This is a genomic window from Bradyrhizobium sp. 62, assembly GCF_023073035.1.
Taxonomy (GTDB): domain Bacteria; phylum Pseudomonadota; class Alphaproteobacteria; order Rhizobiales; family Xanthobacteraceae; genus Bradyrhizobium.
In genome coordinates this window covers 496,212-542,544 of record NZ_JADPIT010000010.1, presented here as the reverse complement: position 1 = coordinate 542,544, position 46,333 = coordinate 496,212, and the positions used below count along the sequence as shown (strand labels likewise).

Here is a 46,333-nt window from a genome sequence, read left to right as displayed (position 1 = left end):
ACAGTTGTGATTCGAATGTGGCCGCCATGGACCGCAGCATCACAAACTCTTTGGTAAAGTTCGGAGCTGTTCGCCGACCGTAGAATCGCTTCGTTCGTGGCGTTCAGTGCCGCGAACATGAGTTCGTGGTTCATGGTTTCCCCCACAATCATCTTAGGGAGTCCGGGGAAACAACAAGTTAGAATCGATGCTTTAGGACATCTTAACGAAGTGCTAGGTCATTCGATCGCCTTGGCCGCGCGGCGGTATTCGCATCCGACATAGGCGAGTGCCCGAGCGACAGTTCTGCAGGAGCTTGCCGCCGGACCAGCTTTTTTTCCGCTCAGGTTGAGCGCCACGCCATCGCTAGACCCCAGGCTGTCGAGGGCAACCAGTCAGCACAAGTTTTCGCTGTCTGTCAGCAATACGATGCCCTTGCGAGGCAGCTTCTCTCCCGCGATTTGATCCCGCATCGATTGCCCCGTTAGTTGCCCGCCAATAAGACCGATCGCCACCGCTGCGATCAGGACAACAAGGGATGGACAGCCGGGTGGCAAGTTCCGGGGAAACGCGCGCGAGTACCGGCGAGGTGCTGCGCGTCGAAGGTCTGACCGTCCAGTACGGCGCGCTGGTCGCGCTGCGCGACGTGAGCTGGTCGGTTCATAGCAACGAGATCCTCGGCATTATTGGCCCGAACGGAGCCGGCAAAAGCACCTGCTTTGCAGCCGTTACCAACGCCGTAACGTATCGGGGCCGTGCCTTTCTCGACAGCAGCGACGTTTCCGCGCTCCAAACATTCGATCTCGCCGGCCGCGGCCTGCGCCGAACCTTCCAGCAGAACTCATTCTTCGGCGAGTTGACGGTCCTACAGAATGCCATTTCAGCGATCTTCCGCGACTTCTCGACTAACTTGGTCACGTCCATCTTCGTACCCTGGCGCGAGGCCACGACCCGCCGTACCGCCGAGATCGCCGCGGCACAATTGCTCGATTTCTTCGGGATCCCAAGACAGTACCATGACCAGCTTCCGGGCGACATTCCCTATGGCGTGCAGCGGCTGCTGTCGGTGGCGCTTGCCTATGGCACCGGCGCGAAAGTGCTGTTGCTGGACGAGCCGGCCGCCGGCCTCAGCGGAGGCGACATGAAGAAGCTCGCCGATGTCCTGATCGGGTTGCGCAAGCGCGGCCTCGCCCTTGTCGTGATCGAGCATCACATGGACCTGATCATGTCGATTGCGGACCGCATCGTCATGATCGACCAGGGCGCCACGCTGGCGACGGGAACTCCGGCCGACATCCAACGCGATGCCCGGGTCCGCGAAGCCTATCTGGGGCGCGACGAATGACCGGCGTGCTGAGCAGCGATAATCTCTCGGTCCGCTATGCCGGCAATGTTGCAGTTTCAAGCGTCAGTATCGACGTTCCAGCCGGCCGGATGGTCGGCCTCGTTGGCGCGAACGGTGCCGGCAAGACCACGCTGGTCAACGCGCTGGCCGGCTGGTCACGCGGCCACGCCGTTGTAACAGGCCAGGTCCAGCTCCAGGGCCACAACATCGAGAAACTCGCCGCCCACCAGCGCGTCGGACGTGGCCTCACGTTGGTGCCGGAGGGCAAGAACATTTTTGCCGAACTGACGGTCGACGAGAACCTCGCGCTGGTACGCGCGCCCGCCGACACGACCGGCAGACACCTCTTTACCACCCATGAGGTCTTCGACTTCTTTCCCCGCCTCGCAGAACGCCGCTCGCACAAAGGCGCGGCATTATCCGGCGGCGAGCGGCAGATGCTTGCGGTCGGGCGTGCCCTGCTCGCAGGACCGCGCGTGCTGATGCTGGATGAACCTTCCGCAGGGCTCGCGCCTCGACTTATCACCGACCTGCTCTCCCGTATCCGCCTGCTGGTCGATCGCGGGCTGCCGGTGCTGCTGGTCGAGCAGAACGTGAAAGCAGCGCTCAAGGTGGTCGATCATCTCTATCTGCTGGAACGCGGTCGGGTGATCGGCGAAGGTGCGGCCGCGGCAATGGCTACAGATCACCGCATCATCGAGGCCTATCTCGGCACTATCGCGGAATCGCCGACATGAACATCGCGCAGCAGATCATCAATGGCATCGTGCTCGGTTCCGGCTATGCCTGCATTGCGCTCGGCTGGACCATTTTGCTCGGCGTCGCGCGCCTCGTGAATTTCGCCCATGGTCAGCTCTATATGCTCGGCGCGTTCGTCACCTGGTACGCTATCACCAAGCTAGGTCTGTCCTATCCGCTCGCCATTCTCGTCGCGATCATCGTGCTTGGAGCAACCGGCCTCTTGATGCAAAGTGCGATGATGCGCCTAGTGATGACACAGAACCTGACCAGCCTGATGATCGTGACGCTCGGGCTCGGCTATGTACTCCAGGGCGTAAGTGCCCTGATCTTCGGCGGCAATCCCCAGATCCTTCCCGGAACATTGGCGCGCGCCAAGGTGGATCTTGGTCCGCTGTGGTTCACCTGGCAGGACGTGCTGGTGCTTGCCGTGACGATTTTGCTCTATGGCGCCGTTTGGCTCTTCACGCAGCGCACCCGCTTCGGCTCGGTCATTCGCGCCGTCGCCGAGGACCCCAAGCTCGCGGAGCTGTTCGGTATCAACGCCAAGACAGTCTACCTCCTAGTCTTCATGTTCGAATGTTCCGCGGTCGCCCTAGGCGCGGCACTGGTTGCGCCCCGTTCACCGATCTTGACGAGCATGGGTTTTAACGAGGTCATCATGACCTTCGTCGTTGTCGTGCTAGGCGGTATCGGTTCGATCGGCGGCGCGCTCGCGGCTGGCCTCGGGCTCGGCCTGTTCACCGCTTTCTTCGGTGCATTCGTCGCGCCGGCCTACACGACGGCGGCTGCCTTTGCGCTGCTGCTGGCTTTGCTCGTGATCCGTCCCGCGGGGCTTGCGACCAGATGACCGCGATCGAATCCTCTCGGCCGGCCTCGATCCCCTTCCTGCGCCTGATCGCGATCGCGGCTTCCGTCGTGATCGGCTTCTTCCTGCCGCGCCTGCTCGGTGGCACCTCGGTTGCCTATTCGACGCTGACCACGATCGCGATTTTCGCGGTGATGTGCTACGGCGCCGATATCATTTTGTCCTATCTCGGCGAGGTCAGCCTCGGACACACCGTGTTTTGGGCCATCGGCGGCTATGCATCCGCTAACCTCTCGGTCAGCTACGGCGTCAATGGGTGGATCACGGCTGCGACGACAATCGTGCTGTGCCTCGCGGCAGCTGCCTTCCTCGGCGCAGTCACCTTGCGCACTCGCGAATTCGTTTTCTCGCTCGTGACCTACGCGGCAGCCGTCGTCGCCTACGAGATTGCCTTCAACTGGGACGCGGTGGGCGGTTCGGATGGCATCGTCGGCATTCCGCCACTGAAGTTGCCTTTGATCTTCACGAATTTCTCCGGCGCGATGCAAGAGGATCTCTGGCCGATCGCTTTCGCCCTGCTTGTGTTGACTTTGGCCTTCATCGCACGTTTTCGTCGCTCCCGCCTCGGCACCACTGCGCTGATGGTGCAGATGAACCCGGCACTCGCCGCGAGCCTTGGCGTCGATCCACGCCGGATCAGGCTCGCAGTATTCGTGATATCCGCGCCGATCACGGGGCTCGCCGGCTGGCTGTACGCGTATCAGCGCGCCTATGTCGGCCCGGACATGTTCGAGTCCTACTTTCTGGTCCTGATGCTCACCGCCATCGTGCTGGTCGGGCGCCGCATCCTGCTGGGCCCCCTGATCGGCACCGCACTCCTGATCGCCCAGCAGAACCTGTTCTCGCTCGGCGGTGACTGGAACAAGATCGTGCTGGGATCCGTGCTCGCAGTGGTCCTGATCTTCTGGCCGACCGGTCTCGTGGGCCTCTATCGCCGTATTACCAACAAGTCCTGAAGACACATATTGGGAGGAATAGCATGCACAAGACGAAACTGGCTCTCGCGCTGCTGGCGGGTCTCGCATCGATGCCAGCAATGGCGCAGGACATCAAGGTCGGCACTATCTTTCCGCTGAGCGGCGGCGCTGGCCCGGACGGACAGACCGTGACTAATGCCGTCAAGTTGATGGTGCAGCAGATCAACGATAAGGGCGGCCTGCTCGGCCGCAAGCTCACGATGATCTCCAAGGACGACGAGAGTACGCCCGCGGTCGGCGTCAGCCGAGCCAACGAAATGATTGCCGAGAAGGCCGACGTCGTCATTGAAGGGTGGAACTCACCAGTCACGCTCGCGATGCAACCGATCCTCGCGCGTGGCAACGTGTTGGATATCACAGCGGTGTCGAAATCGGAGCTGATCCTCAACGGCGAGACCAATCCGTACGCGATCCGGATTAACAGCTCGAACGGCTTTGACGCTGCCGTGATCGCCAAATATGTCGTCGAGACCATGAAAGCCAAAAAGGTCGCTTTCCTGACTCAGAATGACGTCTACGGCAACGGTTTCCAATCCGCCGTCGAAGCCGAGTTCAAGAAGCTGAATTTTTCCGGCCAAGTCGTCATGACGGAGAAGTTCGCATTCAAGGATACTGATTTCCGCGTCCAGCTTACCAATCTAAAGGGCGCCAACCCGGACGCGGTCATCGTCACTAACTCCTCGAATTCTTCGGGCCTGCCAGCGATGGTCGAGCAGTACCGACAGGCCGGCATCAACTCAACTTTCGTCGGCGCCGTCGGCATCATGCTAACTACGGTGTTCAAGGTCGCCGGCGATGCCAATAACGGCGTGATCTCAGCGGACATCTTCTTCCCTGACTTGCCGCCGTTCACGACCATTCCGGAGAGTAAAGCCTTCGTGGCCGCCTATACGAAGGCCTATGGGGCCGCTCCCGACAAGAGCGCCGCGCTTGGCGCCGCCGCCGTGCAGGTGTGGGCGCAGGCGGTGGAGTCTACAAAGTCGCTTGATCGCAAAACCGTTGCGGACGCGATCCGCGGGAAGCCAGTCAACGGGACGGTGTTCGGCGACGTCCAGTTCCTACCGAGCGGGCAAATGCAGCCGCACTACGTTTTGTTCAAGGTCGTCGACGGCAAGAACGCCAAGCTCGAGGCGCTGCAGCAATAGCTTCGTGCGCGCACTGGACACCTCTAAGCCCGCCACATCACGTGGCCGCCGCCTCGCACCGGCGAGCTTAGCAGTTAGCGACCCTGACTCTGTGTTCAAAGCTGAACTCTGAACCAAGCAGATGGCCATCGTAAGCTCACGTCTCAGCCGGCAGAAATTTGCGTTGCCCTTTCCGGGCCATACCAAGTGAGGCGCGTCTTGCTTTATAGTTGATCCATTGAACCGCAATCTCAGCCGGAGATAGTCGGAGCGCGCGCGAGCGGTGTCGTGGTGTTCCTGGAGACAAGGTGAGATGGCTTGGGCAAAGTCGAATTTTGGCGAGGGCGGGTTGCCGTTGCGGACCAAGTCGAGGCGTCGGTACCGGCGTTTCCTAGGCGACCGTGTTGGTTGGGGCTGCAGCGTCCCTCGTTCTGCTGTCTTTCGGTGCTGGCATGGGCTTCTAGGTCGTGGGCTACTGAACAACCTCGGCGTAAGCGGAGCCTTTTGTTTCGACTGCAAGATTGCTGCATTCGCTGCGGTTGACTCTCACTGATAAGCTTTTCGTCAGACTGATAAGGTTTGTGGCCAAACCTTATCAGTCCACCTCCCACCGTCTGAGCATTTTCTTATCCATCGCAAGACCTCACATGCTTTCTCGATAGGCGTGCTCAGTAGGCGCGCGCGAAGTCACCCTCCTGCTTGATATCCGTGAAGACAGGATAGCGCGGTTTCCAGGCCGTGCCCTTGGCCGTGGTCAGCTGGCTGAGCCGTTCGAGCACGTTGAGACCGTCCTTGCGCAGACTTGCAGACACCGCGGCGCGATCCGGAAAATTCTTTAGAACGGCGTCGAGCCAGATCGTGCGGCCCGCCAGGAAGCCGCTCGCCCCTGCAGCATAAGAGTAGTCGAGCACGCGTTCGAATTTCTCCGGCGCAGCGCCGCCCGACAGCAGCACCCAAGGGATGTTGCGCTCGCGGCAGATATCGCCGATTGCATCGAACTCCTTCTGCGCGGCCTTGGCTGCCCCGCTGCCGTCACTGGCCGGCAGACCGTTGGCCGCGACCGGGCTCTCCAGCTTGAGGAGATCGACGCCATATTCGGGTTTGGCAAACTCGCGCACGCTGTCGATGACCAGACCGGGAAGCTTGCCCGGCGATTCGACGTAGTCAGCGGTGTGATTGGCGCTGCCCAGGAACGGATAAACCAGCAGCTCGAGAACATAGGGAATGTCGTGGCGGGCGCAGTCCTCGCCGATCTCGCGCACGAACTTCTTCTGGTGTTCGTTCACCGCGGCATCGGCGTCTGGCCGATACCAGGCCAGCACCTTGACGGCGTCACCGCCCATGGCGCGGATCTTCTCCACACTCCAGTTGGTGATGGCCCGCGACTTGCGACCGCCCGCGGTCTCCTCGACGCGGTGCTCTTCCAGCGTCATGATCAGGCCGCAGCGCGGCGGCAGCAGATCGATCGCGGCGGGCACGGCAAAGTTCGGGTCGAACAGCATCGAGCTGCAGTGCGGCGCGAGATTCTCGACCAGAAGACGCTTGGCCGCCGTGACGTCGGAATACTCGACCTGGTCCCGCGTGATGCCTTTTGCTTTCGCGATGGCATCGAACAAGGGCGGCCGCTGGTCCAGCGCGACCATTCGAAAATGGCCGTCCGCGTCAGCAAGCCGCGCCAGGCCGCGGTTCTTTCCAATCGTTCTCATGGCTTCGTCCTCATGAATGCAAGACACTCGTTGATGTCGGGGATTCCGTTGCGGCCGCCAGCGTGGCGGCATTTCATGGCAGCCGTCGCCGCCGAAAACGCCATGGCGGCGCCCACGTCCAAGCCAGCGCCGATCGCCAGGGCATAGGCGCCGTGAAAAACATCGCCCGCGCCTGTGGTGTCGACGACCTCGACGGCGTAGGCGACCTGCCGCTGCAGCTGGCCATTCTGGTACCAGCTCACGCCGCCCTCACCACGCGTGACGGCGATGACGCGGCAGCCGAAGCGAGCGAGGGCTGCGAGAGATTTATCATCGGCGGAGCCGGCAAAGGCGGTAAGCGCGGGCTCGGAGAAGATGGCGTGATCGGTTAGGGGCAGCAGCCGCTCGAACACTTCGGCATCGGCCATGTCGCCGTCGAGCACCGTCGGAACGCCGCGCGAGCGTGCCTCGCGGTACAGCGTTGCGGCGCCCTCGACCCAGCGCGGGTCGGCCAGCACGGAGGATGCGCGGCCGACTGCTTCGAGCGGAAGCCAATCCGCGGATTCAGGAAAAAGGCCGCGGAAGTTCACGATCTGCCGCTCGCCGCTGCTGTCGACGATAATTCCGGAGACAGAGGAGCGGCCATCGGGAAACAGCCGGAAATTCTCGACGTCGACGCCTTCGGCGGCGAAGGCGGTCTTCATCTCGTGGCCGGCGGCATCATTCCCTGCCCGCCCCCAGAACGCGACGGACGCGCCGAGCTTCGCCACCGCCACGCTCGCATTGGCGGCCATGCCGCCGCCCAGCGTGCCGTACGCAGCAGCTTTGATCTTCTCGCTTCCACCCGCGAACGGCCGATCGACGCGCCAAACCTGGTCCAGCGCAGAGAGCCCAAGGCAGATCACGTGCACGGGCCTGGCCTTGGACCCGACGTCCGCGAGCGCCAAGAGATCGCCGGTGTTGGCTGACGTACTCACCGGAGGACCTGTCCGTTGGTGGCATCGAACAGATGCGTCTTGCCAGGCTGCGGGCGCAGCGCGAGGCGATCGCCGACTTTCGGTCGCAGCGACGGGTCGATCCGCGCAATCGCGGAGACACCGGCGAGATCAAAATGGATTAGCGTATCGGAGCCGAGCGGCTCGACCAGCTTGACCTCGATGGCAATGCCATCGGCAGCATTGGTGGCGACAGTGAAATGTTCGGGACGAATGCCGAGTACGGCATTGCCGGCCTGGCGCAGACTGCTCGCGGTCTCGCCGTCCACCGGCACGGCCGTTCCACCTTGCGAGAGGATTGCGCAGTCGTCGTGCCACTCGACCGCGAAGAAATTCATGGCGGGCGAGCCGATGAAGCCGGCGACGAACTGGTTGGCGGGTCGCTCGTAGACCGTCTCCGGCGTGTCGTATTGCTGGATCGTGCCGCTCTGGAGCACCACGATGCGGTCGGCCATGGTCATGGCCTCGATCTGGTCATGGGTGACAAAGACCATGGTGGTCTTCAATTGTTGCGAGAGTGCCTTGATCTCGGCCCGCACCTGCCCGCGCAGCTTGGCGTCGAGGTTGGACAGCGGCTCGTCGAACAGGAACGCCTTGGGATTGCGCACGATGGCGCGGCCCATGGCGACGCGCTGGCGCTGGCCACCAGACAGCTCCTTCGGCTTGCGGTCGAGATAAGGCTCGATGTGCAAAAGCGCGGCGGCGCGCTTCACCCGCGCGTCGATTTCCGCTTTCGGCGTTCCCCGCAGCTCCAGCGCAAACGACATGTTGTCGTAGACTCGCATGTGTGGATAGAGCGCGTAGTCCTGGAACACCATCGCGATATCGCGCTTTGCCGCCTGCACGCCATTCACGTGCTTGTCGCCAATGTAAAGGTCTCCACCCGAAATAGGCTCGAGGCCCGCGATGATGCGCAGCAAGGTCGACTTGCCGCAGCCGGATGGGCCGACGAACACCACGAATTCATGGTCCGCGATCTCCAGATTGAGATCGGGGATCACGGTGAAATTACCGTAGCGCTTGGTGAGATTGCGGATCGAGATCGAGGCCATGATCGCTTAGTCCAGCGCCAGCACAGGCTTGATCAGCTCGCCGTTGGCGAACCGCGCGAAGTTTTCAGGGAGATCCGAAAGACCGAACTCGCCGTCAACGAGGACGCGGTATTCGTCCTTGTACTTGCGCAGCAGCTCGACATTCTGCTCGAAATCCGAGACCGGGAAGTAGAAGGTCCGGATCATGTAAAAATCCTTGCGGCGAAATACCTTGCCCTCCTCGATGGTCCATGGCGCGGCGTTCTCGCCGACCAGCACCAGCGCGCCGCGCGGCAAGACGAGCTCGATGCCGAGATTGCGCGCCGCATGGGCGCCCGAGCATTCCATGATGAGCGCGAAGCGCTTCGAGGTGTCGCCGACCGGGTGCGCCTTCGCGCCGAAGGACTGTGCGATCTTCAGCCGCGCCGCATTGGGATCGGCGACATGAATGTCGTTGTAGCCAAGCGCGCGAAGCGCCAGCACGACGCCGAGACCGACAGGCCCCGCCCCCATCACGAGGGCCGGACCGGCCTCGTTCGCCGGCACCACGCGGCTGACGAACCGTACGGCGTGACCGGATGTGCCGATGGTGTCGAGCAACAGCGGCGCGAGGCTGTCCTCGATATCATTGGGTACCGGCAGCAAACAATTTTCCGGCACGGGCACGTATTCGGCATAGCCGCCCGGCCTGTTCCAGCCGATCAGGCTGGAGACCTCGAGGCACATCTGGGTATCGCCGCGCTTGCAGGCGGCACAGTGATCGCAGTGCAAGGGAATGTAGACGGCGCAGCGGCGGCCATGCAGACCGTGGCCTGGCTGCTCGACGACGCCAAAGATCTCGTGGCCGGCGGTGAACTCGGCGCCCTTGTGCCAGAGCTTGAAATCTGAGCCGCACAGCGCCGTTCGCGAGACACGGACCAGCACCTCGCCGGCGCCGATTTCGGGCATCGCCACAGGCTCGATGGTGATTCGGTCGCCGCCGTGGAAGACCGCGGCCTGCATGATCGAATTCGAGCGGGGAGACATATTCATCAAATACCTAGCCTTTCACCGCGCCGAGCGTCAGTCCGGACACCAGCCAGCGCTGAACCAGGGCCGCCAGCACCAGCGGCGGCAATGCGATGAGCGTCGCCGCGGCCATGAGGGCGCCCCATTGCGTCGAGCCTTCGCCGATGAAGTTGAAGGCCGCCGCGATCAGCGTCTTGGTGTCGCCGTTGGAGAGCACCAGCGCAAACAGGAAGTAGTTCCACGAGAAGACGAAGGCGAGGATCGCCGAAACCGCGACGCCCGACGCCACCAGCGGCATCGCGATGCGCCAGAGGATGCGCGTGACGCTGCATCCATCGACTTGCGCAGCCTCGAACACGCTGCGCGGGATGGCATCGAACGACGGCAGCAAGACCCAGATCACGATCGGCAGCGTGATGACGGCGTGGCTGAGGATCAACGCGGTGTAGGAGCCGATCATGCCGATTTGCCGGAACATGACGTACCACGGCAGCAGGAACAGCGTGCCGGGCGCCATGCGCGCCGCCAGCGTCAGGATTGCCGGCCACGTAATCCGGGTCCAGGAGACGGCGAAGGCGGCGGGAATCCCGAACAGCAGCCCGAGCGAGGTCGAACCGACGGTAACGATGAGGCTGTTGAGCGCATAACTCAGGAACGGAGTGGTCCTGGTCAGCTCGGCGTAATTCTCCAGCGTCGGTGTGAAGACCAGCGTCGGCGGATAGGCGGTGACCTCGAAGGACGGCTTGAACGAAGACAGCACCATCCAGACCGTCGGCGCCATGATGATGATGCCGGCGAGCACGAGCTGCACCGTGTTGAGCCAGCGGATCCAGCGGTCGGTGTTGGCGGCATCGTTCATGACATCACCACGCCACTGCGCCCCGCAGGCGGTTGAAGGCGAGCACGGCGCCGAACACGATCGCCGTCAGTGTCAGCATCAGGGCGCTGGCATAGCCGATGTTGAAGAACTCGAAACCGACCCGGAACCCATAAATGTTGAGCGTGTTCGAGGCGTTGCCCGGGCCGCCCTGGGTGGTGATGTAGATGATGTCAAAGAAGCGCAGGAGATCGACGCTGCGCAGGATCGCGGCAGTGACAATGGTCGGCAGCAGCAGCGGCAGCGTGATACGCTGAAATGTCTTGAATGGGGATGCGCCATCGATCTGGGCAGCCTCGTAGACACTCGGCGGCAGGGATTGCAGCCCGCCCAGCACGATCAGAGCGACATAAGGCGTCCACTGCCAGCTGTCGATCAGCGCCACCGTCGGAATGACCAGGGACGGCGAGGCCAGCCAGTCCGACGGGGGCAGGCCGAACGACTGCAGGACATAGTTGGCGGCACCCAGCGAGGGATCGAGGATTACCAGCCACATCATGCCGGCGACCACCGGCGGCATCATGAACGGCGAAATGAACAACGAGCGCACGATGCCCGGTAGCCGCTTGGCGTGGAACAGCACCAACGCCAGCCAGACGCCGAAGACGAGTTGCAGCACTAGCGACAGCACGAATAGGGCTATGGTGATCCACAGCCCGTGCCAGAATTCGTAATCGGAGATCAGCTTGGAATAATTGGCAAGCCCTGCAAAGGACTGCTTGCCGGTCGAGGAAAACGTCTGGAAGCCTAGCCAGATCGTATAGACGACCGGAAACGCGATCATCGCAACCGTGAAGATCACGGCCGGCGCCGAAAGCGCCGCCATTTCCAGCTTCTGCCGGTCCTGCGTGAGTGTCGCAGCCGAGTCAGACATCCGTCCGCGTCCTCAGGTGGGGGGAAATGCCGGCATGCAGCGAGCCTGCCGGCATGAAGCCGTTACTTCTGGGCGATCAACGCATCGAGCGCCTTGTCGGCATCCGCGCAGGCCTGGTCGATCGGCTTTTGCTTGAGGATCAGGTCCTGCACCGCCTGGCCGATGAACTCGCGCGATTCCGGATTGGCGACGATGGGATAGCCGACCTCGGAGGAACCCTTGGTGGCGAGCACGTCGAGAGCGGCCTGCCATTCCTTGCGCACCGGCTCCTCATCGATCCATTTGCGATACTCCGGATCCTTGGCGACCGATGGACGCGGCGGGGCAATGCCCTGGAGCGCCATCTTCTTCTGCACCTCGGGGCTGGTCGCCCACTGCACGAAATACCAGGCCGCATCCGGCTGCTTGCTGTGCGAGGATACCGCCATGCCCCAGCCGATCGTGGTCGGCACCTGGCCGGCCTCCCCCGCCGGGAACGGCAGAAGACCGGTGTCCTTCAACCGCGCGCCACCGTCCATGACGGTGCGAAGCTCGTTGGACGATTCGAACGCCATTGCGGCGCGGCCGCCGCGATAGAGTGCCGAAATCTGCTGGAAGCTGTAATTGACGACGCCAGGCGGACCGAAGTCGCGCAGCAGCCGGCTATAGGTTTCGAGCGCTTCCTTGCCCTTTGCGGAGCACAGGTTCGACTTTCCGTCGGCGATATAGGTGCCGCCGACATTGTGCAGCATGTTGCTGAAGGTGTAGGCGACCGCGGGCTTGAGGCCGCGCGAAACGAACGGCGTCACCGCGCTGTCGCAGGTCTTGATCTTTTCGGCGGCGGCTTCGACGTCCTTGATGGTCTTCGGCGCCTCGAGACCGCACTTCTTGAAGATGTCGGTGCGGTAATAGAAGATCGGCCCTTCGAGATTCATCGGCATGCTGGTGAGCTTGCCGTTGAAGGTCGCGGCCTTCAGCAGGGCCTGGCTGAGCCCGGCTGGATCGTAGTCCTTGGCCACCTCGTTCTTGGCCATCGTGGTGAGGTCGGCATACCAGCCGGCGGCGGCGAACTGCTCGCCCTCGCGCGAGGGCAGCGTCATGAACACGTCAACCTCATCGCTGTTCGCATTCATGACGGTCACCAGACGCTGGCGCATCTGCTGTTCCTGATAACCGTCGACCTTGAGGGTCATGCCGGTCAGCTTCTCGAAATCGACCTTGTAGGTCAGGAGCGCCTGCGCGACCGGATTGTTGTTGGCGAGAAAGGTGACGGTCTTGCCCTTGAACTTCATCCAGTCGAAATCGGCGGCGTGCGAGGGCGCGCCAACAGCGGCGATCGCGAGAACGGGCAACGCGAGATGCGTCGCGAGCATCCTGGCCTTCATTGGACTCTCCTCCCGGCTGGCCGCCTTAAGCTGGCGGACCATTTTGAACACGTTCGTGCACATCTGAAAACGGTTACAAAATAGACCTCACGCTCGCCGTGTCAAGCGATGGACAAACTGCGTGATCTGCGGCAAATACATGCGATTATCACCACCGCCCGGGTTTGCGGCGCAACATGTACCGTTACATTCATGGGACTGACCGACGCCAAGTCTGTGAAACAAGGCATCCGCGCCGTAGCCGCCCGCGCCGGCGTCTCAACCGCATCGGTCTCTCGTGCCCTCAACAATCCGGATGCGGTGAGCCCATCTCTGCGCGTGCGCATCGAACAGGCGATTGACGCGCTCGGCTACATCCCGCATGCGCCCGCGCGCATCCTGTCCTCACGTCGCTCGCGCACTCTTGGCGCGATCGTGCCGACCATCGACAACACGATGTTCGCGCGCGGCATCGCTTCGCTGCAGCACTATCTGTCGTCGGTCGGATACATGCTGTTCCTCACGACGAGCGGCTACGATCTTGACGTCGAATTGCAGCAGGCGCGCAATCTGATCAGCCGCGGCGTCGACGGCCTGGTGCTGCGCGGCGACTGCCATCACGACGGCTTGCGCAAGCTGCTCGCGGACAACGCGGTGCCGTTCATCAATGTGGGCATATACCAGCCCGACCGGCCCTACCCTTGCGTCGGCACCGACAACGAAGCGGCCGCCCATCGCGCCGCCGCCCATGTCATCGAACTCGGCCATCGCCGCATCGGGATCGTCTCGGCTCTCCAGCGCAACAACGACCGTGCCAGCGCTCGCGTTGCCGGCTTTCGCCGCGCGCTGACCGAGAGCGGCCTCGAACTGCCGTCGCAATGGCATGTCGAGGTGCCCTATACGCTGGACGACGCCCGCGAAGCGGCGCGCTATCTCCTGGGGCTCAAGGATCGTCCCACAGCCGTAGTGTGCGGCAACGACGTCATCGCCTACGGCGTGCTGCTCGAGGCGGAACGCAGCGGCTTTTCGGTACCACGCGATCTGTCGGTCGTTGGGTTCGACGATCTCGACTGGAGCCGCCATCTGCGACCGAGCCTGACCACGATTCACGTTCCGACCGGAGAAACCTGGCAACGCGCCGGCGAATATCTGGTGCGCAGCCTCGCCGGCGAGCAGACCATCATGCACCGCGAGATCGACTTTTCACTGGTGGTCCGCGAGTCGACGGCGCCGCTTGCAAAATCCCTGAAGTGAGACAGTCCCGATGAGTTTGAATTTCTCTCTAGCCTCCGGCTTTCATGCCATCGTGATCGGGGGCGCCGGCGACATTGGCGCAGCAATCAGCAACCAGTTTTGCGATCTCGGCGCGACGGTGACCGCAACCGGCGCCAACGATGCCGATCTCGCCCGCACACTCCTCAAGCCGCGCGCGGGCCTCACGCTCGGGACGCTCGACGTCACCGATGATGCGGCCGTCAAATTCTTCGCCAACAAGTACAAGCGGGTCGACGCGCTCGTCAATTGCGCCGGGATTCTCGCCCGCGACAAAGAATTCGAGATCGAGACTTTCGTGAAGGTTCTCGATGTCAATCTCACCGGCACCTTCCGGACCTGCATGGCTTTTCGCGCGCTGCTTGCGGAGGCAAAGGGATCGATCGTCAACATCGCCTCGATGAACGCGGTTTTGGCGCTACCGCGTATCCCCGCCTATTGCGCCAGTAAGGGTGGCGTCGTGATGTTGACCAAGGCACTCGCCTTGAAGTGGGCCGAAGAGGGCATTCGCGTCAACGCAGTTGCGCCCGGCTATATCGAGACCGCGATCAACGCCGCCGGCCGGACTGATCTCGCGCATTACCAGCGCATCGCCGACCGCACCGCGTTCAAGCGGTGGGGACAGCCGGAAGATATTGCCGGCGCCGTCGCGTTCCTGTGCATGCCGGCGTCGCAATATGCGACCGGTACCGTCGTTGCTGTGGATGGCGGGTTTCTCGCAGGTTGACGTCGCGCGAGCACCGGCGGCTGGACATCAACGGATACGTCAAGCGGCGCATCGTCGGCTTCAAACCATCTCTGGAAGCGAGCGCCGGAGTTCCGAGGCGCGCAAGATGACGTCCTATGGCAACGACGAGCGGCAACCTTGCCGCGGTTGACTTGTTATAACATTTAGGCAAATGTCCTTACTAACCGGAGCGCAAAATCCGGATTTTCGGGAGGACCGTATGACGTCATTCAAGCCGACGCGACGAACGCTCATCAAAACCGGAACCGCGGCAGCGGCTCTGGCGACGTTTGGACCTACTCTTCTCCGACAGGCCGCCGCGCAGGAAGCCGACCTCGCGCCGTACAAGTCCGCCAAGATCGACTGGCAGCAGGTATCAGGCGAAACAATCACTGTCGCGGTTATCCCGGCGAGCTACTTCGAAAACCTGATCACGCTGGCACCTCAGTTCAAGGCGCTGACCGGCATTGATGTCCGTTTTGAAAAGATCCCCCCGGCGCAGATCCGGCAGAAGAGCGTCATCGACCTGACCTCGAAGACCGGTACCTACGCGACCCACGCCGCCGACCCCATGTATTACGCGCTCTACGCCGCGAACAAATGGGTCGAGCCGCTCGACACCTATCTGAAGGACAAGTCGCTGACGGATGAGGCCTGGTTCAAGCTCGATGACATCATTCCGGCCTGGCGCAGCGCCAACGGCATCGACGGCAAACTCTACGGCATGCCCTATGACGGCGAAGTGACCATTCAGGTCTATCGCAAGGATCTCTACGATGCGAAAGGCCTTAAGCCGGCCGATACGCTCGAAGCTTATATGTCGAACGCCGCGGCGTTGAACACGCCAAACGACCGCGTTTGGGGCGCGGCTCTGCGCGGCGTCGCCGGCGCAGGCCAGAACATGTACATCTATCCGTCGATTTTCCGCGAGTTCGGTGGCGACTGGATGAAGGGCGGCAAGCTCACCGTCAACGGTCCCGAGGCCGAGGCGGCGCTCGCCTGGTACGTCGACATCATGAAGAAGTACGCGCCGACGGCAGCGGCGAACTGGAACTGGCCGGATATCGCCGATGCCTTCTCGCAAGGCACCGTCGCCAGTTACATCGACGCGCATTCGTCGGCCTCGGTCATCAACAATCCGGAGAAATCCAAGGTGATCGGCAAGGTCGCCTATGCCCGTTGGCCCAAGGGCCCCTCGGGCAAGCGCACCACGTCGATCTGGAACTGGGGTTTCCCCATCAATTCCGCGCTACCGGAGAAGAAACGCAAGGCGACCTGGCTGTTCATCCAATGGGCTGCCAGCGCCGAGACTCAGGCGCGCACCGCGCACAAGTTCGCCGGTCCCACCAAACGCTCCGGCGTCAACCGCACTTCGGTGTGGAAGGATCCCGACTACATCAAGCTGATGAACGGCTTTGGCGAGAACTTCGTCGAGGCCACGATGGGCGCCCTGCAGGACGACACCGACGTCGACTGGCGTCCGCGCGTGCCGCAATGGCCGGCGATCGGCGACACCATGGCAACCGCGATTCAGTCGGCCCTCTCCGGCCAGGCCACGATCAAGGCCGCATTGGACGATGCGCAGCGCCGCATCGAACCCATGATGCGCGGCTGAGCCATGGCGACGACCGCGGTGACATCGGCCGGGATCGCGAGCGAGGCGCCTCGCAGCGATTTCGGCCGCGTCCTCGCGCAGCGCGAGCGCCGGTTTGCAGCAGCCCTGCTTGCACCGGCATTTATTGCGCTGCTCGCCACCACGACGTTTCCGCTGCTCTTCTTGATCTATACCAGTGCGTTCCGGATGGACCTGGCGATGCCGTTTACTAACGGCTTCGTCGGGCTCGAGAACTACCAAGTGCTGCTCTCCGACGAGCGCTTCTGGACCTCGCTGCTGGTCAGCCTCGTCTACACCGGCTCGACCGTCGCGCTCCAGGTCATCATTGGGCTGGCGCTCGCCTTGCTGGTGATGGACATGAAGCGCGGCCAAGGCTGGTTTCGTGTCATCGCGATCCTGCCTGTGGTGCTGTCGCCGGCCGTGGTCGGCATGATCTGGCGCACTTTCATGCTGGCACCGGAATTCGGGATCGTGGACTTCCTCGCCATCAACGCCGGTCTCGGCAGCAAGAACTGGCTCGGCGATCCCACGCTTGCGATGGTCTCGGTGATCGCAATCCATACCTGGCAATGGACGCCGTTCGCGTTCATGGTGCTGCTGGCCTCGCTGGCCTCACTGCCCGAGGACATCTATGAGGCCGCGCGGCTCGATCGGGCTTCGGCCTGGCAACGCTTCCGCCGCATCACCCTGCCCTTGCTGCGGCCCGCGATCGTCATGGTCATCATCATGCGGACGATGGTGGCGCTGACGGCGTTTGCTGCGATCTTCACCGTCACCGGCGGCGGCCCCGGGACCGCGACCGAGATCCTCAACCTCTATGCCTACAGGAAATCCTTCACCGAGTTGTCAATCGGGTACGGTGCGGCGCTGGCGGTGGCGCTGCTGATCGTGACCATCATCATCTCCGGCATCCTGTTTGCCCTGCGGAGGGCGAAGTGACGGCAAAGCGCCTCCGCGCCATCGCCCTGCTGGCGATTTCCATGGTCTTCCTGCTGGCCTGGGCTTTCCCGATCATCTGGAGCGTGCTGAATTCGCTCAAGACTGAATCCGATGTGCTCGCCTATCCGCCCAAGCTGGTTTTCTCGCCGACGCTGGAGGCCTATCGCGACGTGCTGTTCGGCTCCGGATCGATCCTCCCGAACCTCCTTTCGAGTGCCATCATCTCGGTCGGCACTACTATCGTGACCATGTTGATGGCGGTGCCTGCGGCCTATGCGCTGGCGCGGCTGCGCTTTCGCGGCAAGAAGTTCGCGGGCTTCTATGTCCTGGCGACACAGATGCTGCCGCCAGTCGGCATCATCATCCCCTATTTCTTGGTGCTGAGGAACATCGGCTGGATCGATACCTATCAGGGCATCATCCTGATCTACCTGTCGTTCTCCCTGCCTTTCGCGATCTGGCTGCTGGTATCCTATTTCGAGGACATTCCCTTCGAGATGGAGGAAGCCGCCTATCTCGACGGCGCCAGCAGGCTCAAGACGCTGTGGCGCATCATCATCCCGCAGGTCCGCGGCGGCATCGCCGTCACCGTCGTGTTCGTATTCCTCAATGCCTGGAACGAATTTCTGTTCGCGGTCGTGCTCAGCGGTAACACGGTGCGTCCGGTCACGGTGGCCATGTTCAACTTCGTCTCCGTCGAGCAGACGCTGTGGGCCAAGCTCGCAGCTGTCTCGGTCCTGGCCATGCTTCCTGTAGTCGTGCTCGGAGTAGTCGCGCAGAAGCACATCGTGAAGGGTCTGACGGTCGGTGCAGTCAAAGGCGGAGGGCGCCGATGAGCGGCCAGGGTCGGGTCAGTTTTCGCAACATCGTCAAGATGCACGGCGAGTTCGCCGCGCTCAAGGGCGTCAATTTCGAAATCAAGCCGGGCGAGTTTTTTGCCCTGCTCGGACCGTCCGGCTCCGGCAAGAGCACGACGCTGCGCATCCTTGCCGGTCTCGATGCGCCGACCGCCGGCCGAGTGCTGATCGACGACAAGGACGTCACCTCGACTGACGCGCGCGATCGTGACATCGCCATGGTGTTTCAAAGCTACGCGCTCTATCCGCACATGACCGTCGCCGAGAACATCGCCTTCCCACTCGAGATGGCCAGGCTTCCGAAGGCCGAGATTGCTTCCGCCGTGCAAGAAGCAGCAAGAAAAGTGAAGATCGACCACCTTCTGGACCGGAAGCCGGGCCAGCTCTCGGGCGGTCAGCAGCAGCGCTGCGCACTCGCCCGCGCGATCGTGCGCAAGGCGCGCTTGTTCCTGCTCGACGAACCCCTCTCCAACCTTGACGCCAAGCTTCGGCTGGAGACCCGGGCCGAATTAAAGAAGTTGCAGCGCTCCCTGGGCGTCACCGCGGTCTACGTCACCCATGACCAGGAAGAGGCCATGACGCTGGCCGACCGCATGGCGGTGTTCATGTCAGGCGAGATCCAGCAGATCGGCACGCCCGCAGAAGTGTTCGCGCGCCCGAACTCGATTGATATCGCCGGCTTCATCGGCAATCCCCCGATGAACCTCGTCCCCGCCCGCTATGTCGACGGCGACGTGATCATTGCCGGGCATCGTCTCAAGACGACCACCACAACCGCGGGCGAGCGTGATGTGGTGGTCGGGCTTCGCCCCGGCGCCCTGCGCATGACGGAGGGTGGACTCGGCGCGCGCGTCGACCTGATCGAGGACCTCGGAGATACCGCCGTGCTCGACCTCGACTGCGCCGGCATCATGATCCGCATGCGCGTCAGCGACGGCAACATCCCCGGCGAAGGCGAGACCATCTCGATCACCACCCGTCCCCAGGACATTCATTTGTTCGATCCCACGACCCGCATGCGGCTCTGACACCATGGCTGTTCAAACCCACAAGAAGAAGTCCGCTCCGCTCGGCAGCGATGTCGCGGAAGGCTCGACGCCCCTGCACGTCCAGATTCGCGAGTCCATTCGCAGTCAGGTTCGGGACGGCAAGCTGATCGACGCCACCGGCCGCCTGATGACCGAGGCCGAGCTCGGCCGTCATTTCAGCGTCAGCCGCATTACAATCCGCAATGCCATTGCGCCGCTGGTGAACGAAGGCATGTTCGACCGCTCACGCGGCCGCGGCACATTCCTGCGCTCGAACCAGCCCGAGAACTGGGTCGGCCGCCTCATGGGCTTTTCGGAGACCATCCGCGACGCCGGCTACCATGCCGGCGCCAGGATTTTGCAGCAAGGCATGACCAATCGCCACGATGCCGCCGTTCGCGAGCAGCTGCGCGAGCGCGCCGTCTGGCAACTCAAGCGTCTGCGGCTCGCCGACGAAACGCCAATCGCGATCGAGCACGCCTTCTATCCGCCGGAGATCGGTCTCGAGCTCGAAAAGCGCGACCTGGTCTCGATTATCATGTATCGCGTCTTCGAGGACGAGCTCGGCCTCACCATCAAGGACGCGCAGCAGACGATCAGCGCCGATCTTGCCGACGCCGGCAGCGCAAAACTGCTTGGCGTGAAGGTCGGCTCGCCTCTGCTCGCCATCGAACGCGTCACCTTCGGCAGGGAAGGACGGGCGCTGGAACTTCTGCGCGCCGTCTACCTGCCAAAATATTTCCGCCTCAGCATCAGCCTGACGCGTCGCCATTGCTGACAACGCCACACGTCAATAACGAGGACATAAAACATGCCGAATGGCGCAAAGACCTCTGATAGGCCCAACATCCTGCTCATCCTCAATGACGACATGGGCTTTTCGGACATCGGCTGTTACGGCGGCGAGATCCAGACGCCGAACCTCGATCGTCTTGCGGCGAACGGGCTGCGTTACTCACAGTTCTACAACACCGCGCGCTGCAGCCCGTCTCGCGCCTCGCTGCTCACCGGCCTGCATCCGCACCAGACCGGCATCGGCATCCTCACCTACAGCAACGGTCCGGAAGGCTATGCCGGCAATCTGAACAAGAGTTGCGTGACGATCGCCGAAGCGCTCAAGAGCAGGAATTATACGAGCTATCTCAGCGGCAAGTGGCATATCGCCAGCAGCCTTACCGAGCCGACCGACGCCTGGCCGATGCAGCGCGGCTTCGACCATTTCTATGGCACCATCATCGGCGCCGGCAGTTTCTATCACCCGAATACGCTAACCCGCGGCAACGACAATATCGAGCAAGAGGCCGTCAAGGACCCGTCGTTCTTCTATACGGATGCGATCAGCGATCAGGCAGCCGCCTTCATCCGCCAGCACAGGGCGGAAAAGCCCGACGGGCCGTTCTTCCAGTACGTCGCCTACACTGCCCCGCATTGGCCGCTCCACGCCCATGAAGATGACATAGCAAAATACAAGGGCCGCTTCGACGCCGGCTGGGACAAGCTGCGCGAGGAGCGCCTCAAGCGCCTCGTCGAAGACGGCATCATCCATCCGAACTGGCGCCTGACCGACCGCGATCCGACCCAACCCGCCTGGACCGACGCCGAGCAGCGCGAATGGACGCTGCGCTGCATGGAGGTCTACGCGGCCCAGATCGACCGGATGGACCAGGGCATCGGGCGTATCTTGAAGGCGCTGGAAGAAACCGGCCAGATGGACAACACGCTAATCATCTTCCTCTCGGACAACGGCGCCTGCGCTGAGGATATTCCGGAAGGCGTCACTGCGAAGGAGCTGGTCGACCAGCTCATGATCGCGCAGGCAAAGACCCGCGACGGCAGGGCCGTGCGTTTCGGCAACGATCCAAGCCTTATGCCCGGCGGCGAGGACACTTATCAGAGCTACGGCACCGCCTGGGCCAATCTCTCCAACACCCCGTTCCGGCTCTACAAGCACTGGGTTCACGAGGGCGGTATCGCCACGCCGTTCATTGTGCACTGGCCGCGCGGCATCTCCGAAAAGGGCGGCCTGCGGCACAATCCAGGCCAACTCACCGACGTGATGGCGACCATTCTTGACGTCACCGGTGCCACCTACCCCAGTGAATACAACGGCAGCCCTATTTTGCCCTGCGAGGGCGAAAGCCTGGTGCCATCATTCACGGCGGCTTATGGCAATCGGGGCCCGCTGTTCTGGGAGCACGAAGGCAATGCGGCCGTGCGCGTCGGCAAGTGGAAGCTGGTACGGAAATATCCTGGCCCTTGGGAGCTCTACGACATGGAAGCGGACCGCACCGAGATGAACGATCTGGCCGCACAGTATCCGGATCGCGCCAGCGAGATGACGGCGCAATACCAGCAATGGGCGAATCGTTGCGGCGTGATCCCGCGCGAGAAGATTCTCGAATTGATGAGGGCGGAAGGCGGCACGGCCTTCTGGGAAGAAGAGAAGCAGAAATAGCACATGACCGGGGATCGTTCACATTGCTGCATCCGAGGCGATGCCGGCAAGGAGTCGGCGCCGGCCAGCGAGGCGCAAAGAGCTATCCCCCCCAGTTCAACGACGATCCAGCGCCGCTGGAGCTCATTACTCGGTGGCACCTTCCACATGGGCTCGGCCGACAAAAGGTTTGTCGAAGATGGCGAGGGCCCGGTACGGCCGGTCACCTTGTCGCCGTTCTTCATCGCCTGTCATGCCGTGAGCAATCTGCAGTTCGGCGACTTCGTCCGCGCTACGGGCTATACGACCGAGGCCGAACGCTACGGCTGGAGTTTTGTCTTCGAAGGCTTGTTGCCGGAAGAGACGCGCACCGACCAATTGACACGCGTTCAGGAAACACCATGGTGGCTTCCGGTGCTGCGCGCATATTGGGCACAGCCAGAGGGACCGGCGACCAGCATTCTCGACAGGCTCGACCACCCCGTCGTCCACGTCTCCTGGAACGACGCACAGGCTTACTGCGCCTGGTCAGGGACGCGGCTGCCAACCGAAGCGGAATGGGAGATGGCCGCGCGCGGCGGGTTGGACCAGGCCACCTATCCCTGGGGCAACGAGCTGCAGCCCGACGGCGAGCATCGCTGCAACATCTGGCAGGGCAACTTTCCCGGCCACAATACCATCGATGACGGCTATTTTGGTACGGCGCCCGTTCATGCATTCGCCCCAAACGGATACGGCCTGCACAATGTCGCCGGAAACGTCTGGGAATGGTGCGAGGACAATTTTTCACCGAGCTATCACCGCCTCACAACATCTCACGATCCCTTGAACCGCGGATCGGCTCCGAACCGTTCGATGCGCGGCGGATCCTTCCTCTGCCACGAATCCTACTGCAACCGCTACCGCGTCGCGGCGCGAAGCTCCAATACGCCCGACTCCTCGTCGAGCAATATCGGCTTCCGTGTCGTGCGTGCTGAACGGCTGCGGGATTCGGCATAGGATGGCTCCAGTGCCACAGGCCGCTAAGCCGGCTCAAGCTCCCGGCACCCGTTTGCTGCCGCTCTTTCTGCGCAACTTCGTGCGCAATCGCGAGACCGGCCTTGTGCTGGTCGCCATTGTCGTCGGACTGCTCAGCGGCGTTCTCGTTGCTGCGATCTCGCGCCTCAGCCAGGTCTCTCACGCACTGCTGTTCGACATTCCTGTCGACGCACATCTCAGCGCCACCGGCGTGATTTCGTGGCAGCGAACACTGCTGATCCCGATGCTCGGCGGCTTGGTGCTGGCGCTGATCGGGCTCTACTTCGCCCGACGCGTAAAGGGCCAGCAGCTCGCCGACGCGATTGAGGCGAATGCGCTCTATGGCGGCCGGCTGTCGTTTCGCGGTAGCCTCCTGATTTCGATGCAGACGCTGCTCTCAAACGGTTTCGGTGGATCAGTCGGACTGGAGGCGGGCTACACCCAGATCTGCGCGATGTTCGGCTCTCATGTCGGGCAGCGCCTCGCCGCACGACGTAACGATATGCGGCTCCTGGTCGCCTGCGGCGCCGCGGGTGCGATCAGCGCTGCGTTTTCTGCACCTCTGGCCGGCGCCTTCTACGCCTTCGAGGTCGTGCTGGGCGCGTACACTTCCGCCGCACTTGTTCCCGTCACCGCTAGCGCCGTTACTGCGTGGCTGGTCGCGCGGCAATTGACGCACCAGTCGTTCCTGATGGTGCCCGGCTTCCCCTCACCGGTGTCCGTCGAGATGATCGGGCAAACCGTGCTGATCGGCGTCATCTGCGCCTTCGTCAGCATTATCGTCATGCTCGCAGTCGCATTCTCGGAACGGTGCTTTCAGCGCATCATGGTATTCAAGGGATTCGTACGGCCGATCCTCGGAGGCCTGCTGCTCGGCGGTCTTGCCCTGCTGACGCCGACCGTGCTGGGCGCCGGCCATGGCGCGATGCAGATCCTTCTCGTCAGCAATCCGACATGGCTCCTGCTCACCACGACTATCGTGTTCAAGATTCTTGCCTCAGCCATCTCGCTCGGCTCGGGCTTCCGTGGCGGTCTGTTCTTCGCTTCACTACTGCTCGGCGCGCTGATCGGGCAGCTCTACAGCATCGTGCTGACCGGCCTTCTTCCTACGCTCGCCCTGCAACCGGGCACCGCTGCCATTGCCGCGCTGGCTGCGCTGGGCACCGGCGTGCTGGGCGCGCCGTTCAGCATGGTCTGTCTCGCGCTTGAAATCACCGGCGACTTCTCCGTCACGGTTGGCGCGGTAGTCGCATCATCGGTCTGCGCTCTCATTGTCCGCGAGCTTTTCGGCTACAGCTTTGCGACGTGGCGCTTCCATTTGAGGGGCGAGGTCATCCGTGGCCCGCAGGACATCGGCTGGGCCAGACAAATGAGCGCGGCGTCCCTGATGCGCACGGACTTCGAGAACGCCCCGACGACGATGCCGATCGGCGAGGCGCAAAGGCTGTTTTCGCCAGCGATGGTCCGGCAGGTCGTGCTGCTCGATCCCAACAACGCTTATGCCGGCATCGTTCCGGCCGCGACGCTGCATTCGGTGGCCAACCGGGACGACGAGCCGCTCGGATCGCTGGCGCAGCAACAGGATGAATGCCTGCTTCCGACTACGTCGGTTCGTGAGATCCTGAAAGCCTTCGAGCGCAGCGAGGCAGACGTGCTAGCAGTCGTTGACCGCGACGACAGTCGCATAGCGATCGGAACGCTAAGCGAATCCCACGTGCTGCGCACATATGGCGAAGAACTCGAGCGTCGGAACCAGGAATTGTTTTCCCGGTAGACGGTCAAAGTCAGGGTTTGAGCATGACCTGGCCGGAAAGCCGCATCGCTTTTACGGCCGCAAGTCCATGTCGATACGCACGAAATCGCCGCGATAGGTGACCTCGCCGAGATAGATCACTGTACGGTCGCTGGTTGTGAAGACACGACGGACTTCGGCCACGGGCGAGTTGAGGGGCACGCGAAGCAGCCGCGCCGCCTCAAGATCCGCAGTGCCGATGGTAAGCGTCTGACGGGCGCTGGCGATCGCAGGATCCCTGAGATCGTTGAGGATCGGGATAACGGTCTCGTTGCGAAAGCGCTTTGGCGACCTGCGAAAGATCTTCTCGTCGAGATAGATGGAAATCACGCAGTAAGGCTGCTTCTGGCGTGAGTGCAGGCGGCGCATAAAGACGTATTTCTCGGCCGGCTTGCCGTCTTCGGGAAGCAGCGGCGCATCACTGCGGCTTTCCGAAATGTTGATGATCTCCGGCGAGGTGTCGCGGTACATGTCCGCAAGGTCCGACAGCGTAGTCTCGACCTTGAGCCACCGATCTTGCCGCAAAGAGCCCGTGACAAACGTGCCGCGTCCCTGCTGGGCCCCGATGACGCCGTCGCGGGCAAGCAGCTCGACCGCCTGACGGATCGTGACGCGCGACACCCCGAACTCGGCCGCAAGCTCGTCATTGGCTGGCAGGCGAAAGCCACGGGTCCAGGTGCCGCGCGCAATCCGCTGGCGGAAGATGTCGGCAATCTGCGCGTATTTGGGGACGTGACTGTCGGAATTCAATTCCATCTCGCCTCCGGAAGATCAATGAACCGATCAGGCCATGACAAGAGCTGCACCGCGCTCGCCGATCATCAGGCTGGTCGCGTTGGTGTTGGCCGAAGTGATCTGCGGCATCACCGAGGCATCGATCACGCGGAGCCGCTCGACGCCGCGCACGCGCAGCTGCGGATCGAGCACCGCTCGCTCATCACGGCCCATGCGGCAGGTCCCGACACAGTGGAACACGGTGCCACCCGTGTTGCGCGCGAAATCCCACAGCCCGGCATCGTTCCTTGCTGCGTCTCCCGGCACCACCTCGACGTCCCACAGTGGACGAAACGCCTTCTGTTGATAGATCTCGCGCAGGATCTTCAGGCCCGCAACGATGGTCTTGCGATCGGTCTCCTCGGCGAGATAGTTGGGCGCGATCCGCGGCTGCTCGAACGGGTCGGTCGAACTGATCGCAAGCCGGCCGCGCGACTTTGCGTGGCATTGCCAGACCGAAGCTGTAAATCCGGAATAGGTGTGAAGGGGCTCACCGGGCTTGTCGACCGACAGTGGCATCACGTTAAACTGCACGTCTGGCCTGCCGCCGACGGCGTATTCGGTGCACGCTGCGCCGCCCACCTGCCCTGCGCCGACCGTCAACGGGCCGCTGCCTGCCAGCATCCACTGCAGGCCCATCTTCGCAAGCTCGACCGGATTTCGGACCTGATCGTTGAGCGAGATCCGCTCCTTGAGGCGGACGATCAGCCGGGCTTGATAGTGGTCCTGAAGATTTGCGCCGACTTCCGAAGCATCGGCAACGACGGTGATGCCGAGCTTGCGCAGCAGATCAGCCGGACCCACGCCGGAAAGCTGAAGGATCTGCGGCGACTGCAGCGCCCCGCCTGACAAAATGACCTCGCGATCCGCTGTCGCGCGGTGCACTTGTCCCTTGCTGATCCATTCGACGCCGGTCGCGACGCGTCCGTTGAAAACGACCTTGCTGACATGCGCATGGGTAACGATGGAGAGGTTTCGACGGCCGGCGGTCGGCTGCAGAAACGCAGAGGCGGAGCTGGTCCGCCAGTGACGCCCAATGCCGAGCTGGTAGGTGCCGACGCCGAGCGTGGTTGCGCCGTTGAAGTCCGGATTGCGTGGCAGGCCAAACTGCGCGCCTGCCTCGACCCACGCCCTGGATGCCGGATTGTCATTGCGGAGATCGGAGACCTCGAACTCGCCGAGGCCGCCGTGAAACTGGCTCTCGCCGCCGCGGTAGCGTTCGTAGCGCCGGAAATACGGCAGGACGTCACGATAGCTCCAGCCATCGGCGCCAAGGCGTTCCCAGTCGTCGAAATCCTCGTGCTGGCCGCGGATGAAGATCAGCCCGTTAATCGACGAGGATCCGCCGAGCACACGGCCGCGCGGCCAGACGATGGAACGGCCGCCGCTGCCTTCCGACGGCTCGGTCCTGAACAGGCGCGAGAAACGTTCGTTGTAGATGGTCCGATAGTACCCGACCGGAAGCCTGAGCCAAAAATTCCGGTCCGATCCACCGGCTTCCAGCAGCAGCACGCGGCAGGCGGGATCGGCTGACAACCGGTTTGCGACCACGCAGCCGGCGGAGCCCGCGCCGACGATAATGTAATCGTAGCCCTGCGGTGACATCACGCGGTCCGGTACTGTTTGATCGACGCAAGATCAGGCGTGAGCCCAAGACCTGGCGCGTCGCCGAGTTCGATCGCACCCTCCCGGACATCAAACACGGGGCCACAGAAGCGATCGCGCAGCGGGTTCTCATTGCAATCGACTTCCAGCAGCCCGTCGCCGCCGATGCCGGCCAGAAGATGGGCCGATGCGAGAAGACCGATGCCGGCACCAAGATAATGCGGACAGAACATCTTGCCTGACTGCAGGATATCGCGGGCGATGCCCGCGCACGCCGAGAGTCCACCCCATTTCGCGATGTCCGGCTGTACCACGCCGAGAACCGGCTCACCCAGCACCTCGGCAAATCCGGCGTGGCTGGCGATGTTCTCGCCCGCCGCGAGCGGAAAGCTGATTAACTGGCGGAGCTGCTTCCACTCCTGCCGGGGGCGGTCGGCGCGGATCGGCTCCTCGAGCCAGCCAAGGTCGAACGCCTCCAGCCGCGGAGCAAGCTCAAGCGCCTGCGCGATGGTCCAGCCCTGGTTAACGTCAGCGGCGAGCAGGCCTTTGCCAACAAGCCGCCGCAGGGCCGCCAGATTGGCATGGTCGGCCACCGGATCGAAACCTATCTTCAGCTTCAGGGCGCGGTAGCCACGCGCGAGGGATGCCTCTGCGGCTCGCTCTGACCCTGCGGGATTGATGCCGCTGGCATATACCTTGATCCTGTTCCGGGATCCGCCGAGCAGTTTCCACAGCGCAACGTTCTGGCGGCGCGCGTGGAGATCCCAGATAGCAAGATCGATGCCGGCGATAGCCTGCGCGAACGGACCCGCTTCGCCGGATTGCAGCGCGAGCACCGAGGTTCCCTGCGTCAGGCGCTCAAAAGCGGCTGATGGGTCTTGCGCACTAAATCCGATAAGGGCTGGCGCGAGAACCTCGTTGACCAGCCGAACACGGTGCTCGGCGCCCGGCGCCGGAAAATTGCACCACACCTCGCCCCAACCCACGTGACCGTCCGTATCCTCGACGCAAACGAAAACGGCAGGCCGATCCGCCATCCGCCCAAACGAGGTGATGACGTGTGTCGTCAACGGATAGCGATAGCCGAAAGCCTGGACGCTGCGAATGGTGAAAGGCGACGATGTCATGCTCAGAAGGCCTGCGACGCCTATGACCAAAGGCGCCCTTGTATGGTCATCCTGTTTATAATATGACCGTCGAAAACATCAACCGCTATCGGGTGGATGCGTCGAATGAACGGAGCTGGCGTAAGACGCTTTGGTCTCGGATTGATTCCGTGGTTCGGTGCAATCCTGCTCTGGTACGCGGTTCGCTGGAGCGGCTTCGTCAACGTCTCGCTGATCCCCGCCCCGCACCAGGTGGCCGCGAAATTCTTCGAGCTTCTCACCAAAGAAGGCCTTCTCGTCGACATCTTCGCCTCCACCAGACGCGTCTTTTTCGGCGTCGCGCTCGGCATTCTTGCAGCGGTGCCCGTTGGCTTCCTGCTCGGCTGGTATCGCCCGGCCCGCACCTTCGCCGACCCGATGATCAACTTCTTCCGCGCGCTGCCACCAATCGCGCTGATCCCGCTGGTGATTGTCTATTTCGGCGTGGACGAGGTCGCAAAACTGGTCATCCTGTTCTACGCCTCATTCTTCTCCGGCGTGATCGTGATGTATGAAGGCGTCTCGCAGATCACGCCCCTCTACATCCGGGTCGCGCAGACGCTCGGTGCGAGTCAGGCGGAAATCTTCCGCAAGGTCATCATTCCCCTCACCGTCCCGCATATCCTCACCGCGTTGCGGGTCGCATTGGGTGTGGCCTGGGCGACTCTCGTGGCATCTGAGCTGATCGCCGCCCAGCGCGGACTTGGCGCGATGATCCAGAATGCCTCGACCTATTTCCTGCTCGACGTCATTTATGTCGGCATCATCTGCATCGGCCTGATCGCCCTGATCATGGACATGATCCTGCGCAGGATCACGGCGCGGTTGCTGGTGTGGCAGGATCGGGCCATCGCATGACGAAGCGTGCGCAGTTCGAAAACGTTTCGTTATCATTCGAAACTCCGAGGGGCCACCTCAACGTCGTCGAAGACGTCACCTACGACATCAACGATGGCGATTTTATCGCGGTGATCGGCCCCTCCGGCTGCGGCAAGACCACGATGATGAGCATGCTTGCGGGCTTCCAGAGGCCGACGACCGGAAATGTGCTGTTCGACGGGCGTCCCGTCGCAGGTCCCGGACCCGAGCGCGGCGTCATCTTTCAGGAATATGGCGTCTTCCCGTGGCTGACCGTGAAGCAGAACATAGCTTTCGGCCTGAAGCTCAGCGCCAACCGCGTCCCGGCCGGTGAGCGCGATGCCATCTGCGATCACTATCTCGGCCTGATGGGATTGTCCGACTTCGCCAGCTCCTATCCGAAGCATTTATCCGGCGGCATGCGTCAGCGGCTCGCGATCGCGCGTGCCTATGCCGTCAAGCCGCAGTTCCTGCTGATGGATGAGCCGTTCGGCGCGCTCGATGCCCAGACCCGATCCAACATGCAGAATCTGCTGCTAAAAGTGCTCGAGACCGAAGGCAAGACTGTCATGCTAATCACCCACTCCGTGGAAGAGGCGATCTATCTCGCCTCCCGCATCGTGGTGGTGACCGCGCGGCCGGCACGGATCAGGCAGATCATCGACGTGCCGTTCGCCTATCCGCGCGATGAATCAATCCAGGAGCGGGCCGAATTCGGCGAGTTGCGAAGCTACATCAGGCAGCTCGTCATGGACGAGTATCGCGCCCAGCAGGCGCAAATGCGTCCGGCATCATTCTCGGGATAACAAACAAAACGGAGGATACCATGGACCGCAGACAATTTCTGACCACGACGGCGGGCCTTGCGCTCGGCACCTTCACGGCCTCAGCACCGGCGATCGCGCAAGCGAAAACGAAAGTCCGAGTCGGCTATCTGCACACTGTCGCGGTCGACGGCCAGATCTGGACCGGCATGGATCGCGGTTCCTTTGAAAAGCAGGGCCTCGACCTCGAGCTGCGACAGTTCAACACCGGTCTCGAGATCTTTCAGGCGCTGATCGGCGGCAGCCTCGACGTACTGGCCACCGGCGCGGTGCTCTCGAACTTCCCTGCCCGGGGGCAGGGCAAGGTGTTCCTGATCAACGACATTGAGGTCGCGACCGCACAGCTCTGGGTTCGCGGCGACCAGGGCATCAAGTCGTTTGAGGACCTGAAGGGCAAGCGGATCGCGACCGCGACCGGTACCACCGCGCATGTGTTCCTGGATACCGCGCTTCGCGCCAACAAGGTCGATCCGAAGGAGGTCGAACTCGTCAACCAGACCATGCCAGCCGCCGTGACCGCCTTTATCTCCGGCGCGGTACCGGCCGTCGCTCTTTGGGTACCCTTCAACGTCACGGTTCGGGACAAGGTGCCAGGGGCGGTCAAGCTCGCCGATGCGTCAGCCTACTATCCAAAGGCCGCTATCATCGGCGGCTGGGCGGCGGCCAATGATTATTACGAGCCAAACAGGGAAACGCTGGCGAAGCTGATCCGTGGCTGGGCGGATGCGAATGACTACATTGTCGCGAACAGCACCGAAGCGATGGAGAAGCTGCAGAAGGGTCACTATAGCCAAACCCCGCCGGCCGACATCAACGAATCGTTCAAGGCCCAGAAGATGTTCACGTCCAGGGAGTGGAAGCGAATGTACTCAGACGGGACGGTCACCAACTGGCTGCAGCAGTCGACAGATTTCTTCATGGCCAACGCAGGCATCAAGGACTCCACGCCGGCAACCAAATATTTTGATCCCAGTCTGTATCTAAAAACAATCGTGTGATCTGATCGCGGAAGCTGGCGGTTCCTTGCAAGGAGCCGTAGCACCCGCGCTCTCTTCATGTTGAAAAGGCCTTCGTTTCGAAAGCTGATCAGTCGATGATATGGGGTCCCGTTTAGTTGAAGCGTACTGGCCGCGAACCGCCTCCGTTTGCATGACACTGAGCGATCCTGCGGCTTCATTGGCCCTGCTCATCACTGTAGGACCGCAGTTGCCCTGTTTCGGCTGTCTCGTTCGAGGCCAAGCAACGCTGCGCCCGCTCGATCTGGAAGTACAAGAACTGGTCATTCGACGGTTACATAGTCACATCTAGCTTCTGCGGCCGTTCTGCTTAACTCAGGCGAAGTTGATCCGAGACGCAGACGGGGTGCTTCTCGCCGAGCATGCGCCACCCGGATTTTGTCGAATAACAACTGCTGCTGACTGACGAGGTTTGCCGACAATCTTTATCAGTCTAGAACCGTCTCCAATTCGGATCGTTACAAGCAAGCCGACTGATGCCGCGTCCTTAAATTGTCGTCAGATGAGGCGCCACCTTCCGCCGGTGCGCTCGTCTTCAGGAGCGGATGGCGTCAATCGCGTGAGCTATTAGAACCGCAACGCTTGCCGCGATTATGATCACTAATAACCAACTGATCACGTCCGTCTCCATCAACATTATGGAGTGAACGCGCTCAAACGCGCACAGTCAAAAACAAGTCGCCGAAAAGCTTAATTTCAGCGATGGGCTGAGGACTCGAGGCAACTCTCTTGCGTCCGCAGTCGGTCCTATCGGCGAGATGCCAGTAGCCGAGTCTCACCGACCCACCATGATGGGTCTCGGTGCAGCTCCCCTCTCGCTTGGCAGCAATAGAGAGCAGAATTGTTCCGTCCTCGGAACAGAATGCCCACTAGGTTGATTTCGGTTCCGCCGAAAATGTGTTTGCAAAAGAGACAAAGTTGGGGCAGATTTTTTGCTACCGGGGCTGGCTGCATATTTCACTTGGTATTTTTGACCCGGCTTCATTTGACGACGCGTGGGCCGCAGCGATTTAACCTCCCGCTGCGGCCTTCGCCGCACGGCAGGCCAGCGTGAACCGGCGAGCGCCCTCAAGGTACGCCCTGTCGTTGGCGCCTCAGAGTCGGAGGACCGTGAGAACGGCTCAAGCGTCTCCAGCCGCAGCTTTCCCTCTGCTCCGCTGATCGAGTTTCGCGGGAGCGGCTCGCCCTGGGCATTAGCCATTGGGACAGTGGCCCCGAATCGATGCCGATTGCCGAAAGGGGCGGAATCCGCATTATGGTTTTGCTGGGCGAAGCGGATCTACCGTGGCTCTGAAGAACCCCGACGCTATTGCGGCAGTCGTGACTGCGCTGCGGCTTACTTACGGCGACGAAACGGCACGAGCCATGCTGGTCGGCGGCATGAGCCTGGCCGCGCTGATAGAGGCGATGTTCTCCGCCTCGATTGAGCGACGCGATGCCGTTCGATATATTGCGTCTGCCTTGGACGATCTCGCCATCTCGCCGGAACCCGGCCCCGTCTGGCACCTTCGCTACGTTTACGAAAGTCATGGCTCGTTTCGCGTCGTCGATATGGAGATCGCGACGCCAACAGGCACGCTGTCCAGTAAAGACGTCTGGCTACGTCTGCCCGTCTAGCTACCTTGCCACTTCTGCAATGTGACCAGTGCTGTCGACGATTAGCGAGCGCGCGGTACCTTCTCTGACGGCCTTGTAAGTCTTGATCTTTCCGACCGGCACCTCCTGGATCTGCGAGTAGCCTGCGGCGCGAAGCTTGGCGATGATCTCCTCCGACGTCAGGCTGAGCGCGGACGAGGATCCCCAGACCAGTACGAGGGCAGCCATTACGAACGATCGCAGCACTTGCCCTCCTTGCGCGCACGCCGTCATCGGGTTGACTCCTTAGCTTAGCCGCCGACCGGCCCCGACAACGTCTCCAGTCCCGCCTCTATTGCCGCGATGTCCTGCTCGATTTGCGCAATCGACAACCTGCAGTCAAAGCCCACCCAGGCCTTCAGGTCTCCGGCAAGTCGCCGGCGATGGATCCTCAGCTCTTCAAGCGACTGGCGGTCTTTCACTCTTGCGTAGCCATCCACAATCAACTCAATCGCACTCGACATGACGCTACTCCACAAAAACATTCTGATTTAATCGAATAAAGCTTAGTGCGAGCCGCCCGTTCGGCGCAACTTCTGCGCTGGCTTTGTACAAAATGGCCCCTCCGCCCTGCTTACGCTTCAGCCAATGGGGCGGCTGGGGAACAACAAGAGCCAGAGAGCCCCTCGAATGCTCAACCAAGCCGTCGTCAAAATCGGTCAAGATCATTGACGGGTTGGCATTGCACTCAGCGTCCAACGGCAAATTCTTCGAAAACGGTTGAGCACAGGGTTTTAGTTTTTTCTAGCTTTTCCCGAACGGGGGCGTCAAACTTGCGTCCATTGAGAACGTAATTTTTTCAGGGACATTGCGATGGGAAAACCTGCCGTTTCCCGTGATGCCTTCCGGGGACTATTCGCTTTCTATGCGGCGAAGGCTCATCACGACCACAAGCCCGAGGCCGAACATTCCCTTTTGCGGATGTTCGGATCTGCGGACGATATACCCGATGCTTTGCTGCAGCAGTGGTCGGACAGAGCTGAGTTGCTCGGCTCCGAAACCGTTGGTCGCTTAATGGATCCACGCGTCCGTCAAATCACGAACGGCAACGCGCAATACGACCATGCCAGCGACTTTCTTCACACGCTGCTGAGAGACCTCGGGCAGAAAATGCAGTGATCAAACCGCCATGCCATTGGCGCCACAGTCGTCAGACGCATAGACTTGGCACCTCTTTGCCTGCGCTTTTGATTGACTTGGACTTCATAGGAAACCCATCTGGCCTTCAGCCAAGCTCCATGAGCCGGCGCGCCCCACTGTGCTAGGCATCCATACCGCTGTTATCGGCCTGGATGCAGCCGACCCACGCGCGCTAAACCGCTGGACTGCATCTGCTGCCACCTAGGCTACGATCGCAGCCGTGTGAAATAGTTCACAGATTGGGAAAGAAAAGCTCGCTACCATGGAGCGAGCGGCGGAGATGCTCCGGCCTGCTGTTGCTCGGTCGTCTGCCCATCCGGCTTGATGATGAATTGTTTGTTGTCTCGGTAGCGGAAAAGGCGAGGACGATGATTGACGACGATTTGGTCCGGGCACATCGCAACAATATTCAACGCTATCACCTCTTATTGCAAACCACTCTGACGGACTTCGAACGGCAGTATGTCGAAAGACGTCTGAGCGAGGAGCAATCGAAGCTGGATAGGCTAACGACTCGTGCTCAAGCAAAAGGAGACGGCCAATCGGCTACAGATCACGCAGGGTAGGACACCCGATGGAGCACACGGGTTTGCTGTTAAGGGCTGCGGCGGAAAGGCTGGTGCGAGCAGCTGCGCAGCTTCAGCATTCGGAGCCGACGAGACAACTAGCCGAAGCACAGCAACACCACCTAAACACTTGCGATCGCCCTTGGGTTGCGGTTGGATCGCCTTTTTAGGATTTGATCTAATGGCAATTCAATTGCTTGTGGCGAAGGTTCTCAGGGACGAGCTATCTTCAAGGGGCATGCAATCATTAAGCGTTGAAGATTCCGAGGCGATTGCTGCTCGCATCTTCGAGCGGATCACTGAGCTCGAGCTGGAACTTGCCGCCCGGGGGTTCAACATCCCCGCGAGCGGCGATGATAGACCAACGTGACGAGCCGAGCGTCATGTCCGTTTACGATCCGCTATTGAGCGAGCTGGTGCGCACAAGGGCGCAAACTATTCGGCTCACGTTCTCGGAAATCGAGGGAATTCTTGGGAGGCCGTTACCGCCGTCAGCTTACAAGTTCAGTGCCTGGTGGGGAAATGAGAGTTCGCGCAAAGCTGGGCACACGCAGGCGATGGCGTGGCTGCAGGCAGGCTTCACGGCCAGAGTTTCACTGAAACAGCGGGCAGTGGAATTCCATCGAGCCTAAAGGCTTGTACGTCGCGCCACCTTAGTGTTGCGAGCTTTCCCGCGCGTCCCGGCAGCGTCAGTCCACGGAGAATTAATCCGAACGCGGCGGCCTGTTCTACCCTCTCCTCGCGGTCCTCGGCTCTTCTCCTCCAAGGCTGCGTCGATGAAAAGCAGGTCCAGAATTGCATTCTTTGAGACAGAATAGCTCCCATTCGAACGCCCCAGTGCTTGGGTTATCGCTCAGGCCGAATAGCGGCCTACTGGGCAGACGACGAAGAGCTTCACCCGTGCCAAATCGATCCGGGCAGCACTCCGAAATCAATAAGCCAATACACCTAGGTGGCACCGGACAGACCACGCAACACTCTTCAACCACCAAGGTTGTGGTTGCAATGGGCGAGACCGCTGTGGCGTCGCCGCATGAGCGTGGCTCGAATTTTAGCCCGGGGAAAGGCGTACGTCCGAGCTCCTCGCCTCTGCGGGGCGACGCCTGGGGCGCGTCCGCGGTGAATGGCGCTCGCCGAGGTCCTATAGTCGGCACCGTCATCAGTTCAGCTTGAAAAACGTCTGCCCTAGCCGCTCCTTGAGCGTTTCCAGTAACGACAGTCTTGTATCAGGCGCCGCAGCTTGCGCTCCCGTTGCGGGTGCGGGAATAATATTCAACGGTTTCGCTGTTCGGCGGTTAGAGGCTTTTTTCCCAGATTCGCCTTTTGCCGCATGCTTCGGCTTCAAGACCTCGCCGCCTGATTTCGGAGTGACCGACTTCCCGGCGACGTCAAGTTCGGAGAATGCGCTCTGCAGAGGCCGAGCAGATTGCACCAACGTCGTCGATGTAGAAGGACTGATGTTCGACGGAGCCACAAGCGTCGGCAAACTGGTATCGATTATTACCCGTTCAGGTGCCCGCTCAACTGAGCTGATCCTTATGGACGGTCGCTCTACGTCACTGTTCCCTGGGCCCAGCGCCTGCTGCGGCAGGCACCAGCCGATTCCGATCATCAACAGGACGAGAGCGCTGCCGACGAATCCGAAGTATTTCATCAAAGGCACAGGTCGCCTCCGTTTGGGGATGACCTTGCGGCCTCGTTTGTTAGCAAAAAGCTAAAGGTAGATTAAAACGGAAGACATGGTTACTACGCACGTTGCGATGCAAAGTGGCTATCTCGCGGGCGTCCGTGACTTCGATGCTGCGTCGTAGATCTCGATCTTCAGCATCGGATACTTGGCCAACAATTCAAGGGCCGCTTTAGTCGCGGCGCCCTGATCAAGAAATTCAGTCTTGAAGCGACCATCGACGAGCATGGCAAAGCCGGTGGCCGGCGCGAGGTCAGCACGCCGAACTCGGCTTGGTTGCGGACGTTCCAGGTGAAGGGTTGTTTTGTTCATTCCTTACTTATCCGGCTGGAGAACGCCCTTGCTGCTGAGGCTCTCGCAAATCGCCGAATTGAATGCTTGGGGTTTCCCAACCGGCGTAAGCACAGAACAAGAGAACAGAGATTCGAAATGCAATCGACATGCCGCCCGCCTTTTCTTGTTGGTGAGGACGGTACAAGCAACGTCTTACGGCCAGCTTAGGAGAAAGGGCTTGCGCAAGGTATACGCCTGATCAAAAGTGCGAGGCTGGTTTGCCGAAGCCGCCGTCACATTTCTGTCGGTGACCGCACCGATTCAGCATTCATGAATGAATTCGCTATCGTGACCAGGTGTACTGCGGCGGTGCCCAGCTGCTCCATTTCCTTGTCAGCAGTGTAGGCTGAAGCCGCTCGTCGATAGGCGATTGCAACGGTTGCGTATGCATCCGTGATCAGTACAGCTGAATGGTCGTGCGCATCCTTGGCTTTCCGATCACGTGCTTGGACGACTTTTGTTGCCGCCTGAGCGGTTAATTCAGCAAGCTTCTCGTTACTTAAGCTCGGATCATCAATACCAGGCTGACATGCAGAAGCCGCGCCGGCGATGGCCTGATAGTATTGGCGCTTTTGCCACTCATTGGCCGTCAGGTAACTCTGCAGCAGGCGGCGAGCCCTCACTTCAAGCTGCTTTCGATCGCTTCGGATCTTTTGATGATCTGAGCTAAGCCAGCGGAGCATCGTCTGCCTATTCACTTCGGCGCCTAACGCAAAGATCAAGGGGCTATAGAGTTCCATCAGCACACTTGAGCTCGTTCGCCCAGCGCCCTCGGGAAATGTTGAAGTCGATTACAGCCTGCAGGTCCAGCGAATGAGAACGAATTCTACGATGAATCAAGTGAGAGGAAAGAGGGAGTTGAGCGCAGGTCGAAAGTAATTTGCCTCCATGTTGCTTTGTCCGCCCTGCGAAGGATGCGTGCCGTCAGGGCATAAAGCTTGGTTTGCGGCAGCGGAGTCAGGGCCCCAGGTCGGATCGGCAGCCCAATCGACAACAAAGTCGCACTTTCCTTCACTCGGAAAACGTCGCAGACCCCCATCGGCGGTGGCCCGATTAACATTGAAGAGACCTTCGTTACGAGGATTGTGAGTGCTGATTCCGAGCTGCACGATTTTGCGTGAGGATTTAATTGCATCCTGGAAAGTGGCCAAATACCCGGCAAATGCAGCAAGCCACGCAGAAGCGTCAGTCGAACGAAGATCGTTTTGTCCGGCCTGAACGAACAGGATGTTCGGGACATCTTTGAATGCGGCGATCACGACGGTTGTCGGCCGAGCATATCTGCAAGAAGAGCACCATCCGTCGCAAAGCATTGCTGACTAGTCTCATGGACAGCGTTTGGTAGGTAGAGGGTGTGGTACGATATCGTCCTAGCCCCGCCATTATCGACACTGGAGCTTGAACCTTCGACGATGAGGTGACGCATCAGAGGCATTCACGTCGTCTCCCAGTTGCAGATCATCAGCGCAGCTGTACCAAGAGCATTTCGTCCCTACCTAGCTGCTCGGCGAAAGTGCATGGCGCCCTGCGCTGGCTGCAGAATCCGATCATGCTCCCCCCAAGTAATCTGATTCAGCGCCTTATTGTCCTGGTGCGACTTCCATTTGGAACGGGATCGAGCTGGGGCGTTTGTTCCTTGCAGCATAGGAGTTCAGAATGAGATCTTCCAGATTTCTCTTGGTAGCGGCGCTCGTTTTGACCAGCACCTCGGCTTTGGCGCAAGCTGGCGGAGGTGGTTCAGGTGGAGCTTCGGGAGGAGGAACAGGCTCAGGCAGCACAGCGGCCGGCTCGATGTCGAGCAGTGGCACCGTGAACGGTACGGGTGGTTCGCCCGGACCTAACACGAGCAACGCTCTCAACCATCAAACCACGGGAAATCGGCTGGGCGATCCGGCTAGGAATGAGAACAATGGCTCTTCAACCCCCGCCAGCGGCTACGTCAACGATCCTACGATGAACAAGGCTGTGCAGGATTTGGGTAATACGAATACTGGTATTGTAGCGCCTACGCGCTAGGCCTCCGCCACCGGCGGGCGCCCCACATGAGCGCCCTGGTTGGAATTAGAACGGCTACCGCACGCCACGACGTGAAGACTATGCGGCGCGGCCCGAACGGGTTTAGCCAGACGGGCTCTTGGACTGATAAGCTTTTGCCCGAAAGCTTATCAGTCAGCGTCGTCACCGGTGACGGTGAGAGCGCGTTCTAGACTAAAATTGGCCGCGCCTACGGCTCCTCCTGCAAACCAAATCGCCGGCAGGGACACCGCGCAAATTTTAAAGACGTATGGCTGGCTGGCAAGCAACTGAGGCATTTCGTCAATCGTTCCCCAATGGAGAACTCATACCTGATGGTCGAGAGGATCGTCGGATTGTCCGTCTCGTCGCAACTCGCGGCGGAAAGAACGTGCGAGATGACCGCGCCATCGTCACTCTCGCCGCATTCGTCCTAGGCTTCGCGATTGTTCACACTACATAGTCAGGGTTCGCGTGCCGAAAGCGGACTTCACGAGTCGACCTTATTGAGCCAAGTTTCTCGCTCCACATCCGGTAAGTGCGGGCGCCGCAATGGTGGGGTCATCATAATTGGTAGGGGCATAATCGAATCACCGCCGACAATGAGTGCCTCTCCGTCCCGTAGGTTCGCGAGGAAAACAGCGGCAGACCCATCTAAAACGCCGCTTGCATTCACCACGACAGCCTGATCCCGCTCATTTATCAGACGGTGAACAACGAACAAGCCTACTTGACTCAACACATCCTCCGGAACGTCCCGGGGACGTTGAGTCGCTAGTAGGCATGTCAGTCCGTACTTTCGACCTTCTTTTGCAATCAACCCAAAGGCATCAAGCTGTACCTTGTTAACATCATCACCCACTGTCTTGCTCAAAAACTGATGTGCCTCATCTAGTGCGACCACCATTGGCGTCTTATTGAATGCACCGTCCCGAGCCATTCCGAGAAGGTGTCTGCCGATCGCGTTGACCACGAGCTCGCGCGTGTGATGCTCGAAAGCAAGATATCGCAGCGATATGCGTAGCACTGACGCATCTTTGTTCGCCATAAACGACGAGATAACAGCTGTGAGATCCTCCATGTAATCAGGAGGTGAAAAAATCGGCGCAAGGTGAGACGATAGGATAGCGCTTTCTACCCGCATGCAGAGCGTAACGCACCCGCTATGGGAAAAGTCGTGGACATGGCCCCAATGCGACTTACTGGAGCCCATAGGCTGCACACATTCATGAAGAATCTGCCGACTGAGTTTTGTGATATCGTAGTTGGCGGACTGCGCCCGGATTGCCGCATCGTTTTTCAGCAGTGCTCGGTTAATGGGTTGTTTTGCGGCATTTTGCTTTACTAGGTAGCCATCCTCATCTGCCAAGGACGGCTCCATGTGCAAAAGTTTAAGACTCATAAGTGCATCCCTCAGTTTAGGGGCTTGAACGCCGGGGCTTGGCTGAAGGATGGCAAATACGTCGATCTCATTCAGGTGCCGATAGGGAAATGAGACAAATCGACGAGTATCGTCGGCCCCACTTCTCTGACCGCCTAAGTGAACATGCTCTGCTAGGTCGCCCAAGGAATGATACTCTCCTGTCGGATCGAGAAGAATGACTTTGCCCTTCCGTAGGGAAATTTGCTCGATGAGCCGTGCCGTTGACCAACTTTTTCCGCCTCCCGTTGATCCGAGAACGGCGCAATGCCGTCCAAACAATGAAGCCGGCGCCAGTGCGATACCTGTTTCGGGAGCGCCACGAAGATGCCCTACAATGATGGGGTTGGCGGCCTTACCCTGCGTCGCGGCTATCACAAAACGCATAAAATCGGGATGAGCCAAGTATACATAATCGCCGATACGAGGTACCTCAGCTATACCGCGACTCGATTTGGAAAAGTTCAAATCCACCGAGCCCAATAGCCTAATGATACCGATCGGATTAGCGATTTCATCGCCATCTTTCCGCTCTGGCTCAACGCTGAGGCGATCTCGATCCGGCAACTGGATCTCAACTATCCGCCCAATGACGGCTGCGGAATAGGATTCGATGACGACAAATTCGCCAACCTGCCCCCGCGTCACGCGATGGCCCGCGTATTGCGAAGGCGCGACCTCTGTTGCAAACGGAAGGTTAACGCGCACGATCGCTGGCGACACTAGCGATACGGAGCCGAGATAGCGCGATCTCTCGAACGGATTGGCAAAGCTACTTGTCAAAAGATGCACTCATTCTTCGTATGCGGTCGTTGTGCCGCTCGAGTTCTGTTTCCGCTATCGCATCAGGAATAAGCGAGGTGAGCTCTTCGAATTTCGTTGCAACCAGGGCGACCCGGCCGTCTCCATTGTCGATGAGTTCACTAAACGCTTGAATGTATTTGTTACCGCCGGCAGCGCTTTGTGTTTCAGCGTTAGGATCGGCGATGACGATGTTCAAAGCGAGGTTGCCCTTAAAAGCGCCCAATATCGGCTCTGCAATATGTTTGTCATTAAACCCAAATCCCGCCACCAATAGGGTCGTGTTCGGTGCACGAACGGCCGCCTGAAAAGTACCCATCATTTCGATGTACGGCTGACTGAATGCCATCTCGTATTTCGTCGACTGTGGGTAGATAAGCAGTGGCGCTTTAGTTCCAATCCTTTTGGTGATCTGGTTTGTTTTCTGATCAAGCTCCCAATCGATAGACCCGTGAAGTTTGTGCAGGTGAAACAGATTTTCTATAAAATCTGACTTTTCCTCGCCAGTCGTCCTGCGTACGACATCGAAGGAGAATTGCGAAGAATCAAAAGTGGCCTCGCTGGCAAAGGCAAAACCATCAACTACGACAAATCCAGATCTCTGTGCGGCCTGCTCGAAGCAACGGTCATAGTTGGTAGTGAACAGCTTAACGCGCGATCGGCGGGCAGAACGACGTGCGACGCGCCTCAAAAAAGCTTCATGCTTCGACAGATCGGTATCGCTCGTTAAAAAGTCGACCTTATCTCTGATCACGCCTTCGGCAATAGCCAGCAGTTCAGATATTTCTTGTGCTTGTGACCCGAGCAAAAAGTCCGACGCGACCTTGGCGCGTGAGAGTATGTATTCGAGGTCGCTGCTTTCTAAGGCTACGTTGGCGAGTGTCAAGAAATGAGACCACCTGCCTCCAGTCTTTTGATACTTCGTATCGTCATCGTCTAAATTCCCAAACTTTGTCTTTGTGTATGTGAGAAGGTCGCCCATGGTAGGAGCGATCGTGCGGCCGCTTTCGGTCACGCACAGCGACGTACCGAGACCAGCCAGGATAACCAAGTTTTGGGCACGCACTGCGCCAGACATCACGCGCCGTACATCGGCGAGCCCAGGATCCTGATCGGTTGGGCTCGTCGCAGAGGCGTCTATCTCAATCCAAGCGCTACCGGTCTGAAAGCTTTTGATTTTCACTGATTTGGCCTTGAGAGATTCTTCAAACTAAACATTCCGCGAAGGGTTCTACCTGAAAATGTAAGAAAGCCTACCACAATTAAATATCGCTCCGATCGGTAGCTCCTTGTTGATAAGCGTATTCCGCCTTCTAGGCGTGTCTCGATCTTAGCTCGCCCTTGGTAGGATCGAGATGATGCACCCCGCGGAGCAGGTGGAAATCTCCCGCGCGGACGCCGGAAGCGCTGGCGAAGGTGAGTTTGACCTTAAAGTCCCTATCGGCGACAGCGAGCAGGGCGCGCGTGGCTTCCTTCGTCGGCGGAGCAATCTTCTTTGGGCTCTCGGCTCACCGCTCCGTCACTTTCGCCCTCGGCAACGTTGACCTCGCTATGCAGGTTATGAGCCTAACGAGCTTTCGCGCTGAGACTGAAAAGGTTTTGTTGGTTTGCTTTTCAGTCGCCTGCCCTGCTCCTGGTCATCTACCCGCATGGCAAATGAACCAACTGTTTTGACGGTGAAGCCGACGTTTCTGGGGATTGGTACAGGTACCGATTGACCGCTGAGGCTTCTTAGGTCACACTAGAACGAATAGTGAACAGGAACGTTCGGCATGGTTGACCAAGTCCACGGGCCACGCATCGTTTGCCCGAAATGCAGCCATCAGATCCCGCTGACAGAGTCGATCGCTGCGCCATTGCTTGAAGCTGAGCGTAAAGGCTTCCAGCAGAAGCTCGCTGCGCGCGAAGCCGAGTTTGGCCGCAAGGCGGATGACCTACGGCGACAGCAAGAAGAACTTGCCGAGGCGCGCGAGAATATCGAAGCGCAGGTTCGGCAGCGTCTGGCGGCCGAGCGAACCCAAGTTGTGACGACCGAGGCGAAAAAGGCGCGAGAACAGGTAGCCGGCGATTTAGCTGCCATCAGGCAGCAACTCGCCGAGAACGAACAGCTCTTGAAAGTACGCGAGACCAAGCTCGCCGAAGCGCAGCAGGCTCAAGCAGAGGCGCTACGCAAACAACGTGAGTTCGAAGAAAAGACCCGCGAACTGGAGATCACGGTTGAGACACGCGTCCAGGCAAGCCAATCCGAGTTAGTAGCCAAGGCTAGGCAGGCTGCGGCCGACGAATTGAAAGCCCAGGTCTCCCAGAAGGACACTCAGATTGAATCGCTCGGCCGCACGGTCGAAGAATTGAAACGAAAACTTGAGCAGGGATCGCAGCAGACACAGGGAGAGGCGTTTGAACTCGAATTTGAAAATCTATTGCGAAGCAAGTTTCCGCTCGACCTGATCGAACCCGTGGCGAAGGGCGAAACCGGTGGCGATATTGTCCAAACCGTCAATGCGCAACTAGGTGCATCTGCTGGCATAATCCTTTGGGAGCTTAAAAATACGAAGGGTTGGTCGGATGCTTGGTTACCCAAACTGCGCGACAACAAGCGCTCAGCCAAAGCCGACATCGCCTTGATCGTTTCAACTGCCTTACCAAAAGGTGTAGAAACCTTTGACCTGATTGACGGGGTCTACGTCGCCCATCCACGATGCGCGATCCCGGTCGCCCTGACACTACGCCAAGGTTTGCTGGAGATCGCTAACGCACGCACTACGCAGGCCGGACAACAGTCCAAGGCTGAGCAAGTTTATCAGTATCTGACGGGCTCAAGATTCAAACAGCGAATTGAAGCCATCGTTGAGCGATTCAAAGAGATGCGAGACGACATCGACAAAGAGCGCAGGTTCATGTTGAAAGCTTATGCGAAACGTGAGGCGCAACTCAGCGGGATGGTCGACTCGACGGTCGGCATGGTCGGAGATCTTCAAGGTATCATGGGGCAAGCAATGCCCGAGATCGCTGCAATCGATGAGCCCCCAATGATAGAAGGCAAAGCTGCTTAGAGCCGAACGGCATCCCTTCCTAATATGTGCTTATCGCGCGACCTCGCTTAACGGCGGACACGGTTCGTCTCGCAGCAGAGTGGACGGCATTTCATTCCGTAGCTTTATGGCGCTCTCGGCGTCACAACTAGATGAGAGAAACGTCTACGAAGCGATGAAGGCCTTACTCATTGGCCGCCCGTCTTGCGAGCGAAGTGGACGGGGCTAATGAGGGGACACGAAAATCCTTCTGATGACCGTCGGCTTAGCCCGGACGCACGGCCTTGACATGTGCAACGGGCCTCAGCTCTTATCCACGGTTGTGGGGGACCCCAAATGCCATTCGAGACACCGATTCCGATCCGTCAAGCGATACAGAACATTGTCGACGGGAAATACGTTCTGCCGGCTATCCAACGGGAATTTATCTGGGAGCCTGAACAAATCGAGCTTCTTTTCGATTCATTGCTGCGCGGCTATCCGATCAGCAGCTTCCTTTTTTGGGAAGTGCCACGAAACCAGGTGAAAGACTGGCAGTTCTATAGGTTTCTCACGCACTATCATGAGTACAATGCCCGCCACAATGCGCCAGCCCAGCTCATGGGTGATCGCGATGTTACTGCCGTGCTGGACGGTCAGCAGCGACTGACGGCGTTGGTGATCGCTTTGACCGGAACCTATGCCAGCCGCACCAAGAATAAGCAGCGCTCCAACCTAGCGGCGTACCCGGTCAAGAAGCTCCATATCGACCTTCTCGGACTGGCAGACGACACTGACGAGCAGAAATTCTACGCAATCCGTTTTCTGACCCCGGAGGAAGCCGCCTCCGATACTGCGCGTTTTTGGGTATCGTTTCCGGAGCTATTCCTGAAAATAAAGAGTGTCACCGATGTTTTGATGTTCATGGCGATGGAGCGTATCAGTTCATCTCCCCAGGAGAAGCGCGATTTCGCCGCTCAAACGTTGGCCAAGATCTGTGAATCTCTCAACACGATCGGAAACATCAACTTCTTTCTGGAGCGCGAAGCCGATCTCGATAAGGTCTTGCAGATATTTATCCGGATCAACAGTGGCGGCACAAAGCTGAGTTATTCGGACTTGCTGCTCTCGATCGCGACAGCCTCTTGGAAGGGCACAGATGCTCGACAAGCAATCCACGGATTTGTAGACGAATTGAACAGTGTCAGTGATGAGCTGACTTTAGATCAGGATTTTGTTCTCAAGTCGGCGCTCGTGCTTTCGGACATATCGGACGTCAAATTCAAGATCGAGAACTTTAATACCCCGAATATGACAACCATTGAAACGGCATGGCCCTCGATCAAAACCGCTCTGTCGTTAACGGTGCATTTAGCCAAGTCATTCGGAATGAGCGACCGGTCATTGCTTTCGGCAAACGCCTTGATCCCTATTGCCTATTATCTGAAGAAGACGGGCGCTACTGAGTCGTATCTGCATTCCTCATCGACGAAAGCAGATCGGGCTGCAATTCGCAGCTGGCTCACCAAAGTTCTCCTGCGCGGGACCTTCGGCTCCATGGGCGATACAATCCTCTCTGCACTTCGCGGAGAGTTGCAGAGCGCCTCCGCCGGCTCATTCCCCGAAGGCGCGATCAATGACCGTTTAGCGCAGCTAAATCGGTCCATCAAATTCACGAAAGATGAGATACACAACCTGCTGGGACTGCAGTACAAGACCCGGCAGACCTTCCTGGTGCTGAGTTTACTCTACCCGAACTTCGACTTCTCTAATGGTTTCCACGTCGACCATACCTATCCAAGGAGTAAGATAACTGAACGCCGCTTGTTGGCTAAAGGCGCAAGCCCCGAACAAGCGCATTCCTGGCCCGACTTGCGCGATAACTTGGCGAATTTGCAGTTGCTGCAAGGGGGTCCCAATCAAGCCAAGTCCGATGTCGATTTCGACGATTGGCTGAACGATCATTTCGGAGATACCAACAAGAAGGGCTACTTCCTTGCCACGCATCAATTTCCTGATTGGTCGTCGTTCCCCTACACGAAGTTCGGCGAATTCATTGCCCAAAGAGAGACGATCATGAAAGCATACCTAGAGAAGGTCCTGAGTTAGGTCGCATTGTCCTGCGCGCCGAACGAGCTGCATAGCGATGGCCGAACCACTTCCTACTATCGATCGCGCGCTCTTGAGCACACTTGTTCGCGGCGCCGAAAAGACGTTCGAGAACGCCGAAAGACTTTATTTCGAGGCAGAGCTTTTGACGAAGGCTGGTGCAGCGGCAAGAGCGCTCTGTCTTCATCAGATTTCTCTCGAAGAATGCTCAAAAATCGAGAGCATTGGCGCATGGGCAACCTCGTTGTTGGCAGGAGTTGACGTCAATCAGGACAAAGTCCTGTCGGCCTTGAGAAGGCACTCTTCGAAAAACAAGAGCAACGCATATATGATGGAGGGGACGCATGCCGAGAGGGACGCCAAGGCCAGCGGCAACTGGGAAGGAATGCGGGAGGCATTCAGTAATTTCCAGAAGGAATTCCACGCAAAGTCAAATGATGCAAAAAATGCATCGCTGTATGTCGACTGGAAGGACGGAGAATTTGTCTCGCCCAGCGAACAGATCACAGATGAAATGCTCGCTAAAATCGTTGACAGAAATCGGACGTTTCTTGGTTACGCCCACAACGGCCTGAATATGCTGCGGGGACTCGATAAATCGCCAGAAGCTTTGCAAGACCTGGTCGTTGACTTCATCGAGACCGCAAAGAAACTACGCGTCGAGATGCCGAACGATCCAGAGAAGGTCGGCAATACGCTCATACACCGCTTCCTAGACGCTGGAATGAAGCGATTGACGGGCAAAACCGATTAGATAGTCAATGCCGGTATGGCCGCGCCAAAACTCTTCAATCATATAGCATCACATGATCGGGCTTTGAGGGCTAACTGGACGCCGCTTGTTGGCTAGGCGCAAGCCGCGACCAAGCGT

42 protein-coding genes are annotated in these 46,333 nt (G+C 59.8%); 24 read left to right on the top strand and 18 right to left on the bottom strand.

Annotated features, from left to right (window positions below; translation table 11 throughout):
• Window positions 1–517: 517 nt before the first annotated feature.
• From IVB47_RS06740 to IVB47_RS06720, 5 genes are all read left to right on the top strand, one after another.
• Window positions 518–1,324, top strand: a complete 807-nt coding sequence (locus IVB47_RS06740; protein WP_247460539.1) for an ATP-binding cassette domain-containing protein — start codon at window positions 518–520, stop codon at window positions 1,322–1,324.
• The gene (locus IVB47_RS06735) at window positions 1,321–2,061 is read left to right on the top strand and encodes an ABC transporter ATP-binding protein (protein WP_247460537.1); all 741 of its coding nucleotides are present in this window, start codon (window positions 1,321–1,323) and stop codon (window positions 2,059–2,061) included. The genes IVB47_RS06740 and IVB47_RS06735 overlap by 4 nt, the downstream gene beginning before the upstream one ends.
• Window positions 2,058–2,912, top strand: coding sequence for a branched-chain amino acid ABC transporter permease (locus IVB47_RS06730; RefSeq protein ID WP_247460535.1), 855 nt, complete (start codon window positions 2,058–2,060; stop codon window positions 2,910–2,912). The genes IVB47_RS06735 and IVB47_RS06730 overlap by 4 nt, the downstream gene beginning before the upstream one ends.
• Window positions 2,909–3,886: a branched-chain amino acid ABC transporter permease gene (locus tag IVB47_RS06725; RefSeq protein WP_247460533.1), complete on the top strand. Its 978-nt coding sequence runs from the start codon at window positions 2,909–2,911 to the stop codon at window positions 3,884–3,886. The genes IVB47_RS06730 and IVB47_RS06725 overlap by 4 nt, the downstream gene beginning before the upstream one ends.
• Before the next feature lie 80 nt (window positions 3,887–3,966).
• The gene (locus IVB47_RS06720; protein WP_247460531.1) at window positions 3,967–5,052 is read left to right on the top strand and encodes an ABC transporter substrate-binding protein; all 1,086 of its coding nucleotides are present in this window, start codon (window positions 3,967–3,969) and stop codon (window positions 5,050–5,052) included.
• A gap of 647 nt (window positions 5,053–5,699) precedes the next feature.
• Here IVB47_RS06720 and IVB47_RS06715 read toward each other — a convergent pair.
• The 7 genes from IVB47_RS06715 to IVB47_RS06685 all read right to left on the bottom strand — a co-directional run bounded on the left by IVB47_RS06715 (window position 5,700) and on the right by IVB47_RS06685 (window position 12,865).
• The gene (locus IVB47_RS06715; RefSeq protein WP_027519166.1) at window positions 5,700–6,737 is read right to left on the bottom strand and encodes a tagatose 1,6-diphosphate aldolase; all 1,038 of its coding nucleotides are present in this window, start codon (window positions 6,735–6,737) and stop codon (window positions 5,700–5,702) included.
• Window positions 6,734–7,621: a sugar kinase gene (locus tag IVB47_RS06710; protein WP_247460573.1), complete on the bottom strand. Its 888-nt coding sequence runs from the start codon at window positions 7,619–7,621 to the stop codon at window positions 6,734–6,736. Before IVB47_RS06710 ends, IVB47_RS06715 begins: the two co-directional genes overlap by 4 nt.
• Before the next feature lie 68 nt (window positions 7,622–7,689).
• Window positions 7,690–8,763, bottom strand: coding sequence for a sn-glycerol-3-phosphate ABC transporter ATP-binding protein UgpC (gene ugpC, locus IVB47_RS06705; RefSeq protein WP_247460528.1), 1,074 nt, complete (start codon window positions 8,761–8,763; stop codon window positions 7,690–7,692).
• 6 nt (window positions 8,764–8,769) lie between these two features.
• Window positions 8,770–9,774 (bottom strand): zinc-binding dehydrogenase, encoded by a 1,005-nt coding sequence (locus IVB47_RS06700; protein ID WP_247460526.1) that lies wholly within the window; start codon window positions 9,772–9,774, stop codon window positions 8,770–8,772.
• 7 nt (window positions 9,775–9,781) lie between these two features.
• Window positions 9,782–10,609, bottom strand: a complete 828-nt coding sequence (locus IVB47_RS06695; RefSeq protein ID WP_027519170.1) for a carbohydrate ABC transporter permease — start codon at window positions 10,607–10,609, stop codon at window positions 9,782–9,784.
• 4 nt (window positions 10,610–10,613) lie between these two features.
• On the bottom strand, window positions 10,614–11,501 hold the full coding sequence (locus tag IVB47_RS06690) for a sugar ABC transporter permease (RefSeq protein ID WP_035968926.1): 888 nt from the start codon (window positions 11,499–11,501) through the stop codon (window positions 10,614–10,616).
• A gap of 62 nt (window positions 11,502–11,563) precedes the next feature.
• Complete coding sequence (locus tag IVB47_RS06685) at window positions 11,564–12,865, bottom strand: sugar ABC transporter substrate-binding protein (RefSeq protein ID WP_247460524.1); 1,302 nt, start codon at window positions 12,863–12,865, stop codon at window positions 11,564–11,566.
• A 192-nt stretch (window positions 12,866–13,057) separates the two neighbouring features.
• On the opposite strand from IVB47_RS06685, the gene IVB47_RS06680 reads away from it, so the two are divergent.
• The 10 genes from IVB47_RS06680 (at window position 13,058) to IVB47_RS06635 (ending at window position 24,507) form a co-directional block, all read left to right on the top strand.
• Complete coding sequence (locus tag IVB47_RS06680; RefSeq protein ID WP_247460522.1) at window positions 13,058–14,098, top strand: LacI family DNA-binding transcriptional regulator; 1,041 nt, start codon at window positions 13,058–13,060, stop codon at window positions 14,096–14,098.
• A gap of 10 nt (window positions 14,099–14,108) precedes the next feature.
• Window positions 14,109–14,843 carry an SDR family oxidoreductase gene (locus tag IVB47_RS06675; protein ID WP_027519174.1) on the top strand — a complete coding sequence of 245 codons (735 nt, stop codon included), beginning with the start codon at window positions 14,109–14,111 and terminating at the stop codon, window positions 14,841–14,843.
• A gap of 220 nt (window positions 14,844–15,063) precedes the next feature.
• Window positions 15,064–16,458, top strand: a complete 1,395-nt coding sequence (locus IVB47_RS06670; RefSeq protein ID WP_247460520.1) for a sugar ABC transporter substrate-binding protein — start codon at window positions 15,064–15,066, stop codon at window positions 16,456–16,458.
• A 3-nt stretch (window positions 16,459–16,461) separates the two neighbouring features.
• Window positions 16,462–17,397, top strand: a complete 936-nt coding sequence (locus IVB47_RS06665; protein ID WP_247460518.1) for a sugar ABC transporter permease — start codon at window positions 16,462–16,464, stop codon at window positions 17,395–17,397.
• Window positions 17,394–18,233 carry a carbohydrate ABC transporter permease gene (locus IVB47_RS06660; protein ID WP_247460516.1) on the top strand — a complete coding sequence of 280 codons (840 nt, stop codon included), beginning with the start codon at window positions 17,394–17,396 and terminating at the stop codon, window positions 18,231–18,233. Before IVB47_RS06665 ends, IVB47_RS06660 begins: the two co-directional genes overlap by 4 nt.
• Window positions 18,230–19,282 (top strand): ABC transporter ATP-binding protein, encoded by a 1,053-nt coding sequence (locus IVB47_RS06655; RefSeq protein ID WP_027519177.1) that lies wholly within the window; start codon window positions 18,230–18,232, stop codon window positions 19,280–19,282. Before IVB47_RS06660 ends, IVB47_RS06655 begins: the two co-directional genes overlap by 4 nt.
• Window positions 19,283–19,286: 4 nt before the next feature.
• Window positions 19,287–20,060, top strand: a complete 774-nt coding sequence (locus IVB47_RS06650) for a GntR family transcriptional regulator (protein ID WP_247460514.1) — start codon at window positions 19,287–19,289, stop codon at window positions 20,058–20,060.
• Window positions 20,061–20,093: 33 nt separating this feature from the next.
• On the top strand, window positions 20,094–21,737 hold the full coding sequence (locus IVB47_RS06645; RefSeq protein WP_247460511.1) for an arylsulfatase: 1,644 nt from the start codon (window positions 20,094–20,096) through the stop codon (window positions 21,735–21,737).
• A gap of 84 nt (window positions 21,738–21,821) precedes the next feature.
• Window positions 21,822–22,715, top strand: coding sequence for a formylglycine-generating enzyme family protein (locus tag IVB47_RS06640; protein WP_346730782.1), 894 nt, complete (start codon window positions 21,822–21,824; stop codon window positions 22,713–22,715).
• Window positions 22,716–22,725: 10 nt separating this feature from the next.
• Window positions 22,726–24,507 carry a chloride channel protein gene (locus IVB47_RS06635; protein ID WP_247460508.1) on the top strand — a complete coding sequence of 594 codons (1,782 nt, stop codon included), beginning with the start codon at window positions 22,726–22,728 and terminating at the stop codon, window positions 24,505–24,507.
• Between the two features lie 51 nt (window positions 24,508–24,558).
• Here the strand turns inward: IVB47_RS06635 and IVB47_RS06630 are convergent, their stop codons facing one another.
• The 3 genes from IVB47_RS06630 to IVB47_RS06620 are packed head-to-tail and all read right to left on the bottom strand — an operon-like array spanning window position 24,559 to window position 28,031.
• Window positions 24,559–25,281 carry a GntR family transcriptional regulator gene (locus IVB47_RS06630; RefSeq protein WP_247460506.1) on the bottom strand — a complete coding sequence of 241 codons (723 nt, stop codon included), beginning with the start codon at window positions 25,279–25,281 and terminating at the stop codon, window positions 24,559–24,561.
• 27 nt (window positions 25,282–25,308) lie between these two features.
• Window positions 25,309–26,904 carry a GMC family oxidoreductase N-terminal domain-containing protein gene (locus IVB47_RS06625; protein WP_247460504.1) on the bottom strand — a complete coding sequence of 532 codons (1,596 nt, stop codon included), beginning with the start codon at window positions 26,902–26,904 and terminating at the stop codon, window positions 25,309–25,311.
• Window positions 26,904–28,031, bottom strand: coding sequence for a mandelate racemase/muconate lactonizing enzyme family protein (locus tag IVB47_RS06620; protein WP_247460502.1), 1,128 nt, complete (start codon window positions 28,029–28,031; stop codon window positions 26,904–26,906). Before IVB47_RS06620 ends, IVB47_RS06625 begins: the two co-directional genes overlap by 1 nt.
• A gap of 105 nt (window positions 28,032–28,136) precedes the next feature.
• On the opposite strand from IVB47_RS06620, the gene IVB47_RS06615 reads away from it, so the two are divergent.
• The 4 genes from IVB47_RS06615 to IVB47_RS06600 all read left to right on the top strand — a co-directional run bounded on the left by IVB47_RS06615 (window position 28,137) and on the right by IVB47_RS06600 (window position 32,364).
• Window positions 28,137–28,907 carry an ABC transporter permease gene (locus IVB47_RS06615; RefSeq protein ID WP_247460500.1) on the top strand — a complete coding sequence of 257 codons (771 nt, stop codon included), beginning with the start codon at window positions 28,137–28,139 and terminating at the stop codon, window positions 28,905–28,907.
• On the top strand, window positions 28,904–29,713 hold the full coding sequence (locus IVB47_RS06610) for an ABC transporter ATP-binding protein (protein ID WP_247460499.1): 810 nt from the start codon (window positions 28,904–28,906) through the stop codon (window positions 29,711–29,713). Before IVB47_RS06615 ends, IVB47_RS06610 begins: the two co-directional genes overlap by 4 nt.
• A 20-nt stretch (window positions 29,714–29,733) precedes the next feature.
• Window positions 29,734–30,729, top strand: a complete 996-nt coding sequence (locus IVB47_RS06605) for an ABC transporter substrate-binding protein (RefSeq protein WP_247460498.1) — start codon at window positions 29,734–29,736, stop codon at window positions 30,727–30,729.
• Window positions 30,730–32,031: 1,302 nt separating this feature from the next.
• Window positions 32,032–32,364 carry a hypothetical protein gene (locus tag IVB47_RS06600; RefSeq protein ID WP_247460496.1) on the top strand — a complete coding sequence of 111 codons (333 nt, stop codon included), beginning with the start codon at window positions 32,032–32,034 and terminating at the stop codon, window positions 32,362–32,364.
• On the opposite strand, the gene IVB47_RS06595 is transcribed toward IVB47_RS06600, so the two are convergent.
• Entirely contained in the window at window positions 32,365–32,571 is a 207-nt protein-coding gene (locus IVB47_RS06595) for a hypothetical protein (RefSeq protein ID WP_247460495.1), read from the bottom strand.
• Window positions 32,572–32,633: 62 nt separating this feature from the next.
• Window positions 32,634–32,846 carry a hypothetical protein gene (locus tag IVB47_RS06590; protein WP_129276097.1) on the bottom strand — a complete coding sequence of 71 codons (213 nt, stop codon included), beginning with the start codon at window positions 32,844–32,846 and terminating at the stop codon, window positions 32,634–32,636.
• A gap of 349 nt (window positions 32,847–33,195) precedes the next feature.
• Here IVB47_RS06590 and IVB47_RS06585 point away from each other — a divergent pair, with 349 nt between their 5' ends.
• Window positions 33,196–33,501: a hypothetical protein gene (locus IVB47_RS06585; RefSeq protein ID WP_247460494.1), complete on the top strand. Its 306-nt coding sequence runs from the start codon at window positions 33,196–33,198 to the stop codon at window positions 33,499–33,501.
• 768 nt (window positions 33,502–34,269) lie between these two features.
• Complete coding sequence (locus IVB47_RS06580; RefSeq protein WP_247400679.1) at window positions 34,270–34,458, top strand: hypothetical protein; 189 nt, start codon at window positions 34,270–34,272, stop codon at window positions 34,456–34,458.
• Window positions 34,459–35,247: 789 nt separating this feature from the next.
• On the opposite strand, the gene IVB47_RS06575 is transcribed toward IVB47_RS06580, so the two are convergent.
• From IVB47_RS06575 to IVB47_RS06550, 6 genes are all read right to left on the bottom strand, one after another.
• Window positions 35,248–35,742 carry a hypothetical protein gene (locus IVB47_RS06575; RefSeq protein WP_247460493.1) on the bottom strand — a complete coding sequence of 165 codons (495 nt, stop codon included), beginning with the start codon at window positions 35,740–35,742 and terminating at the stop codon, window positions 35,248–35,250.
• A 117-nt stretch (window positions 35,743–35,859) separates the two neighbouring features.
• Window positions 35,860–36,087: a hypothetical protein gene (locus IVB47_RS06570; protein WP_247460492.1), complete on the bottom strand. Its 228-nt coding sequence runs from the start codon at window positions 36,085–36,087 to the stop codon at window positions 35,860–35,862.
• A 254-nt stretch (window positions 36,088–36,341) separates the two neighbouring features.
• Window positions 36,342–36,854 carry a hypothetical protein gene (locus IVB47_RS06565; RefSeq protein WP_247460491.1) on the bottom strand — a complete coding sequence of 171 codons (513 nt, stop codon included), beginning with the start codon at window positions 36,852–36,854 and terminating at the stop codon, window positions 36,342–36,344.
• Window positions 36,855–36,944: 90 nt separating this feature from the next.
• Window positions 36,945–37,367, bottom strand: a complete 423-nt coding sequence (locus IVB47_RS06560; protein WP_247460490.1) for a hypothetical protein — start codon at window positions 37,365–37,367, stop codon at window positions 36,945–36,947.
• Between the two features lie 1,244 nt (window positions 37,368–38,611).
• Complete coding sequence (locus tag IVB47_RS06555; RefSeq protein WP_247460489.1) at window positions 38,612–40,333, bottom strand: ATP-binding protein; 1,722 nt, start codon at window positions 40,331–40,333, stop codon at window positions 38,612–38,614.
• Window positions 40,314–41,525 carry an SIR2 family protein gene (locus tag IVB47_RS06550; RefSeq protein WP_247460488.1) on the bottom strand — a complete coding sequence of 404 codons (1,212 nt, stop codon included), beginning with the start codon at window positions 41,523–41,525 and terminating at the stop codon, window positions 40,314–40,316. Before IVB47_RS06550 ends, IVB47_RS06555 begins: the two co-directional genes overlap by 20 nt.
• A gap of 589 nt (window positions 41,526–42,114) precedes the next feature.
• Between IVB47_RS06550 and IVB47_RS06545 the strand changes: the two genes are divergently transcribed.
• The 3 genes from IVB47_RS06545 to IVB47_RS06535 all read left to right on the top strand — a co-directional run bounded on the left by IVB47_RS06545 (window position 42,115) and on the right by IVB47_RS06535 (window position 46,216).
• Complete coding sequence (locus tag IVB47_RS06545) at window positions 42,115–43,395, top strand: DUF2130 domain-containing protein (protein ID WP_247460487.1); 1,281 nt, start codon at window positions 42,115–42,117, stop codon at window positions 43,393–43,395.
• 315 nt (window positions 43,396–43,710) lie between these two features.
• Window positions 43,711–45,462: a DUF262 domain-containing protein gene (locus IVB47_RS06540; protein ID WP_247460486.1), complete on the top strand. Its 1,752-nt coding sequence runs from the start codon at window positions 43,711–43,713 to the stop codon at window positions 45,460–45,462.
• 37 nt (window positions 45,463–45,499) lie between these two features.
• Window positions 45,500–46,216 carry an AbiV family abortive infection protein gene (locus tag IVB47_RS06535; protein ID WP_247460485.1) on the top strand — a complete coding sequence of 239 codons (717 nt, stop codon included), beginning with the start codon at window positions 45,500–45,502 and terminating at the stop codon, window positions 46,214–46,216.
• Window positions 46,217–46,333: the final 117 nt, after the last annotated feature.

What these genes read in the sequence shown, in the direction of transcription:
- IVB47_RS06740 (WP_247460539.1), top strand. Translation starts at nt 518, where the DNA reads ATGGACAGCCGGGTGGCAAGTTCCGGGGAAACGCGCGCGAGTACCGGC.
- IVB47_RS06735 (WP_247460537.1), top strand. Translation starts at nt 1,321, where the DNA reads ATGACCGGCGTGCTGAGCAGCGATAATCTCTCGGTCCGCTATGCCGGC.
- IVB47_RS06730 (WP_247460535.1), top strand. Translation starts at nt 2,058, where the DNA reads ATGAACATCGCGCAGCAGATCATCAATGGCATCGTGCTCGGTTCCGGC.
- IVB47_RS06725 (WP_247460533.1), top strand. Translation starts at nt 2,909, where the DNA reads ATGACCGCGATCGAATCCTCTCGGCCGGCCTCGATCCCCTTCCTGCGC.
- IVB47_RS06720 (WP_247460531.1), top strand. Translation starts at nt 3,967, where the DNA reads ATGGCGCAGGACATCAAGGTCGGCACTATCTTTCCGCTGAGCGGCGGC.
- IVB47_RS06715 (WP_027519166.1), bottom strand. Translation starts at nt 6,737, where the DNA reads ATGAGAACGATTGGAAAGAACCGCGGCCTGGCGCGGCTTGCTGACGCG.
- ugpC (WP_247460528.1), bottom strand. Translation starts at nt 8,763, where the DNA reads ATGGCCTCGATCTCGATCCGCAATCTCACCAAGCGCTACGGTAATTTC.
- IVB47_RS06700 (WP_247460526.1), bottom strand. Translation starts at nt 9,774, where the DNA reads ATGAATATGTCTCCCCGCTCGAATTCGATCATGCAGGCCGCGGTCTTC.
- IVB47_RS06695 (WP_027519170.1), bottom strand. Translation starts at nt 10,609, where the DNA reads ATGAACGATGCCGCCAACACCGACCGCTGGATCCGCTGGCTCAACACG.
- IVB47_RS06690 (WP_035968926.1), bottom strand. Translation starts at nt 11,501, where the DNA reads ATGTCTGACTCGGCTGCGACACTCACGCAGGACCGGCAGAAGCTGGAA.
- IVB47_RS06685 (WP_247460524.1), bottom strand. Translation starts at nt 12,865, where the DNA reads ATGAAGGCCAGGATGCTCGCGACGCATCTCGCGTTGCCCGTTCTCGCG.
- IVB47_RS06680 (WP_247460522.1), top strand. Translation starts at nt 13,058, where the DNA reads ATGGGACTGACCGACGCCAAGTCTGTGAAACAAGGCATCCGCGCCGTA.
- IVB47_RS06675 (WP_027519174.1), top strand. Translation starts at nt 14,109, where the DNA reads ATGAGTTTGAATTTCTCTCTAGCCTCCGGCTTTCATGCCATCGTGATC.
- IVB47_RS06670 (WP_247460520.1), top strand. Translation starts at nt 15,064, where the DNA reads ATGACGTCATTCAAGCCGACGCGACGAACGCTCATCAAAACCGGAACC.
- IVB47_RS06665 (WP_247460518.1), top strand. Translation starts at nt 16,462, where the DNA reads ATGGCGACGACCGCGGTGACATCGGCCGGGATCGCGAGCGAGGCGCCT.
- IVB47_RS06655 (WP_027519177.1), top strand. Translation starts at nt 18,230, where the DNA reads ATGAGCGGCCAGGGTCGGGTCAGTTTTCGCAACATCGTCAAGATGCAC.
- IVB47_RS06650 (WP_247460514.1), top strand. Translation starts at nt 19,287, where the DNA reads ATGGCTGTTCAAACCCACAAGAAGAAGTCCGCTCCGCTCGGCAGCGAT.
- IVB47_RS06645 (WP_247460511.1), top strand. Translation starts at nt 20,094, where the DNA reads ATGCCGAATGGCGCAAAGACCTCTGATAGGCCCAACATCCTGCTCATC.
- IVB47_RS06630 (WP_247460506.1), bottom strand. Translation starts at nt 25,281, where the DNA reads ATGGAATTGAATTCCGACAGTCACGTCCCCAAATACGCGCAGATTGCC.
- IVB47_RS06625 (WP_247460504.1), bottom strand. Translation starts at nt 26,904, where the DNA reads ATGTCACCGCAGGGCTACGATTACATTATCGTCGGCGCGGGCTCCGCC.
- IVB47_RS06620 (WP_247460502.1), bottom strand. Translation starts at nt 28,031, where the DNA reads ATGACATCGTCGCCTTTCACCATTCGCAGCGTCCAGGCTTTCGGCTAT.
- IVB47_RS06615 (WP_247460500.1), top strand. Translation starts at nt 28,137, where the DNA reads ATGAACGGAGCTGGCGTAAGACGCTTTGGTCTCGGATTGATTCCGTGG.
- IVB47_RS06610 (WP_247460499.1), top strand. Translation starts at nt 28,904, where the DNA reads ATGACGAAGCGTGCGCAGTTCGAAAACGTTTCGTTATCATTCGAAACT.
- IVB47_RS06605 (WP_247460498.1), top strand. Translation starts at nt 29,734, where the DNA reads ATGGACCGCAGACAATTTCTGACCACGACGGCGGGCCTTGCGCTCGGC.
- IVB47_RS06595 (WP_247460495.1), bottom strand. Translation starts at nt 32,571, where the DNA reads ATGGCTGCCCTCGTACTGGTCTGGGGATCCTCGTCCGCGCTCAGCCTG.
- IVB47_RS06590 (WP_129276097.1), bottom strand. Translation starts at nt 32,846, where the DNA reads ATGTCGAGTGCGATTGAGTTGATTGTGGATGGCTACGCAAGAGTGAAA.
- IVB47_RS06585 (WP_247460494.1), top strand. Translation starts at nt 33,196, where the DNA reads ATGGGAAAACCTGCCGTTTCCCGTGATGCCTTCCGGGGACTATTCGCT.
- IVB47_RS06580 (WP_247400679.1), top strand. Translation starts at nt 34,270, where the DNA reads ATGGCAATTCAATTGCTTGTGGCGAAGGTTCTCAGGGACGAGCTATCT.
- IVB47_RS06575 (WP_247460493.1), bottom strand. Translation starts at nt 35,742, where the DNA reads ATGAAATACTTCGGATTCGTCGGCAGCGCTCTCGTCCTGTTGATGATC.
- IVB47_RS06570 (WP_247460492.1), bottom strand. Translation starts at nt 36,087, where the DNA reads ATGAACAAAACAACCCTTCACCTGGAACGTCCGCAACCAAGCCGAGTT.
- IVB47_RS06545 (WP_247460487.1), top strand. Translation starts at nt 42,115, where the DNA reads ATGGTTGACCAAGTCCACGGGCCACGCATCGTTTGCCCGAAATGCAGC.
- IVB47_RS06540 (WP_247460486.1), top strand. Translation starts at nt 43,711, where the DNA reads ATGCCATTCGAGACACCGATTCCGATCCGTCAAGCGATACAGAACATT.
- IVB47_RS06535 (WP_247460485.1), top strand. Translation starts at nt 45,500, where the DNA reads ATGGCCGAACCACTTCCTACTATCGATCGCGCGCTCTTGAGCACACTT.